This window comes from Paenibacillus thermotolerans, from assembly GCF_028745515.1.
In the GTDB taxonomy this organism is placed as follows: Bacteria; Bacillota; Bacilli; order Paenibacillales; family YIM-B00363; genus Paenibacillus_AE; species Paenibacillus_AE thermotolerans.
Map to the genome: position 1 here is coordinate 1 of NZ_JAQZSG010000022.1, position 57,000 is coordinate 57,000.

Consider the following 57,000-nt stretch of genomic DNA (forward strand, 5'->3'; position numbering starts at 1 on the left):
AAAGAATGGATGTGGAAAGTGTCCAAACTAAGGGGGTTGACCCGGTGTTGACCGCTAATCCGGTTTTTTCTCGCGATTTTTCGCCTTTTCAACTAATCAGCGGAGTCTTGTTCCGTTATTTCGTGGATTCTCGCCGTTTGCCGCGAATTAGCGGACATTGCGTTCTGTTACGTTCCGCTCCGCTCGAAATCGCATACCTAACAATCCCCCCCTTATTGGGCGCACAGCAAACCATTGCCGGGCTGAACAAATGTCGGCCATCGCACATACTTCCTTCACGATCGTAATCGTCCTCTGCTCCCGTATCGCGAGCCGATTGAGGATGCCGCTTGCCATGTTTTTCTTAGTTCCGTCCCCGTCTTTCCCCAAACCGGTCAAAAAGATTCATAGCCTCACGAATATTTTTCGGCGGATTCCCCCATAATGGGTAAAAACGGACCGAAAAAGGGGAGGCTTTTGTTCAATGAATCTCGCAGACATGCTGAGCTACGCGGACATTCATCAGCTGAACCGGATTGCCGATCATTACGAGTGCAACTGCAACACCAATTCCAAGAACGAATTGATCCAAGCGATACTCGGCCGGATCAACCGCAAAGACGTGTTTGAGACGTATGTGGAAAAGCTGGAGCTCGAGGATATCCGATTTTTAAATTCGCTGCTATACGATCAAAGAGAATCGTTTTCGCTGGAGGAATTGGTTGCGCGGGCGAGACTCAGCCGTTTCCAGACGGAAGCGGCGGAAGCCGGCGGAGCCAACCCGCAAGCCCGATCGCCGAACGACCTCCGTATGTCGTCGCTGGGGCAGACCGAAACGAAAGAACCGAATTTGAAAGAGTTTAAGAAATCAACCGCCAAAGCCTCCAAAGCCTCCAAAGCCTCCAAAGCCACCAAAGCTTCTAAAGCTTCTAATGCCGCCAAAAAGTCGGCAAGCGACAAGGAGGAGACCAAGGAATGGAGCCCGCGGGATATGGTGTTGAGATTTAAACAGCAAGGCTGGCTGTTTAACGGCTACTCGCACCAGACGAAATATTTGTATCAAGTCCCCAGCGACTTGAAACGAAGGTTCGCGGATTCGCTGGCACGCTCTTTCGAACGCCGGTTGCAGGTGATCGAGGAGCCTCCCGTTTATCGGGACGAGCAGCGCTTGCTGCTTGAGGACATCTATCAATTTTTGAAATTCGTCCATCAGTCGCCTGTGGAGCTTTCCTCTAACGGAGCGATGTATAAGCGCACACAGCAGGCGATCATGGACGTCATGACCGTGAAGGAAGAGCCGGTCGGAAAAGGCGGCTGGAGATTCGGCTACGGCCGGAAAATCAACGACTATCCGAACCGCTTCTCGCTGATTTACGATTATTGCTTTTACAACAAATTGATCGATGAGGGTCCCGGTATGCTGACGGTCACAGAGGCCGGCGCCGAACGCGTATCGGCCGGCGCCCGGGAGGACCCGAGCGCGGTTTACCGGTTTTGGCTGAAGCTGTACAAAAACCCGATTCATAATATTCAATCGCTGGCGCACTGGGTAGACCGGCTTGCGCAGCGGTGGGTAACGGTCAAGACGATGACCGAAGTGCTTATCGGGCTCGTAAAGCCGTACTATTACGATACTCCGGAAGCAATACTCCGAAACCGGGTTTTGACGATGATGATGCATCTCGGATTATTGCGGATCGGAGAGCATCCGGAGAGCGGCACCGTTGTGGAAATGACGAAGCTCGGGAGCAGCATTGTGCGCGGCGTATACGTCCCGGAAGAGGACCGAATCGCGCTCCCCGAGCAGCCCGGTACGGGCTAGGCTACCGTATATTCGATGCGATACGGGCGTTCGAACTAAAACGGCGCCTCACGCAACGAATAAATTAGTTTTAAAGAATCTTGTATTCGACAAAGATGGAGGGTTACGTATGGAGAAACAGGTTCCGGCAAATGAAATGCTGCGTAATCTGATGGCGGAACTCATCCTTGACGAGGCCATACGAGAATACAGGCAGAAAGAACTTTACAAGGAAATTGACGTGGCCCTCGCGGAAGGGAATGAAGCGGCGTTCCTCGCGCTGACGAATGAGCTTCGCACTTTGCTTAGCATTGCGTAAGCTTAGTCCCGTATAAGCCTATGCGTATGCGTGGGCTTTTTTCTTTTCGCACATTTGGTACATGCCTGGGTAATGTGATACATTGGATGAGGCAAATATGCATATCCTAATAACCATTGTTTCCAAGGAGAGGGAACCGATGAAGTTTAGTGACATCGACCGGGAACGATGGGACGAGCTGAAGCCGTATCTGGATACGGTGCTGCTCCCCGTCAGCGGCTTAACCGGAGCCGAATCGCCTTGGGAGGCGACGGTTATGCTTGAGAAGCTGCGCGACGCTTTGGATCCGCTCGAGCAGCTTTATAAAGGAAGAGTCGTTACGTATCCCGCCGTGCATTACGCGGAGTCGGACGAACGGCTGGAGCGGCTCGTCGGCGAAATGTGCGGGAGACTTACTGCAGGCGGCTTCCGATATTGCGTCGTCGTATCCGGGAACGAGCGTTTAGCCGCGTTCCGTCCGAAGGAAGCGAGTCTGGTGGTCGTGCCTGAAGCCGGCGAAGCGGCCGAAGAGGGGGCGAATTACAGAGCGAGAATTCGCAAGGCTGTGGAGTCGCTTTGGTTCGGCGGCGGCGCCGTAGGCAGCACCTGAACCTCAGTTGTGACAAATTCGTAACAACTTTGTCTATTCCTTGTCTCAATCCCGTTTGGAAGGTTGCAATTTCTTGACGGGTCATGGGCCGTAAGCTATTATAATTTATGACTTTGCACGTGCTAGCAAGAGGCTGATGAGATTGTCGTTCTTGGCAAAGGGGGTAAACAGAAAATGAGCGAAAAAACACACGGAACTCATGGAGAAGAGCACAAAAGCTCCAAACGGCGCGAAATGTCCCGCCGTCAATTCCTTTCCTATACGCTTGGCGGCGCAGGCGGATTTATGGCTGCGGGCATTATGGTCCCAATGCTTCGCTTTGCGGTAGATCCTCTGCTTGAACCGAAAGCGGAGGCGAACTACGTTAAGGTTACGGAAGAGGGCAGCATTAAAGCAGAACCTACGGAATTCAAATTCAAAATCCACCAAATCGACGGATGGTACGAAAGCGATCCGGAAATGACGGCTTGGATTGCGAAGGGCGAGGACGGTAAGATTTATGCGCTGTCCCCGGTTTGTAAGCATTTGGGCTGCACGGTTAACTGGAATACGAACACCGAATATCCGGAACAGTTTTTCTGCCCTTGCCACGGCGCGCATTATACGAAGGACGGGCAAAACTTGGCGGTTGCGCCTGCGCCGCTTGACGAGTACGACGTCAAGCTCGAAAACGGCTTCGTATATCTCGGCCCGATTCGTCCTAACTCAAGAGTGTAAGAAGGAGGCGTTTCAGATCATATGTTAAAATCGGTATACAACTGGATTGACGAACGTCTCGACATCACACCGATTTGGCGGGACGTTGCGGACCATGAAGTACCGGAGCACGTAAACCCGGCGCATCACTTTTCCGCGTTCGTGTATTGCTTCGGCGGCTTGACGTTTTTTATTACGGTCATTCAAATTTTGTCCGGCATGTTTCTGACGATGTATTACGTTCCGGACATCATCAACGCTTACGCATCCGTCGACTACCTGCAGCATAAGGTCGCTTTCGGCGTGATCGTGAGAGGTATGCATCACTGGGGCGCAAGCTTGGTTATCGTCATGATGTTCCTACATACGCTTCGCGTATTTTTTACGGGCTCGTACAAGCACCCGCGCGAAATGAACTGGGTCATCGGCATGCTGATCTTTGCGGTTATGCTCGGTCTCGGCTTTACGGGTTACCTGCTTCCTTGGGATAATAAAGCTTACTTCGCGACGAAGGTCGGCATTCAGATTGCCGCATCCGTACCGTTCGTCGGCGATTATGTGAAGACGTTCCTGCAAGGCGGCGACATTGTCGGCGCCCAAACGATCACGCGTTTCTTCGCATTGCACGTATTCTTCCTACCGGCTGGCCTGCTGGCGCTTCTTGGAGGGCACTTCTTCCTGATCCGCAAACAGGGCATCTCGGGACCGTTGTGATGAGGGGGAACCGAAATGTCAGCATCGAATCATAATCCAAATGAAAAAGTTGTATACGTCGGCGACTCTCGCGTAAGAAAAGTGCAGCACAATAACATTCCGCGCGACTATACCGCATATCCGGGGAAATCGGAAGCGTTCATTCCGAACTTCCTATTGAAGGAATGGATGGTCGGGGTTGTCGTTCTGGTCGGAATTTTGGTGCTTGTCATTTCTCATCCGTCTCCGCTCGGCTATCCGGCGGATCCGACGAACACCGGCTTCATTCCGATGCCGGACTGGTACTTCTTGTTCTTGTACCAGCTGCTTAAATATCCGTATACTTCCGACCAATTCGTCGTGCTCGGCACGGTCGGCGTCCCGGGGCTTGCGTTCCTCGGTCTGATGCTCGCGCCGTTCCTGGACCGGAGCCCGGAGCGCCGCTTCTATAGACGGCCTGCGACTTCGGCGCTGATGCTGCTCTCGCTCGTTGCGATGATCTACCTGACGAAGGTTTCTTGGGATCACTACCAGCATGAGCTGCAAGTGAGCGGCATTACGCCGGAGCACATCGAACGCGAAGAGAAGATGAAGAAGGAAAGAGAAGCGGCCAAGAACGGAGAACCGCAAAAGCCAGTAGCGACTGCAATCGTTGCAGAGGATGACCCGGCGTATCAGATTTACCAGAACGCTTCCTGCGTGAGCTGCCATGCGGCGGACATGAAGGGGAACGCGACGGCCGGCTTCCCGCAGCTGATCGGCGTGGGCGACAGCTACTCCAAAGAAGAGATCATGGACATTATCAAGAACGGCAAAGGCGGCATGCCTGCGCAGTATGATTACAATATTAAACAAGGGCTGACCGATGAAGATATGGACGCCTTGGCCGGCTGGCTGGCAATGCAGAAAGCGGAGCCTGCACCGGCGGAATAACGAACACAAGAAGAAGCCTGACCGCGTTCATCCCGGTCAGGTTTTTTTAACGGTTCAGAAAGTATATCCTGCGGATATAACATCTGAAGCCTTGCGCGAGGAGAGTGCCTAGCTTGTTACGAATGATTTCGATGCTTTGGAGCCGGTCGTTTTTGCTGCAGCCGTGGATATTGTGGGCGTTATTTTGGGCCAATTTGCTGGGAACGTTATACGGCTATGAATGGTACCGCTATCAGCTGGTAATGACATGGAACGAAATCGGCAAGTGGCTCGTCCTGGTCGTTCCGGACAGTCCGACGGCCAGCTTGTTTTTTACGATTACGATCGCATTCTTGATTCGGGACCGGAAGACGGTGCAATCACCGCCGCTGCTGCGGGACGAGCCGATCGTCTCCGGGCGGGGAATCGTCGAAGCGTTATCCGTCATTACCCAGGTGAAATACGGAATATGGGCCGTTACGATTATCTTGTGGGAAGCGTCGCTTGGGGATAAGCTCGTATGGCAGGATTACATGCTGATGGCATCCCATTCGCTTATGGCCGTCGAAGCACTGCTCTATATGCGCTTCTACCGCAGGCTCACGCTCGTAACGGTAGCGATCGGCGCCGCATGGACGCTGTTAAACGACGCGATCGACTATACGTTCGGCGTCTTCCCGATGCTGAGCTCGGTGCTTCTCGAACGGATCGATCAGGTGCAGACGTTCACCGTTTCGCTAAGCGTACTCGGCATCGCTTGCGCCGCGCTCGGCGTGCTGCTTTCTAAAAAATATCGCGTCTAAAGCAGGACATCCCTCCATATCATGGTGATAAGGAGGGATGTCCCATGAGAACGGTGAATTGGAAGATGCCGTTCCTAGGCAGGCTAAGCCTCGTCGGCTTGCTTGCCGCAGCGCTGCTTTCGACGGCCGCCGGCTGCTCGAACGAAGCGGAAACGAAGCCCGATGCGAAACAAGTCGTAACCGATGCGCAATATGCGCTGCTCGATCAAATGAACAAGCATGCGGAAAATGCTTACCGAAGCGTTAAGGACGGGGACGCCCAAGCGGCGCAGACCCATATGGTGCAGCTGTCCGCCGCGGCGACGAAGCTGTCGTACGACGGACTGACGACGATCGAAGGGATCGGCGCGTTATCGGAAACCGTATCGGCGGCGCTGCAAACGTTAAATCACGTACAGCCCGATGAGCGCAAAGCACTGCTCGAGGTCATTAAAGTGCGCTTGGCCGTTGACGCATTATGCCAACCGAAGCGGCCGATGTGGCTTGATTTCGAGAAGCCGCTTGCCGAAAATGTGTCGGAGCTGGAAGCGGCTGTAATCAAGCGTGATAAGAACGGCGCAAGTGCGGCATTGAATGAGTGGAAGGCAAGGGTCGCGCTTATTCGCCCGGCGGTAACGATTACGAAGGGTCCTTCCCAAGCCGCCGTACTCGATTCGATGTCTTCGTTCTTTGAGAACGGAATCGGAACACGCAACTGGAAGGCGATCCAAGACGGCTTGCCGAACTTGAGCAAGGCGCTTGACGAGCTGTTCCGTTCCGCGGACGAACAGCGGGAAACGATCGCGCCGATCGCGCCGACAGCGGAGCCTCCGCATCCCATCCTGTGGACCTTTACGCTGGGAGCGGTCATTTTGGGAGTTCTTGCGTATGTCGCATGGAGGCGGTATCAAGCGGAAGCGGCCTATGTCAGAGTAAAGAGCGAAAAAGATATCGACGGCATTTTGTAATAAACCATTTTAATTCGCGTGCTCGGCTTCGGGTTCTTTGAACCCTTCCCCGAGAACGTCCTGCACTTCGCTGACGATTATAAACGCTTTCGGATCCACCCGCCGAATCAGTCTTTCGACTCGGCGGGTTTCCTGTTTGTAAACGACGCAGTACAGCATTTCCTTCGCTTGGCCGGTGAACGCTCCTTTAGCCGGTATAATCGTAACGCCCCGCTCCAATTCCTTCATAATAATATCGGCGATCGTCTGCGGATGCTCCGAAATGACCGTGAACGCTCTTGCGGCGTATTCCCCTTGTTGAATCAGATCGATGATTTTCGCGGAAATGAACACGGCAACGAGCGTGTACAGAACGCGTTCCATAGATATGTAAATAAGAGATAGTCCGATGACAACCGCGTCAAAGCACAGAAAAAATTGTCCCATGCTCCAGCCGCGCTTCTTGCTGGCGATTCTGGCCAAAATATCGACGCCGCCCGTCGTGCCCCCGAAGCGGAACACGATGCCGAGCCCGGTGCCGAGCGTAACTCCCGCATACAAAGTCGCAAGGAATAGATCATGTTCGGCGGAGAAAGGACGAATCCATCCGGCATCGATGGAGCGCTCGATCAAATATAAGAAGAAGGAAAGCGATAACGTGCCGAAAATCGTTAAAAACATGCCTCGCTTGCCGAGCAGCTTCCAGCCTACGATAAAAAGCGGAATATTAAGCACAAGCGTCGTAATGGACAAAGGAAAACGGTAAGCGTAGTTCAGTAAGATGCCGACCCCCGTCACGCCGCCTTCCATCAGCTCGTTGGGAATCAAAAAATATTGAAGGCCGAACGCGTAAACGGCCGTTCCGATCATAATCGGAAGCAGCTGGTGCCAAATGAGGGATATCCAATGCTTCATAAAGCTCTCCTTCTCTGTATATCTGCGGTATTCCTATTGTATCACGGACAAGTCGGGTCCCACAAAGAGCCGGGCGGCGAATCGTCGCTCCGTTCTTGTACTCCCGAAAGCTTTACGCTAACATAGGAGTAACATGAGGACTTCGAAGGCGAGGAATATGCGCATGTCCGACAAGACGCTAAAGATGATGCAGGAAGAAGTGGACCGTTACATCTCTCAATTTAAGGAGGGTTACTTCTCGCCGCTTGCCTTGCTTGCAAGAATTACGGAAGAAGTGGGTGAGCTTGCGAGAGAGGTGAATCACACGTACGGCGAGAAGCCGAAAAAGAAGGACGAGCCCGAAAACTCCATCGAGTATGAATTGGGCGACATTCTGTTTATTGTAATTTGCTTTGCGAATTCGCTCGGCATTGATTTGCAGCAGGCGCACGATGCGGTGATGCACAAATTCAATACGCGCGATAAAGATAGATGGACTAAATTGAACACCGAAGCTGAAAAGCCCGAATAAAATGTACCATCATCCTTGGAAAGCGGCGAAGGAGGATGGAGGCAATGGGCGGAGAGCGCGAACTGCAGAAAGCGTACGAACACATTCTCATGCAGCATTTCGAGGGCGCGGTGGAATGGTTTTTAAAAGCGATCGAACAAGATCCGGACAATCCGGATTATCATTACAAGCTGTCGATTACTTACGCCCGCAGCAATAAAATCAGCGAGGCGCTGAAGCACGCCCGGACGGCCAAACGGCTCTCTCCCGGTCAGTCCGAATATGACGTTCATCTGCGCATGCTTGAGGCGAAGGAGCTGGTGCTCCAAGCCGAGCGCCATTTGAACAGAGGGAAGGACGGCTGTTTGCTGGCGGCCGCGCTGCTGCGTCAGGCGCTGACGCTCAATCCGGTGGACGAGAACGCTTATATGCTGATGGCGGGCGCATTCGCCGGCGTCGAGGATTACCGCGAGGCGATTCAGACGCTGCAGGAGCTGCTGAGGCTCGATCCGGAGCATAAGGCGGCGAAAGAGCTGCTTGACCAATACAAAATTAAATTAGCCGCTTACTTGGAGGAATATGGATGAACGAACGAAACATTCGAGTCGCCGTCGCCGGCGCCGGAGGGCGCATGGGGCGGGAAGTCGTAAAAATGGTGCTGGCCGATCCGAAGCTTACGTTAGCGGCTGCCGTTTCGCCGTCGGCGGAAGGCAAGGACGCAGGCGAGCTCGCGGGAGCCGCGAGCTGCGGAGTCGCCGTTCAAGCGGATTTGGATGAAGCGCTGCTGCGCGCTTCCGCCGATGTGCTCGTCGATTTTACGGCACCGCAGCTTGCGGTCCGCCACACGAAGCTGGCCATCAAGCACGGAGTGCGTCCGATAATGGGAACGACCGGCTTTACTCCGGACGATATCCGGGAATTGGACGAGCTGTGCAGGCAAGCGGGCATCGGCGGCTTGATCGCTCCGAATTTCTCGATCGGCGCGATCCTTATGATGAAATTTGCGAAGGAAGCCGCAAAATATATGCCTCACGTCGAAATTATAGAGTATCATGGAGACCAAAAGCTCGACGCTCCTTCAGGCACGTCGATCAAGACGGCCGAACTCATTTCCGAAGCCCGCCAAGAGCTGAAGCAAGGCAATCCGAACGAGCACGAAACGATCGAAGGCGCCCGGGGAGGATATTACAACGGGTTTCGGATTCACAGCGTTCGCTTGCCCGGCGTCTTTGCGCAGCAGGAAGTTATTTTCGGGGCATTCGGGCAAACGCTCAAAATCAGGCACGACTCGTACGACCGCGCCGGCTACATGCCCGGCGTAAATACGGCAATACATAAAGTGATGAATTATACGGGGCTGGTATACGGATTCGAACATCTGATGGAATAGCTGGAGGCGAAAACCATGAATATCGCACTAATCGCACACGACCGCAAGAAGGATGAGATGGTCGATTTCTCCATTGCCTATGAACACGTATTAAAACACCATATCTTGTTTGCGACGGGGACGACCGGCAAACGCATTATGGAAAACACGCAGCTGAAGGTTCACCGATTTTTGTCGGGGCCGCTCGGCGGAGATCAGCAAATCGGGGCGATGGTCGCCCAGAACGAGATGGATCTCATTTTGTTTTTCCGCGATCCGCTGATGGCTCAGCCGCACGAACCGGACATTAACGCATTATTGAGACTTAGCGACGTGCACGGAATACCGCTCGCAACGAATTTGGGAACGGCGGAAATATTGATTAAAGCGCTGGAGCGCGGAGATTTTCAGTGGAGAACGGTCGTCAAGACGATCACGCCGGAGGACCGGGCATGATCGGCGGCGGGCAATCATCGAACGGACTGGACATCCTTGCGTTCGGCGCCCATCCGGACGATGTGGAAATCGGGATGGCCGGAACGATCGCCAAGCACACGGCGGCGGGGTACCGGGTCGGCATCTGCGATCTGACGCAAGCCGAGATGTCGTCCAACGGAGATGTCATAACTCGTAAAAAAGAAGCCGAGAACGCAGCCGCCGTTCTCGGCCTTTCGTACCGGTCCTGTTTGGAGCTGCCTGACCGGGGGCTTCGGATGACGGACGAATACCTGGAGAAAATCGTACGCGAAATTCGCGCCTGCAGGCCGAGACTCGTCTTTATTCCGTACTGGCAGGACCGCCATCCGGACCATGTCGCGTGCAGCGCCATCATGCAGGAAGCGATTTTTAACGCCAAGCTGAGAAAGTACGCATCGGACGCTTCGGCGTGGACGGTGGAACGGACTTATTTTTACTTCATTAATGATGTCGTCGATTCGGAGCTTGCGGTTGACGTGTCGGACGTTTATGAATTAAAGAGACGCGCACTGATGAGCTACCGCAGCCAATTCGAAATCGGAGAAGGCGCGGTGGCGACACCGCTGAATCAGGGGTATGTGGAGCGGGTGGAGCAGCGGGACGGCCTGCTGGGCGGGAAGCTCGGCGTCCGGTTCGCAGAAGGCTTCGTAACGAAAATACCGTATGCCGTGAAGCTGTTTTAAGAAATGGAAATCCTCAAAAAGACATACATTGTATCAGAGCGTCTACGCCTATTGGAGGTGTTTTATGAGAGAAAGATTGAACATCGGCATTACATGTTATCCGTCGCTCGGAGGTTCCGGCGTCGTGGCTACGGAGCTGGGAAAGCTTCTGGCCGAGCAAGGACATAATGTCCATTTCATTACGCATAGCATGCCGTTTCGGTTGGGCGGCTTTCATAAAAACATTTTTTATCACGAGGTTGAAATTACCGATTATCACGTCTTTAAATACCCGCCGTACGATTTGTCGCTTGCCGCAAAGATGGCGCAGGTGGCGAAACATCAGAAGCTGGACGTACTCCACGTGCATTATGCGATTCCGCATGCGGTTTGCGCTTATATCGCCAAAGGAATGGTGGACAGCGACTTGAAGGTGATCACCACGCTTCACGGCACCGATATTACGATACTGGCCCAAAACGAAAGCATGAGCGACCTCATTCGGCTCGGGATCAACAGCAGCGATGCCGTCACGGCCGTTTCGCTCGATCTGATCCGGGAAACCCGGGAACGTCTCAATATTACGCGCCATATCGATCTTACCTATAACTTCATCGATAAAAGAATTTACTACCCGCGGGATTGCTCCAAATACCGGTGCGATTTTGCCTCGCGCGGCGAGAAAATTATTATGCACGTCTCCAACTTTAGGCCGGTGAAGCGGGTTTTGGACGTGGTGGAAGTGTTTCGGACCGTCAACGAACAGGTTCCTTCGAAGCTTGTGTTCGTCGGGGAAGGACCGGAAATGGCGCGGACGATTTCAAGAGTGGAAGAGCTCGGCCTTCGGGATCGGGTATTGTTCCTCGGCCGTCAGGATGAAGTGGCCGAGCTGCTGTCGGTAGCGGATATTATGCTGCTGCCTTCCGAGAAGGAAAGCTTCGGACTGGTCGCGCTCGAAGCGATGGCTTGCGGCGTTCCGACGATCGGTTCGGATGCCGGGGGCATTCCCGAGGTGGTGACGCACGGGGAGACGGGATATTTATCAGGAGTCGGCGATACGGCGGACATGGCCGAGAATGCGATCCGCCTGCTGAAGGACGAGGCGCTGTACGCACGGATGTCCGCGGCATGCGTTCGCCGGGCGCAAACGGAGTTTTGCAACGACTTGATTCGAGGCCAATACGAGGATATTTATTATCGAGTGCTCAATGAATGCAAGGAACGGGTGTTGACGAACGAATGAACGGACGCTTTATGCAGCTTTCGGATTCGGAGATCGGCAAAGCGGGGACGAACGTATTGCGAAGGTTGACGGAAGCGGGCTACCCGGCCTATTTCGTCGGCGGCTGCGTGCGCGACACCCTGCTTGGCCGCGCGCTGAAGGACATCGACATCGCAACGGCGGCGAGGCCGGATGAGGTCATGCGCCTGTATCCGGATGCGATCCCGACCGGGCTGCAGCATGGGACGGTAACCGTGGTCGCGGGCGGCTTTTCGTTCGAGGTGACGACGTTCCGCACCGAGTCCGAATATGGTGACGGCAGAAGACCCGACTCGGTATCGTTCATCGATTCGATCGAGGGCGATTTGGAGCGGCGCGATTTTACGATGAACGCGATGGCGCTCGATGCGGACGGACGGCTGGTCGACCCGTATGGTGGGCAAGACGATCTGGCGAAAGGCATCCTGCGGTGTGTCGGGGAGCCAAGCCTCCGCTTTGCCGAGGATTCGCTGCGGATGCTGCGCTGCGTGCGGTTTGCGGCGGAGTACGAGCTTATTGTGGATGAAGCGACGTGGCGGGCGGTCGCGGCCGGAGCTCCGTCGCTTTCGCGGATCGCGATGGAGCGGGTCCGCTCCGAGCTGGAGCGGATGGTTTCCGGAGCTGCGCCGTTTCGCGCCTTGCGGCTGCTTGCCGAAAGCGGCCTGCTCAGCTGGACGAAGACGAAGCTCCGCCTGCCGCCGAAATTAGGCGTATCGGGAACGGATCCGGATCCGCTGGCCGAGTTGGACCGGCTTCCCGAGCCGCCGCTGCGGTGGGCGCTTTGGTTCGACCGGATGAAGGTCGGGGCGGCCGATACAAGAGGCGTCATCGACGCGCTTCGGGGCTCCAAGTCGTTCGGCGAGCGGATCGAGCGCGCCGTCGGCTTGTTTCGCACGCTGGCTTCGACGCCGCAGGAGCATGCCGAGTCCGCATGGAAGTCGGCCGTCCTTACTTACGGGAAAGAAACCGCGACGGATTGGCTTCCTGCCGCGGAGCAGCTCCGGAAGTACGAGGAGTACCGATGGGCGGCAGCATATGCCGAGCATGGAGAGAAGTGGCTGGGCGAAATGGCTGCAACCGGCCTGCATGAGCTTTCCATTAACGGCGAAATGCTGATGGCGGCGCTCCATCGAAGGGGCGGACCTTGGCTAAGCCATCTTCTGAAGCGATTGTTGTTTGAAGCGGCGATGAATCGGGTGCCGAACGAAACGCAAGCGCTGCTAAAGAGAGCGGCCGAAATGACCGCCGAGGAAGGGGAACGAAGAGAGCGTTGAAGGATCGAATGCTAGAGCTGTTTGCCGCCGCCGAAGGCGGCTTTGTTTCGGGGGAGGCGCTGTCCAAGCAGCTGGGAATTAGCCGGACCGCCGTTTGGAAGCGAATACGCCGTCTCGAGGAAGAGGGCTACCGGTTCGAGTCGATCCCGCGTGTCGGATACCGGCTGACGGCGGAGCCGAACAAGCTGAAGTATGCAAAGCTGCTGGACATGCTCCGAACGAAGGTGTTCGGCGCTTCCGTAACCGTAATGGATGTGGCGGAATCGACGCAGAACGTCGCACACGAGGCTTACCTGAACGGGGCGAGAGAAGGCGCCGTGTTCATAGCGGAGCAGCAGACCGCCGGGCGCGGCCGGTTGGGCAGGTCTTGGCATTCTCCCGCCGGGAAAGGGATATGGATGAGCTTTATTATGCAGCCCGAAGTGCCGCTGGCGCAGGCGCCCCACATGACGCTGCTCATTTCGGTGGCGCTGTGCCGGGCCATTCGCCGGACTGCCGAGGTTGATGCGGCGATCAAATGGCCGAACGATATATTGATTGAAGGCCGGAAAGCGTGCGGCATACTGGTCGAGTCGATTGCGGAAGCGGACATCGTGAAGGCGATGATTGCCGGGGTCGGCATCAGCGTCAACATGGACCCGGGCGATTACCCCGAAGAGCTTCTTGCAAAAACGACCTCACTAAAGATCGAACGGGGAGGAGCCGAGCTGGAGCGAGAGCGGCTGATCGCCGCGTTTTTCGAGCAGCTGGAGGCGCTCTACGGCATTTATAAAACCGAAGGCTTCGCGCCGATCCGCTCGTTATGGGAAGCGCTGACGTGCACGCTGCATACGTCCGTCTCCGTCCAAACGCCGAAGGGAACCGTCCGGGGGATCGCGGAAGCCATTACGGAGGACGGGGCGCTGCTGGTAAAGGACGAGAACGGCGTAATCCATACGCTGTACTCCGGTGATCTTGCTTCCGCAGCCCGTTCATAAGAGAGACACGCTTCCCTTTTTACAAATTTACATTCCGTGGTATACTACGTGGTGAAAAGAGATTTATGCCGGACGGTATTCGGTCAATCCGAAACCGTACCATTCGCTCTCTTATCATTTATTTTTACCGTGATGCATTCTGCTCTGAGCCGAAACGGACCGAGACAGAAAGACCAGTACAACGGTTTTTGTCGTACGGATATCTTTTTGTGCGGGACCCTTTTGGTTTCAAAGCCAAAAAGGTTTTTTATTTTGTCCGGATATTTGCCGGCCATACGAAACCTTTCGGCGAGAAAATCGAAGGAGGAACACCCACAATGACACAACAAACCAGAAAGCCGATGACGACGGCCAAGCTAAGGGCCATGAAGCAAAAAGGCGAACCGATCGCCATGATTACGGCCTACGATTACCCTTCCGCGGCTCTGGCGGAGGCGGCGGGCGCCGACATGATTCTCGTCGGGGATTCGCTCGGGAATGTCGTGCAAGGTCGCGAAACGACGCTGTCCGTGACCATGGATCATATGGTGTATCATACGGAGCTCGTTTCCCGAGCCGTTCACATTCCGTTTGTCGTTGCCGACCTGCCGTTTCTTTCGTATCACGGCAGCGTCGACGAGACGCTGCGCAACGTGAAGCGCATTATGCAGGAGGGCGGAGCGAAGGCGGTCAAGATGGAGGGCGGGAAAGAAATTTTACCGGCGGTTCGCGCGGCGGTAAGCGCCGGCGTGCCGGTAGTGGCCCATTTGGGACTAACTCCGCAATCCGTGCACGCGATCGGAGGCTACAAGGTTCAAGGCAAAGCGAACGAAGAAGCTTTAAGACTATTAGAGGACGCCAAGGCGCTTGAGGAGGCGGGCGCGTTCTGTCTGGTGCTCGAGCTCGTAACCGACGAGCTGTCCGCAATGGTAACCGAGCAGCTGTCGATCCCGACGATCGGCATCGGATCAGGCGCCCGCTGCGACGGTCAAGTGCTGGTGTTCCATGATATATTGCAATATACCGATGATCCGATACCCAAAAAGTTCGTCAAATCGTATGCGAATATCGGCGAACAAATCAAGCAGGCGATTCACTCCTATGTAACGGACGTCAAATCGAGAAGCTTTCCGGCGCCGGAAAATACGTTTCATATGGATGAAGAGACGGCCGGGCAATTGTACGGCGCTTCGAAGCAAGCCGGCAGGGGGAACGAGAAATGAGAGCGGTTCGAACGATCAGGGAGTATCGGGAGCTGTTAAGCGCCTGGAGAGCGGAGGGGCTCACCGTCGGCTACGTTCCTACCATGGGCTATTTGCATGAAGGCCACTTGTCTCTCGTCGGCAAAGCGAAAGAAGAGAACGACCGGACCGTCATGAGCATATTCGTCAATCCGCTGCAGTTCGGGCCGAACGAGGACTTCGAAAAATATCCGCGCGATGAGGAGCGCGATCTTTCCCTCGCCGAAGGAGCGGGCGTCGATGCGGTGTTTCTCCCTTCCGTCGAAGAAATGTATCCGGTGAAGCCGGTTACGACGGTGCAGGTCGGCGGCGTGACCGAAAGATTGTGCGGTGCGTCGCGTCCCGGCCATTTTGCCGGAGTGGCGACCGTCGTATCGAAGCTGTTTCATATCGTATCGCCTGAGCGCGCCTATTTCGGCATGAAGGATGCGCAGCAGGTCGCCGTGATCGAGGCGATGGTCCGTGATTTGAATTTTCCGGTTACGATCGTTCCGTGCCCGACGCTGCGGGAGGCGGACGGACTTGCGATGAGCTCGCGCAACGTATATTTGACGCCCGAGCAGCGCGCTCAGGCGCCGATTCTTTATCAAGCGTTGTCCGGTATCGACCGGTGGCTCGAGGAGCAGCCCGGAATGACGGGGGAGGAGCTTGAGCGGAAGCTGAAGGAAACGATCGTCAGCGCTCCCGAGGCCGTCATCGACTATGTTCAAGTGCTCTCCTATCCCGATTTGTCGCCGACGGAAGGGCCGCTCGCGGATTGCGGCTCCTTTATTGCCGCGGTTGCTGTTAAATTCGGAAAAACAAGACTGATCGACAATCGGTTGTTTCACGCATAATACTTATAACCCATGGGGGTGACAACAATGTTCCGAACGATGATGAAATCGAAAATACACCGCGCGACAGTAACCGAAGCGAATCTTAACTACGTCGGCAGCATTACGATCGACGAGGATTTGATGGATGCGGCCGACATATGGGCGAACGAGAAAGTTCAAATCGTAAACAACAACAACGGCGCGAGACTGGAGACGTATGTCATTCCCGGTCCGCGCGGATCGGGCACCATCTGTCTTAACGGCGCCGCGGCAAGGCTCGTTCAGCCCGGCGACGTGGTCATCATTATTTCTTATGCGGCGATGACGGAAGAAGAAGCGCGCCATTATAAACCGAAAGTGGCGATTTTAGGCCAGGATAACATCATTGTCCAAACCGCAAACATCGAAATCCACGGCACGACCGTGTAATACGGGAAATCCCTTTCTTACGCCATTGACATAAGGATTTGGCAGAATGAAATGCCTCCCCGGCGCAAAAAATGTTGTTAACTCGCGTCGTCATAAAGATAAAAAGGTGGGAGGCAACCATGTTCAAACAGTTGTTTCAATCGATGAACGAAGCGCTTGATTTAATCGTCGAGGCGTATCCGGCCTCTGAAGGAAGCGAGCGGAATGCGCTTTTCGAGCAACTGGAAATGTTGCGCACCATGAGCGACGGCATCATCGAGGAATGGTTGTTGTTTGAAGAAAAGATGGCACAAGCGAATCTTTCCCCGGGATTTGCCGGGCAGACCCCGGCCGTCCCTTCCGCTTTTGCCGATCTTGATCTTGCTGCCGTTGCAAGCGAAGCAAACGCAAGCGGGATGCAGCATCATCATCTGAAACAATCCGAATCGTTCCGGCGCGGCGAAGGATATTTCAAGCTGCTTATGTTTCATGAAGCGATCCGGGAATTTCAGAAGGTGATCGATCTGCATCCCGAATTTTTACTGCCTCGCCTGTACATGGCGCTGGGGCTGCTGCAAACCGAACGGATCGCCGAGGCGTACGGACACTTGCAGGTTCTTGTTTCGCTTGCGGACGACGAAAAGCTGATGGCCGTCGCGTATAATGCCATGGGCTGCGTGCAGGCGCTTTCCGGCAACGTGGAAAAGGCGTGCGAGTTATTTAAGAAGTCGCATAAGATGGATCCGCAGCTGCAGGATCCCGTATATAACTTAAAAGCATGCTTAACGGACGGCGGCGTCCTTCAACTGGGAGTGGCGATCGGATAATATTCTTGGTATCCTTATGTTCATAAGGTCAGATTGTCAAAGGAAACGAAGCGAAATGAAATATGCGGTTTTGGATTTCGAAACGACTGGGGATCAACCTGGAAAGAGCGATATTATCCAGGTTGGTCTCGTTATTGTAAATGAACAAACCATAGAACATACGTACAGCTCCTTCGTGAAGCCGTCCGCTCCGATCCCTCCGTTCATCCGGTCGCTTACAGGCATTACGGACGAGATGGTTCAGGACGCTCCCCTGATGGAGGATGTCGTCAACGAGATCATTCCCCTGCTGTCCGATTGCACGCTCGTCGGGCACAATGTCGGCTTCGATCTCGCTTTTTTGCAGCACGCTCTTACGGATGCGGGCTATTCCCCGTTCACCGGAAGAACGCTGGATACGCTGGATTGGCTGAGGGTGCTTTTTCCGACGCTTACGAGCTATCAGCTGTCTTACGTCTCCGCCTCGCTCGGGGTGAAGCACGAACGGCCGCATCAAGCCGACAGCGATGCCGAGGCGACCGCGCTTCTTTGGATCAAATGCTTGGAAAAGCTGGACCTGCTTCCCTCCATCACATTAGAACGCCTGTCCTTTTTATTTTCGCACCCCGATTTTGCTTCTTACGACCTCACTTGGTTTCTTAATGAAATCATCGAAAAGCGGAGTACGGAAGACGCCGATTCGCAGCGCGGGGGCCGGGTGTACCGCCAATTCGCGCTTGGCGTGGACGACTGGCTCTCAGGGGAACAAGAGGAAGAGAGGGAAGCCGTCTCGATTCCTTTTCAACAATTTTATGCAGACATAAAGCAGCGTATACGCTCATCCATTGCAGAGTACGAGGAGAGGCCGTCGCAGGAAAAAATGATGGAGGCGGTTGCGGAGGCGCTGGAGGCAGAGCGGCATCTTGTCATTGAAGCAGGAACGGGAACCGGCAAATCGCTCGGCTATTTGCTGCCTTCGATCCATTATGCGCTTTCTTCAAAGGAAAAAGTTGTCATCAGCACTCATACGATCAATTTGCAGGAGCAGCTGCGCACGAAAGAGCTTCCGATGATGCACGAATTGTCGCCCGTACCGTTCAGCTCCGCCGTCCTGAAGGGCCGAAGCCATTATTTATGCTTGCGGAAATTCGAGCACAAGGTGAACGCGCAAGATTTCCAGAACGATCGGGACGACCGGATTACGGCGGCGCAGATGGTCGTTTGGCTCGGCGAAACGGCTGTCGGCGACGAAGAAGAGCTGAATCTTGCGGGAAACAAGGGCTCCGAATTTTGGTCGCACGTGGCCAGCGATGCGGATTCGTGTTTGAACCGGGCTTGTCCGTGGTTCAAAACGTGCTTTTATCACCGGGCGCGTTCCGAGGCGAACGAAGCGGATATTATTATTACGAACCATTCCCTGCTGCTTACAGACGCCAAGGCCGAGCATCGGATTTTGCCCGCTTACGGCCGGCTGATCGTCGACGAGGCCCACCATTTCGAGGAAGTGGCGAGCCAGCATCTCGGCTTCGAGCTGTCGTATTTTTCCATGGTCAGCGGCTTGGTCACGCTTCTGAAGGACAGCCGTTCCGGCCAGCTGCCGCTGCTGCAGACGCTGCTCGGCCAAAGCGGCGAAGCTTCGCTTCGGGAGTGGGGCGAGAAGCTGCAGCAGCTTCCGCACCAAATCGTCAAAGTTAAAGACACTTGGGATGAATTGTACGAGGGGCTTTTCGACCGGTTTATTGCGAGAACCGCTCAATCGGCCGACGGAGGACCGGTTACCGTCCGCCTTCGTACGGACGCCCTTCCGCCGGATTGGAAGACGTTCGCGGGAATGGAAGACAATATTTATATCACCTTGACCGAAATACTAAAAACGCTGGACAAAGCGCTGGCGGAAACGAAGGAATCCGACGATTTCGGCTTGGAAAGCTTAGTTACCGACATATCCGGAACGGTGAAAAACTTGTACCGAAGCCGCGACGCTCTGAGGCTGTTCATGAAGGCCGACGATAAGAACATGGTATATTGGATGGAGGCAAGCGGGCAGTTTAAATCCAAGTCGTTAAGGCTGTACGCCGCGCCGATCGACGTCAGCCATTTGATCCGGGAATATTTCTGGGATCGAAAGGACAGCATCGTGATGACTTCGGCGACGCTGACCGTTGAGAAATCGTTCCAATATGTGAAGGACCAGCTTGGGCTTGCCGCGGAAGGCGAAGAACAAGGCCGCGTGGCGACCGTTCAGCTCCCGTCTCCGTTTAAATACAGGGATCAGGCGCTCGTTTTGATCCCGCGCGATTTTCCGGGGCTCAAAGGCGCGAATATGGATCCGCTGTTTTTGGAGCGGCTGGTGCAATCGCTCAGTGAAGCTGCCGTCGTTACGAACGGAAGAATGCTCGTTCTGTTCACCTCGAACAAGATGCTCAAGCAGACGCATGCGCCGCTGAAGGAAGCGCTCCAGCCGCACGGTATCCATGTATTGGGTCAAGGAGTCGACAGCGGCAACCGAAGCAAGCTGACGCGCCTATTTATGCAAAGCCCTGCAGCGGTTCTGCTGGGCACGAGCTCGTTCTGGGAAGGGGTTGACATTCCCGGCGAGGCGCTGACGGCGCTCGCGATCGTCCGGCTCCCGTTCCAGCCGCCGAATCATCCGATGGTGGAGGCGAAGAGCGAATTCATCAAAGCCCGGAATCAAAACCCGTTCTCAAAGCTTTCCGTTCCCCAAGCGGTCATTCGGTTTAAGCAAGGCTTCGGCCGCCTGGTGAGAACGGCCCGCGACCGGGGTATAGTCATCATTTACGATACCCGCGTCATTGAAACCTCCTACGGGAAGCACTTCTTGTACTCGCTCCCCGGGCCGAAAATCGAGCATTTGCCGACGGACCGGCTGCCGGATCGTATGCGGGAATGGCTGGAGATGCCGGAATCGGCTGGGAAGGAGAATGAGGCAACATGAAGCATCCGAAAATTTCCGAAGCGGTCGTGCGGCGGCTTCCGATGTATTTGAGCCATCTCAACGATTTGCTGAAGAGCGAGGTTCAAACCGTTTCGTCTCAGGACCTCGGGCGCAAGCTCGATTTGAATCCTGCGCAAATCCGCAAGGATCTTGCGTATTTCGGCGAGTTCGGCAAAAAAGGCATCGGCTATGACGTCGCCTACCTGGTGGAAAAAATCAGGCATATTTTAAAGCTGGACCAAGAAATCCGCGTCGCGCTCGTCGGCGCGGGAAACCTTGGACAAGCGCTGTGCAACTATAACGCTTATTTAAAGGATAATATGCGGATCGCCGCGGTGTTCGACGCAAGTCCGTCCCGCGTGGGGGAAAAGCTCAATCAATTGACGATCAAGCCGATGACCGAACTGACCGAGACGGTGCAGCAATTGGGCATTCGAATCGGAATTATTACGGTGCCCGCAACGGAGGCTCAAAATGTAGCCAATCAATTTGTCGAGGCCGGGGTGGAGGGCATCCTTAATTTTGCGCCGGCCATCATCAAGGTTCCTTCAAATATTCGCGTGCATTACGCTGACTTTACGGTGGAACTGCAAAGCTTAGCCTATTATCTGAACAAAGACGAAGAGGTGGAGGAATAATGGGTACCGCGAACAATCGAATCATTATCCGGAACGGTTTGTTTTTGACTATGGATAACGGCGTATCGGTCACCGAAGGCTCCTTGGCGATGAAGGACGGGAAAATCGAGTACATAAGCCAACAACCGGTCGATCCGCAGCCCGGCGACGAAACGGTCGACGGCCGCGGCAAGCTGTTCATGCCGGGATTGGTCAATACGCACGGGCATACGGGCATGTCGCTGCTGCGCGGCCTGAAGGACGATGTGAATTTGCAGGTTTGGCTTCAACAATATATGTGGCCGATGGAGGCTAAATTTACCGCGGCCGATGTCAGAACCGGAACGTTGCTCGCTATTATGGAGATGCTTAAGAGCGGAACAACGACGTTTCTGGATATGTACGATCATATGGACGAGGTCGCTTTAGCCGTGGAGGAAACCGGCATTCGCGCCGTATTGACCCGCGGGGTAATCGGGCTGTGCTCGGAAGCGGAGCAAAAAGCGAAACTGGAGGAAGCTACCCGCTTTACGCGCGATTGGAACGGCAAAGCGAACGGACGCATTACGACCGCTATGGCGCCTCACGCGCCGTACACTTGTCCGCCCGCTTTCATCGAAAAGTTCGTTGAAGCGGCGCATGAGCTGAACGTTCCGCTGCATACGCATATGTCGGAGACGGCTCGCGAGGTTGAAGAGAACGTCCGGGATTACGGCGTTCGCCCCGTCGAGCATTTGCGGCGGCTCGGTCTGTTTTCCCGCCCGTCGCTCGTGGCCCATGCCGTGCATCTGACCGATGAGGAAATCGACATCCTCGCCGCGCACGGAGTCGGCGTTTCCCATAATCCGGGAAGCAACCTGAAGCTGGCAAGCGGAGTTGCGCGGGTGCCCGAGCTGCTTCGCGCCGGCGTTCGGGTATCGCTTGGAACCGATTCGGCGGCGAGCAACAACAATTTGGATATGATGGAAGAGATCCGGCTGGCCGCGTTGATCCACAAAGGCGTCAGCGGCGATCCGACGGCCGTCTCGGCCGAGCAGGCGCTTCGCATGGGCACCGTCGAAGGAGCGCGATCCTTGTGGCTGCCGGACGTCGGAACGCTGGCTCCCGGGATGAAAGCGGACGTCATCGCGCTCGATATTACGGCGGCCCATTACCAGCCTGCGGCGAACTATGCGTCGCATGTCGTATATAGCGGCTCCGGGCATGACGTAACGGACGTTTGGGTGGACGGGCGCCGCGTTGTCGATGGTCGAAGCTGCGTTACGATCGACGAAGAGCGCGTCGTCTATGAAGCGAATGCCGCTCTGCAGCGGTTGAAAGGATAGGAAGCGATGGCGGAGAGAGTCATTAGCGGAAGAAATAAGCGGCCGCTGTGGCTGCATCGAACGCTGGCCATATTGCTGCTCATAATCGTTCTGTCGATCGTGTTCGGGAATCGTCTCTTTAACACGATCCAAAGACCGTTGTGGGACAAGATTGCGTCGGCTGAAGCCGCTGCGGTCGAAAAGCTGAACATTAAGGACGTAACGGAGGCCGACCGCTTTATCGGCGATAAGGCGTATACAGTTCTTTTCGCGACGAATCCGGCCGGCGAGAAGGTGGTCGTATGGGTTTGGGACGACGGGCTTCACGTAGAGAAGGCGTCCGCCGGACTAACGAAAGAGGAAGTCAAGCAGCTGGCGCTAGCCGATGCTCCGGGAAAACACATACTTCGGATCATTCCGGGCAAGCTTAGGGACGAGTACGTTTGGGAAGTATTTTATACAAAGCTGGAAGACGGCTCTACGCGGCATTATTATGATTATTACCGCTTTTCGGACGGCCAAAAGCTCGATACGTACCGGCTCGCCAAGTTTTCTTAAAAGGAGTTGCTTTGCTGAGGTGAAATGGTCGTGGAAAACGAAAATATCGTTTTGGTGTACGGTCGTCATCGGTGTGCTGTTACTTGTATCGCTTGTTTTCGGAAATAAAGGGTAATCGTAGTTTAAGGCCGTTCCAAGCCTTCCACACATTGCATACCCCCAGGGTCTATCTTATGTGATATACTTCGGTATATACGAATGCGAAATATTGATAGATTAGAAAGGGGGACGTTGCTTGTGAAACTTCGTCTCTTACCTATTATGATAACTGTTGTCGTATCTTCCGTTTTGATGTTCGGCGGCTGGTTCGTGTATCAAACGATGGCGCTTCAGGACCCGTTGACCCACGATGTCGGCGCGGTTGAAGGCGTCAAGCACGTGCAAATCGATATGGACCGAAGCAGCGCGGTCGTTAAAATAGAGCTGGAGAACGGCGTATCTTTGGACAAAACGTACGCAGCGGTGGAAGAAGCGGCTCATAACGTTCTCGGCGACAAGCCCGTTACGATCGAAGTTGCGAACGGCGGCTCCGAAGCGCTTGATTCGATCTGGGAGCAAGCGATGTTCGACGTCGCTACGGCGATGGAAACGAAGCAATATACCCTTATTCCGAAACGTCTGAATGAGCTCGTTCAAGCCAATGACGGCTTGCATGCTTCGACTAAGATGGACGATAAATATGTTTATGTGACGCTGACCCAAGGCGCGGATACGAAATATGTCGTACTTCCACGTATTCCTGTGACGTTGGGGGTGTTTCCGAATGAATAAAAAATACGGCAAAGAAATTATTATCGGAATCGTTCCCGTCGTTCTCGCTTTCCTGTTTTTCATCGGCGTCAATCCGCTTCCGCTGTTGTTCGTCGGAGTCATTGCGGCCTCGCTTTTCATCATGACCCGTATGCGGGCCGGAGCGGGAATGGGCGTCGGCGGCGAAACCCGCAAGGCGAAAACCAAGATGCCGTCATACATGACGTTCGACGATATCGGCGGTCAGGATCGGGCGAAGAAAGAGCTGATCGAGGCGCTCGACTTTCTGATTAAACCGGAGCAAATTCAGAAGTTCGGCATTCGCCCGCTTAAAGGAATTTTGCTGACGGGGCCTCCGGGAACCGGCAAGACGTTGATGGCGAAGGCGGCGGCTCACCATACGAATGCGGTGTTCGTCAGCGCCTCCGGCTCGGAGTTCGTCGAGATGTACGTCGGGGTCGGCGCTTCACGCATTCGCGATCTGTTCAAGGAAGCGCGCACGAAGGCGCAGAAGGAAAATAAGGATAATGCAATCATATTCATCGATGAAATCGACGTCGTCGGCGGCAAACGCGACGGCGGGCAGCAGCGGGAGTACGATCAGACGCTCAACCAGCTGCTGACGGAAATGGACGGCGTTCATACGTCCGAGACGCCGCGGATCCTGCTCGTTGCGGCGACGAACCGCAAGGATATGCTCGATTCCGCCTTGCTTCGTCCGGGCCGCTTCGACCGTCATATACAAGTCGATTTGCCGGATTTGAAGGGGCGCAAGCACATTCTCGAGCTTCATGCGCGTAACAAGCCGCTTGCGGAGGACGTGTCGCTGGATGCGATCGCCTCGCAAACGTTCGGATTTTCCGGCGCGCAGCTCGAAAGCGTCATGAACGAAGCGGCAATCTACGCGATGCGAGACGATGCGGATCTGATCGGTCAGAAGCATCTGCTTTCCGCGATCGATAAAGTGATGATGGGCGAAAAAACGGACCGGGAGGCTGCGAACGAAGAACGCGAAAGAGTAGCGCTTCATGAGCTGGGGCATGCTATTGTTGCCGAACGGGTGCGTCCCGGCACCGTTTCGCAGGTCGCTCTGTCGCCTCGCGGTGGGGCGCTCGGCTACGTCCGCCACAATCCTCAGGGCGATCAATATTTGTACACCAAGCAGTATTTGGAAGAGCAAATTATGATCGCGCTCGGCGGCGCGGCGGCGGAGGAAATGTTCTACGGCGGCCGCAGCACCGGCTCCAAGAACGATTTCGAGCAGGCGCTCGGGCTCGTTCGCACGATGATCGACGCAGGCTTGACGGGACTCGGCATCGTCGATTCCAAGATGCTGACGAAGGAAGAATACGGCCAAGCGAACGGCGAAATTTTGGAAGAGCTGATGGCACGAACGCGGAAGCTGCTGGAAGCGGACCGGCCGGTATTCGGCGCGGCGCTTGACGTGCTCAAAGCGGAAGAGGTGCTTTCGGGCGACCGATTCCGTGATTTACTTCACAGCGCGATGGAGTTTTCCGCGTAAAATAAAATATATGAAGCACATCGCTCCGGCTGGGCGGGAACCGTGCGTTCCCGCTGCTGGAGTTTTAGTTTATATAAAAATTGTGGGTGGAGAGAATGGCGGACTTCAAAAAAATCGGCGTCATCGGCGGAGGCACGATGGGGCAAGCGATTGCGGAAATGCTGGCTACGAAAGGGCTCGACGTTTATTTGCACGAAACGACCTTGAAGAAGTTTGAGCAAGGGATGCGAGGCATCGAAATGAGCCTCGACAAGCAGATCGAAAAGTGGGGCATCACTGGGACGGAGAAAAAACTGATCCTATCCCGGATTCATATGCTCGGAGAGCTGCAAGAAGCTGCCCAGTGCGATTTAATCATAGAAACGATTACGGAAGATTTGGAAGCGAAGAGAGTGCTGTTCGACCGGCTCGGCGAAATTTGCGATTCGGACGTTATTTTGGCAAGCAACACCTCTACACTTTCGTTAACCGAGCTTGCCCGCGACACGCGCCACCCGGAGCGTGTCATCGGTTTGCACTTTATTCATCCGGTCACGAAAATCGATATGGTAGAAATCATTCGCGGCTTGCAAACGTCGGATACGACTTTTACGCAAACCAAACAGTTCGTGGAAGACGTCATTACGAAAAGAGGAATTTTAGTCTACGAATCGCCCGGCTTCGTAACGACAAGGCTGATCTGTACCCTGATCAACGAAGCGATGCACGTGCTTGCGGAAGGTGTGGCGTCTGCGGAAGATATAGACACCGCCATGCGGGTAGGCTATGATTTTCGGTATGGACCGTTGGAAATGGCGGACCGGTTCGGTCTGGACGCGATTCTGTTCGCGCTGGAGCGCATGTTCAGAGAATTCGGCGACTTGAAATACCGCCCCGCGACGCTGCTGAAGAAGATGGTCCGGGCGAATCAGCTCGGCGTCAAGACAGGCTCGGGCTTCTTCCGCTATGACGAGGATGGTGATAGAATATGATGGTACTGGTTATTAATGCCGGCAGTTCATCGTTAAAGTATCAGCTATACGATATGTCGGACGAATCTGTGCTGGCCGCCGGCAAGGTGGAACGAATCGGCATGGATACGGCTATATTGACGCACGAGCCTCCCGGCAAACCGGAGGTTCGCGAGGTGAGCGAGATTCTCGATCATACGGCCGCGATCCGCAAAGTATTGGCTATGCTCGTTCATAAGGAGCACGGCGTCATCGGCTCGACAACGGAAATCGAAGCCGTCGGCCATCGGGTCGTGCACGGCGGAGAGTCGTTCAAGGAATCGGTTGTCGTCACCGCCGAGGTGAAGCAGGAAATTAAGCGGCTGTTCGATTTGGCGCCGCTGCACAATCCGGCACACATGCTCGGCATACAGGCGGTGGAAGCGAACATGCCGAACGTGCCGCAGGTCGTCGTCTTCGATACGGCGTTCCATCAAACGATGCCGCAGCATGCATACCTTTATCCGATCCCGCAAACGCTGTATAAGAAGCATAAGATTCGGAAATACGGCTTTCACGGCACGTCCCACATGTACGTCAGCCAGCGGGCTGCGGCCTTCTTGGGCAGGAGCGCGAAAGACCTGAAAATCGTATCGTGCCATATCGGCAACGGAGCCAGCGTGGCGGCGGTGAAGGGCGGCGTTTCGGTCGATACGTCGATGGGAATGACACCGCTTGAAGGACTGATGATGGGAACCCGAAGCGGCGATTTGGACCCGGCGGTCGTACCCTTTACGATGGCGAAGGAAGACCTCACGATCGGCGAGGTCAACTCGATGCTGAACAAGCACAGCGGCTTGCTGGCCATCTCCGGCTTATCGAGCGATATGCGCGAGATTCAAGAGGCGATGGAGCAAGGAAACCGGAACGCGGAGCTCGCCTTCGATATGTACGAATACAGGCTGCGTAAATATATCGGGGCTTATGCGGCTGCGATGAACGGGCTCGACGCAATCGTTTGGACGGCGGGGGTAGGCGAAAACTCTTGGATGTTGAGAGAGAAGGTATGCCTGAACTTGGGGTATCTGGGAGTCGAAATCGACATCGAAGCGAACAAGCACCGCTCCAAAGAAAACCGGCGCATCTCCACGCCGCGCTCGAAGGTAGAGGTGCTTGTTATTCCGACCAACGAAGAAATGGTCATTGCCAGAGATACTTATCGTTTAATCGGAGGACTCCGGCCGGAAGCGGAAAACAAACAAGTCGAAGAGGTCACTAATTGAGTAAAGAGGGATAAGATGAGTCAATCGGTATTGTCAACGATTCGCGAGGTTTCATCTCATGCGGGCGAGCAGGTGCGCATCGGCTGCTGGCTGCACCGTAAGCGCTCCAGCGGAAAAATTCAGTTTCTGCAGCTTAGAGACGGCACGGGCTTCATTCAAGGAGTCATCGTCAAGAACGAGGTCGACGAAGCGGCTTGGGAAGCCGCGGACAAGCTGACGCAGGAATCTTCCCTTTGGGTGACGGGCGTCGTTCGCGAAGATCCCCGATCGCCAAGCGGCTATGAATTGACGGTTTCGAACGTGGACATCATTCAGCTGTCGCACGATTATCCGATTACGCCGAAGGAGCACGGGGTCGATTTTCTGATGGACCATCGGCACCTGTGGCTGCGGTCGCCGCGCCAGAGAGCCATTATGGTCATCCGCGCGCAAATTGTTCGTGCGATTCAGCAATTTTTCGATACCCGCGGCTTTACGCAAGTGGACGCTCCGATTTTGACGCCGACGTCCGCGGAAGGTACGACGAATTTATTCCATACGAAATATTTCGACGAGGACGCGTATTTGACCCAAAGCGGCCAGCTGTACATGGAAGCGGCGGCGATGGCGCTCGGGAAAGTGTATTCCTTCGGTCCGACGTTCCGCGCCGAGAAATCGAAGACGCGCCGCCACTTGATCGAGTTTTGGATGATCGAGCCGGAGATGGCGTTCGTCGATCACGAGGAAAACCTGCGCGTGCAGGAGCAATTCGTTTCCCATATCGTGCAAAGCGTCCTCGCAAACTGCAAAGCCGAGCTCGCGACGCTGGAGCGCGACGTATCGAAGCTGGAGCAGGTTGCGGGCGAATTCCCGCGCATTACGTATGACGACGCCGTAAAATTTTTGAACGCGAACGGCTTTCCCGAATTTACGTGGGGTGAGGATTTCGGGGCGCCGCACGAAACGGCGATCGCCGAAAGCTTCAACAAGCCGGTGTTCATCACCCATTATCCGGCGTCCTTCAAGGCGTTCTATATGAAGCCGGATCCGAACCGTCCGGAGGTCGTACTCTGCGCCGACTTGATCGCTCCGGAAGGATACGGAGAAATTATCGGCGGCTCTCAGCGGATCGACGATCCGGAGCTGATGGAGCAGCGCTTCAAGGAGCATGAATTGTCCGAGGAAGCGTACCGCTGGTATTTGGATTTAAGGAAATACGGCTCCGTGCCGCATTCGGGCTTCGGGCTCGGTCTCGAGCGGACGGTCGCTTGGATTTGCGGGCTTGATCACGTTCGCGAGACGATTCCGTTCCCGCGTCTGCTGTACCGGTTGTATCCGTAATTGTCGGGCGAGAGGAGCATGTGCGTAAATGTCGGATGCTTTTAGAGAAGGACTGCTTGCCGGCATGAGGCTGGGCGCGGTGAACGTGCCCGGCTTGTTTATGCGCGGATACGCGCAGCTCGGGTTGACCGAAATCGAGGCGATGCTGCTGCTGCATCTCATGTATGCGGACAGCGGGGAGCGCAATTTGTTCCCGACCCCGGAGGAGCTGGCCGGCCGCATGTCGGCGGGGCCGAGCGCGGTGCTGGCGGCGATCGAGCGTCTTGTCCGCGACGGGCTGCTCTTGATCGATGAAGCGGTGGACGAATCGACGGGCATCGTGAGCGAACGGTACAATTTGTCTCCGCTGTACGAGCGGCTCGCCTTTTTGTGGACGGAGCCGGCGGACGAGCGGGATTACGCCTCCTCGCCTTCATTCGGCACGCAGGCCGCTCAGACGTTCCGCGCTCCGGCAAGGGAGACGGCCGCCTCCCGCCGGAAGGATTTGTTTACCGTGTTCGAAAGCGAATTTGCGCGGCCGCTGTCGCCGATGGAATATGAGACGATTTCGAACTGGCTGGACAAGGATCAATATTCGGACTCATTGATATTAACTGCGCTGAAGGAAGCCGTCTTTGCAGGGAAAGTGCACTTCCGCTATATCGACCGCATTCTCGTCGAATGGCAAAAAAACCGCGTCACTACTCCGGAGCAGGCGAAGGAGTATACGCAGCGGTTTCGCGGAGAGCGGTAAATACATCTGTACCGGAAGCTGTCTCAATTTTTTGAGGCGGCTTTTTTGCTTATGACGGGTGGGGGCGGGAGATGAGCAGAGTTAGCAACAAATTATGGTGCTATGACAGGGGCGCTTTCGGTCAAAGGGCAGGGTTAACGGAATGTTCGAATTCATGGTAAAATACCCCATAGCTTGATACATACTTTAGGAGGCGTCTATGCGAGAAACGATACTGCAGCGAGCGAAGGAAACGGCGGTCCGAGCCGTGAAGGAAGCGGGCGAAATCCACCGGAGCCTGTTCGGACGCGCGATCGGCGTCGAAGAGAAGGGACAGCACGGCGATCTTGTCACGGAGGCGGACCACCGGGCGGAAGCGGCGATCCTTCGAATCCTTGCGGCCGAATTCCCCGACCACCAAATCCGCAGCGAAGAAACCGGTTGGGCGGGTGTGGAAAGCGAGTGGCTGTGGCTGGTCGATCCGCTGGACGGAACGAACAATTTTGCCATAGGGCTGCCCGTATACGGCGTTTCCGTGACGCTCATTCACCGGCAGGAGCCGCTGCTCGGCGTTATTTACGAGCCGGTTACGGACACGTTGTACGTGGCGGAGAGAGGGAAAGGCGCCCAGTGCAACGGCTTGCCGCTGAGACTCGCGGATCGGATACGGCATACGACAGGTAAGCCGACCGTCGGCTGGATTCAAGGCCACCAAGTCCAGATGGAGGAGCGCCCGATGCGGCTCAAACACCATTTGGACACCCGGTCGAAGAGAGTGCTTCGGCTGTGGGCGCCGACGCTGCTATGGTGCGCGCTTGCCCGGGGCGATATCGACGGCATTGTTCTTTATAATTCGGAGGGGGACGATTTGTACTCCGGCATATTGATCGCACAGGAAGCGGGTGCTGCCGTTGTCGATTTCGAGGGGAACCTTTTCGCGGGAATGAATAATGAGCCTTATATTATCGCATGCCGTCCCGATCAAACAGCGGCATTCCTCGAACTTGTGCGGCAAGGGCTGGAGGGGAACGCATAAAGGCCATGATTCAAGGCATCAATCATCTGTGCTTCTCCGTATCAGATTTGGAGCGGTCGATCGCTTTTTACCGCGAGGAGCTGCAAGCGAAGCTGCTCGTCCGCGGCAGAAGCTTGGCTTACTTCGATCTGAACGGGCTGTGGCTCGCGCTCAACGAAGAGAACAATATCCCGCGTAACGAAATTCATCGGTCGTATACGCATATCGCTTTCAGCGTGGACTCCGGCGATTTGGAGGAGCTGCGGGAAAGGCTCGAGCGGCTGGGGGCGATTATGCTGCAGGGAAGAGAAAGGGACGAACGGGATCGAAACTCGATTTATTTTACCGATCCCGACGGCCATAAGTTTGAGTTTCACACCGGCAATCTGCAGGATCGGCTGCAATATTACAGAGACGAAAAGCATCACATGATGTTTTACGATGAATAGAGGAGGCTTGGGAAGATGTCGCTGCGAACGATTTATGATAGCGAAACCGTCAATGTTATCGTCAACGAGCAATCGAAGCACATCATGCTGGAGCTGAACAGCGGCGGCTGCGGCCGAGATACGTGACTGCGCATATGGGCAAGGAGGAAACCGAGCGGCTCATCGAGGCGCTGCAGGCAGCGCTCGCCCATACGGAAAGTTTATTGCGGTAACGAATACGAATACGATAAACGAATCCCGAAAGGAAGGCATCACGAATATGATCGCAACACAAGCAACCGTACATGAATTGGAAGAAGCCGCGCATTTATTCGATCAATACCGGCAGTTTTACGGGCAATCGCCGGACTTGGACGGGGCGCGCGCATTTTTGCTGGAACGGTTATCCGCCCTGCAATCCGTTATTTTCCTCGCGCGGGACGACCGGCAGCGCGCCGTCGGTTTCATGCAGCTGTACCCTGCATTCTCGTCGATTTCCATGAAGCGGGATTGGATTTTGAACGATCTTTACGTTGTTGAAGAAGCGCGGGGGCAAGGAGCGGCCGGAGCGCTCTTGACGGAAGCCGTCCGGTACGCGGGGGCGACTGGGGCGAAGGGCATCGGATTAGTTACGGCCGCCGACAATGTTCGTGCGCAGCGTATTTACGAAGCTTTCGGCTTTGAGAAGGACGAGCACTTTTTTTCCTATTATCGAAAAGGTTGACGCATAACCGGATATACTTGTGAGAGACATGCGCAGCATTCCAGCTTAGAGGAGGTCGGTGAGAACGTGTCGCGGGCATGTTTGCTGATTCACGGGTTTACGGGAGGACCGTACGAGGTGGAGCCTCTGGCGGCGCATTTGGCGTTGCGCGGGGCAGATTGCTTTACGCCGACGCTGGCGGGCCACGGCGGGCCGCTGAGCGAGCTGCGAGGCATTCCCAGACAGGAGTGGCTCGCAAGCGCCTCGGCGGAAGCGGAGCGGATTGCCGAGCGCTATGGAGCCTTCGATTGCGTCGGGTTTTCCATGGGCGGGCTTATCGCCGCATATTTAGCCAATCGTTATCCGGTCCGCAAGCTTGTGCTGCTGAATGCGGCGGTCATCTATATTAGCCCGAAGCGGTTTTTGGAGAACGCGATCGAAGTCATCCGCAACGGCCATGTGGAGGACATGCGCATAAAGAGCGAAACGCCGGTCAAGGCGGTATTTGAATTTATGCGGCTCGTCAGAGAGCTGAAGCCCGAAATCGGCCTTGTCCGGGCGCCGACGATGATCGTGCAGGGCGATCGGGACGAAATCGTGCATCCGAAAAGCGCCGCCTATTTGGATCACCATATGAACACCGAGAAGGAGCTTCATATTTTTCCGAACTCGCGCCATATGATTTGTCTCGGGCCGGAAGCGAAGGAGCTGTTTGAGAAGGTAGAGCGCTTTTTGATGTAAAGAGAGGAGGCGGGCATATGGCAAAAGAGAACGTCGATTTGTTCGGAAACGCCCGGACGGCGCTATTGACCGTGGCGTTAACTGCAGTCTGCTTCGGCTTTATCATCGTCCGGCAGCAGCTGACCGGCGAGCTGCGGTTTTTGTTTCTGCTTTGGAATTTGTTTTTGGCATGGCTTCCTTACCTGTTTTCGACTGCGGCGGTTTGGGCGGAGGGGCTCTTCGCCCGCGGCGGCGCCAAGCTGCTCACGCTATTGCTGCTGGGAGTCCCATGGCTGCTCCTTTATCCGAACGCACCGTATGTGACGACCGATTTTATTCACCTCGTAGCCAATAAGCCGCTATATATAAGTAACGGGGATATTTCGTTTTTGTTCTGGTACGATCTCGTGCTCGTTTTCTTTTTTTCGTGGTGCGGGCTGTTTTTAGGGTATTTGTCGACCTTGCAGCTTCATGAGGCCGTAAACCGTTTGGCGGGGAAAATCGCGGGATGGCTGTTTGTGCTCGTTGTGTCGCTGCTTGGCGGGTACGGCATTTTTTTAGGGCGGGTCGTTCGGCTGAACAGCTGGGACGTCGTTTACAATCCGTTTCGTCTGCTGCTCGGCATTGTGGAAAATTTGCATCGGAACGGGTTTTTGTTTTCGTGTCTGTTCGCGTTCTTTTTGTTCGTCGTTTATGTATTTTTATATAGCCTGCGAGACATAAAAAAGGAGAAAGGAAATACGATGGTACATACATAGCACAAAATAAGAGCAAAGGAGGACGACCCTATCAAAGGCACCCGGTTGCTCGTTGTCCTGGATCTTTTGTTCTATGGCGTATTTCCGTATTTGATTTGGGCGGCCGCCAAGCATTCGGTTTCCGACTATCATGCGCTGCTGCTCTCCACCAGCCCGAGCTTTGCGTACTCGCTCTTTCGCTTTGCGATCGAACGCCAATGGAACGTGACGGGGCTATTTCTGATCGCCACGCTGCTGACCAGCACGGCCATCGATTTGGCGTCCGGAAACGCGGAGGCGATGATTCGAAACAACATCCGCACGCTCTTGGGGTTCGGGGTGTTTTTCCTGATTACGATGCTGATGAAGCGACCGATGGCGGCGTACTTTTTTGCGGATGCGGCGAATGTATGGCTTGGAGAAAAAAAGAAGCGGAGCGCCCAAGATTTCCGCAAGCCCGAGCTGATGCCGTACTTTCAAGGGCTGACGTTGTTGTTCGCTGTCCGCTATTTGTTTATCGCGCTCGCCAAATGGAGCATGTTCGAGTATTACGGTGTCGCCGGCTACGGCATACTGATTTGGTGGCGCGTGGCGTTAAGCTTCGCGTTCGGCGCCGTCATCGTGCTTGCCTTTCTTTACGTTGCCCGGCACGTTTCCCGAATTGCGGGCTCTTAATTATTTGGTAAGCAGCAAGTAACGGTATCGGTGTTCGAACAAAAATTCGAACGCCTCCAGATGCCGTTTCGCCTCGAACACGTTCGCCCCCCAGGCGTAAATCCCGTGGTTTCGCAGCAAAATCCCCGGAATCCCCGGCCGGATCGCTCCCCTGACCAGCTCCGCAATTTTCGGAATTTCCGCATAGTTAGGGAGAATCGGCACTTCAATTGCGGCATTTTCTTCCCAAATGTTGAACGCTTTGATCAGCTCGACGCCCTGCAGCGGGACGAACCCGAGCTCTCCGTCATATTCGGAAATGATGTTGTTGTACACGGTGTGCACGTGAAAAATCGCGCCGCAGCCCGTTGCATTGTAAATTTCGCAGTGGATGAGCGTCTCGGCGGACGGTTTAAGCTGCGTGGCATCCGTCGGCTTGCCGTGCCGGTCGACAAGCAGAAAGTCTTCCGGCGTATGCTTGGACTTATCTTTTCCGCTGGCGGTCACGGCGAAGGTGAACGCTTCCGGCGCGAACGGTCCGACGCGCACGGACAAATTCCCGCTTGTCCCGGGAAACCAGCCTCTGCCGGCGAAATCGGCTTTTATTTCTCTCAGCTGCTCGAATGCGGCTTGTTTTTGTTCGACGGTTATGTGTTGCTGCGGGTTCATTGAACTTCCTCCTGCTCTTTTCGTTCATGGAACATCGTCTTCAGTTCGGCGACGACGTCGTGGAACGTTTCGAATTCGTGGAACGGGACTTGCAGCTCCCGGCAGCGGGCCGCCAAATGGGAGCGGGCGAAAATCGTGTCCACCAGCTTCGCGCCTTCGAAATCGGTAATGCTGTCGCCGATGATGATGCGGCGGTATTGCTCGCGCGGGTAGGAACGAATGACTCGCGTTTTGCACATGCCGCAGTCGGTGGTGCAGTGCTCGTCGCACGGGTGCGGCCACAATATTTCGATGGTTTCGCCGCTGAAATCCGCGGAGTTGCAAAAAATATGATCCGGCTCGATATCGAACGGCTCCAGAAGCTTCAGCAGGAAAAAGTCGATGCCGCCGCTCGTCACGTAGAACGGGATATCCTCTTGTCGGCAAAAGGCAAGCAGCTCTGCGAAGCCGGGCCGGATGCCGGCCGTTTGCAGGACGTACCGCGTGATTTCTTCCTTCATGGTTGAAGGCATGAGAGCAAACATTTCGCCGACGCCCTGGCGGATGCTTTTGCGCCCGCCGACGATGTCTTCGACGATCGGTTCCCAGCCCGGAGGGTTAAAATGCCGCATAATAGCCACAATGTTGTCGCTTAACGTGATCGTGCCGTCAAAGTCGCAAAAGATGATCGGTTGTTTTTGTTGATTCTGGCTCTGGCTCTGGCTCTGGCTGTGGTTGTGGTTCACTCTCTCACTCCCCATAGATCGATTGCGGCTTTGAGCTCCTGATGTCCGTCTAGAGCGGCGTAATCCGCCAGCTTGATGCCTGCGTTCGCCGCTTCGATCGCCTGCCGGAACGCGCGTCCGCCTGCCGCAGTGCCCATCGGGTGGCCGTGGATGCCGCCGCCCGCGTTGACGACGGAATCGACGCCGAAGTCGCGAAGAATGAGCGGGACGAGTCCCGGATGAATGCCGGCGGAGGGGACGGGAATGCTCTTTCGTTGCTTCGGACTTTCATCCAAGAGCGCTTGTTTGATTGCCAGCGTCTCTTCCTTCGGCATCGTGACGGAGCCGTAGGGAGACGGGAACAGCACCAAGTCCGCTCCGGCCAGACGCATCAGCTTTCCGAGCAACAGCTGCGGCGCGATGCCGTAGTGCGGCGAAGGATACATGGCGCCCGACATGGCCGGATGCGCCGCGATCGGAACGTTGATGTCCGGGTCGGCCGCAAGAGAGCTGAGCGCGTCGTAACCGTATGCCAGCACGTTGAACAGCAAAGCATTGGCGCCGGCGTCGATCGCTTTCTTCGCTTGTGTTTTGAGCTCGAATGTAGGGCCCGTCAGGTTGACCGCGTACAGCAGCTTGTTGCCGGTTTGCGCTTCGGACTGTTTTGCAGCGGCGATGCACGCTTCCACGCGCCGTTCGATCGGGGTAAGCGGGTTTTCGAACAAAATCTCGTCGTCTTTAATAAGGTCGACGCCGCCGAGCGCTTGCTGGTAAAACTGCTCGCGCAGCTCCGGAAGATCGTAGCCGATGACCGATTTGAATATGCTCATCAGCAGCGGACGATCGTATACGCCGAGCAGGCGGCGAACGCCTTCCAAGCCGAACTTCGGTCCCGGGAACGCATCCGAGAAGCCGTCGGAGAACTCGAGATCGATCAGCTTGATTTTGCCGTCCATCGACAGCTTGCCGAAGACGGTAACGAGCAGAGCAGGAATGTCTTTGCTGAAGTTGACGTCGGGATAGGCAATACGGATGTCGGCATAGCGCTCGGCGGCCGTCGAGCCGGCCGGGGCGCCCGCCTCGGGTTCATGGACGTCGATGGAGACGACCTTTCCGAGGTGCTTCTCCATCGCCGCTTTCTTCGCTTCCGGAAGCTCCGTCCAGCTGCCGACGGTCAACCCGACGGCGATGCCCGTCGCTTTCTTTTGAAAATCGGCTTTATCGTCAAAACAACGGTATGCAGCCACGCAATACGATTTCAAATCCGTCATTTGTTAGTACACCGCCCATCAATAGAATTCAAAACATAATTATACAAGAAAGTCCGATGCAATGGAAAACGCGAGCTCCTCATTAGAAGGAACTCGCGCGTTTGATTTAACGGTCGGCCGCTTCGACCGATTGCAGCACGTTGGCGGCAACCTCGTCGCCCATTTCCTGCGCCCGCTCCGATGCCCGGAAGATCGCCTTAGTCATCCCTTCCTTGAACCGGTACTGCTCCAGTACGCCGAGCGCTGCGAACGTCGTTCCGTTCGGCGACGTCACTTTGGCGCGGAGCAACGCCGGATCCTCATCCGTCGTGTGCACCATGTGGGCGGCGCCGAGCACGGTTTGCAGCACAAGCGCACGGGAATCCTCTTCGGTGAGCCCGGCTTCCACGCCGGCCGACGTCATGATCTCCATGAGGTAGTAGACGTAAGCCGGACCGCTTCCGGACAAGCCGGTTACGAGATTGAGCTTTTCTTCATGCAGCGGGACGACCAATCCGACCGCTTCGAACATTTGGATGGCGATTTGCCTCCACGGTTCGCTTACGCTGTCCGACCAGGCGAGCCCGGTGGCGCCGAGGCCGATGGAGCACGAGGTGTTCGGCATCGTACGGATGACCGGCTGCTTGCGGCCGAGCAGCTGCTCGATCGTGTCGATCGACAGCCCCGCCACAACGGAGACGATCAGCTGCTCGGGGCGGATGCAGTCGCGAAATTCGGAGATCGCGCTGCCGACATCCTTCGGCTTCATGGCGAATACGACGATGTCCGCGCCTTCGATCAAGGCGGAACGCTCCTCCGGCTCGTTCGTCTCCGGGATGCGCACGCCGTATTGCTGCTGAAGTTCGGCAAGTCTGCCGCGGTTATGGCGGTTCAGCACGACGACGGAGAGCGAATGCACGAGGTCCGCATCCGTCAGTCCGCGTACGAGCGCTTCCGCCATCGAGCCTGCACCGATGAACGCGATTTTTTGCGATCTCAACGTTAGTTCGTTCAGTTCGTTCATTGGGTAAGCCCTCCTTGTTATTGATGTTGTTGCGTTATTCGCGAATTTGTCCGCTGCCCGTCACGATATATTTCGTTGAAGTGAGCGCCGGCAAGCCCATCGGACCGCGCGCGTGCAGCTTCTGGGTCGAGATGCCGATCTCGGCGCCGAAGCCGAACTCGAAGCCGTCGGTGAAGCGGGTGGACGCGTTGTGATAAACGGCTGCGGCGTCCACCTCGGCGAGGAAGCGGGCGGCGTTCGCGGTGTTTTCGGTGACAATGCATTCCGAGTGCATCGTTCCGAATGCGGCGATATGCTCCAGCGCCTCATCGAGGCTGCCGACAATTTTCATGTTCAAGATGTAATCGTTGTACTCCGTGGAGTAGTCTTCGCTTGTGGCGGGACTGATGCCGGTCGCCAGCTTGCGGGATTCCTCGCAGCCGCGAAGCTCCACGTCGCGCTCTTTGAAGGCGTCGACGATGCTGCGGAAGTGCTTCTCGGCAAATTCGCGATGGACGAGCAGCGTCTCCATTGCGTTGCAGACGGAGGGACGCTGCACCTTGGCGTTCAAGGCGATCGACAGCGCCATCTGCGGGTCCGCACTCTCGTCTATAAACGTATGGCATATGCCGGCGCCCGTCTCAATGACAGGGACCTTCGCATTGTCGACGACGTTGCGGATAAGCGACGCTCCGCCGCGCGGGATGATGCAGTCCAGTATGCCGCTTAGTGTCAGCATATCGTCGACCGAGGAACGGTTCGGATCTGTGATCAATTGCACCGCTTCGGGAGGGATTGCGGTATGCGCAAGCGCCGCATGGATTGCTTCGACAATCGCCGTATTCGTGTGGAGCGCCGCCGATCCGCCGCGCAGCAGCACGGCGTTGCCGGTTTTCAGGCAAAGCCCGGCGGCGTCGACCGTTACGTTCGGGCGGGCTTCGTAGATGATCCCGATTAAGCCGATCGGCACCCGTACTTGCTTGATGCGGAGCCCGTTGGGGCGAACGATCTCATGCAGCGTATCGCCGACCGGGTCGGGCAGCGCCGTTACCTCATGCAAGCCGTCTGCCATTGCTTCAACCCGTTTCCGCGTTAAAGTTAGGCGGTCTAAAAGAGCGGCGGAAAGTCCGTTCGCCTTGCCGTTATTTAAATCCTGTTGGTTTGCCGCTGCGATCATCTCATATCGGGCGATCAGCTCGCTTGCAATGCGTTGCAGCGCTTCGTTCTTCGCGTCGCTGTTTATGCCGCCGAGAATACTCGTCGTACGCTTTGCGATTAACGCTTTTTGTCTTGCTTCGCTCATGTCGGTCGGTTCCTCCTTATCTTGTGACTGTCGGTTTTGATTATTGGATTTAGTGCAAATCGATCCATTCGTCCCTGTGAATGACTTCGATTCGGGGGACAGCGATGGTTCGCAGCACTTCTTCGGTGGAGCTGCCGGCGGCCGCACGAAGCTGCCAGGATGCGTAATTGACGACGCCGCGGCCGACGATCCGGCCGTCGGGGCCGACCACCTCGATGACGTCGCCGGGGTGGAATTCGCCCTCCACGTCCGATACGCCGGCGGGGAGGAGGCTTTTGCCTCTTTCGACCAGCGCCTTCTCCGCGCCTTCGTCGATGCGGATGCGGCCTTGGGGCACGGAATGGAAGCCGACCCACTGCTTCTTAACGGATAACGTATGCAGCTCCGTATCGAAATAGGTGCCGTTGCCTTGTCCTTCCGCCGCTTTGACGATGTCGCCGATCTCGGCCGCTTTGCCGACGAACACTTGGACGCCGCCGCGGATGGCGATGCGCGCCGCCTCCAGCTTCGAGCGCATGCCGCCGGTGCCGACGGAGGACCCGCTCCCGCCTGCCATCAGAAACAGCTCTTCGCCGATTTTCGTAACGCGGTCGATCCGTTTGGCGTCCGGGTTTTTGCGCGGGTCTTCGGTGTATAGGCCGTTCATATCCGTGCAAATGAGGAGCTGGCGGGCCTTTACGAGATTGGCGACGAGCGCGGAGAGCGTGTCGTTGTCTCCGAATTTGATTTCGTCGACGGATACGGTGTCGTTCTCGTTGATGATCGGGATGACGCCGCGGGTCATCAGCTCGTCGAGCGTGGCCTGTGCGTTGCTGATCCGTTTGCGGTTTGCGAAATCGGACCGCGTCAGCAGCACTTGGGCGACGACGGCGCCGCGCGCTCCGAACGCTTCGTTGTATGCTTGCATGAGCAGCGCTTGGCCGACGGCGGCGGACGCTTGCTTCTCGTGCGTCGCCTTCGGCCGCTTTGCGAAGCCGAGCCGGGCGAAGCCGGCGGCTACCGCGCCCGAGGAAACTAGCACCACCTCGGCGCCGGTTCGGGCCAGCGCGCTCAATTCCTCCGCGAAATATTCGATTCGGTCTCGATGCAGGCTGCCGTCCGATAAAGTAAGAGAGCTGCTGCCGATTTTCACGACGATGCGCCTGCGGATGATGCTGTTCATACGATTAGCTCCTTCTTCTGTATACATGGCGGTCAGACCGGTCTGTGGTGTATGCCGTCGGCCGGACGGATCGGGTCAGGACGATCGGTTGGTCCGGTTAGGTTCGTTCGCTCGGTTTGGTTCAGGTGGTCGATCGATCGGTCCGGGTTGGGTCGGTTGCTCGGCTCAGTCCGGTTCGATCAGTCCGGTCAGGTTCGTTCGCTAGGTTCAGTCCAATTCGGGTCAGGTGGTCGATCGATCGGTTTAAGTCAGGTCGATCGGATCGTGTCAGCTATCAGGCGTGCCGCAACCGAGCAACCGTCAGTTAACGGAACAAAATGTCCGCTAATAACCTGATTTGGCCCGAAAACTACGATTTAACGGAAACAGATGTCCGCTAATCGGCTCAAAACCGTCGAAATGAGTCATTTGGGCGAATTAGCGGACAACTTGTTCCGTTAATTAGCCGTTTTTTGCAAAATCGGCATGATTAGCGGACATTCGGTTCCGTTAGTTCTTCCCGTTGATGAAAGCCGCGGCTCGCGTACGAGTTAGCACCAAAAGTTGGTACAAACGCAGCCGATAGCCCGGCGAAGCCGCGAGTTAGCACAAAAAGTTGGTGCGATCCCGCTTATACACCGCAAATAAAAAAGCTTTCGTCCTCATAACAAGGACGAAAGCTGCTGCTTCCGCGGTACCACCTTCGTTGACGGACCCATAATACGGCCGTCCCGCTCATTCCCTCGTAAAGGGAGGGCTCCTGTCCGGCTCGTCGCCGGCCGCTCGGGGGTGGGTTCGGCCCGGAATGGCGGCGAATTCTTCCAGCTTTCGAATCCGCTCTCTGCACGCCAGTGTCCAATGCTTACTAGTCCCGTCATCACGTTTGTTCGATTCCGATATTTCAATACACTATATCACCCGAGGGGCCATTTGTAAACATGCAACATCCCGCCTTTTTGTGTCGTCTGCTATAAGTGAGGTGAAGGATGTGTACAAAATGTCCTACGGAACGATTCTGCTAATGGCGCTGATCTGCTTCATGCTCGGAGGTACGGAGCGAATGCCATGGGTGGCGGTGAACGAATCGGCCGGAGCGGATTTCGCGCCTACGGAACGATTGCAAACCGAAAACAACTCGAGCGCAATCCGCCACAGGTGAGCCGGCTGCCGCGGAGTCCAAAACTTTAACCGTGCAATCGACAGCAAACGCAATAGCCACTAAAGCAAATGAAGCGACAGACGCAACAAGAACCGTAACTTTCACAACAGCAGTGGCAGCGCCTCTGTTAAAAATACAAGTCGAAAGGCAGCAGCGCGCTTTACTGCGTTATTACTCGAATGAGGATGCGTCCGCATATAAGTGCCAGCAATTGTTGTTAACCGGCCGGATGCACTCCGGTTGTACGATTTCGCTGCTTACATGCGCGGCGGCGCCTTAATTCCAAGCAGTGCGAGGCCGCGCTGCAGGACGAATCCCGTCCGTTCGCAAAGCAGCAGCTTGGCTGACCGCTCGGCGGCCGTTCCCGCCAGTACACGCTCCGCATGGTAAAACCGGTTGAACGCCTTGGCGACATCAAGCAAATGTTTGGCGAGCAGCGAAGGCTCCCGAAGCTCAGCGGCACGAGCCAGCACGGAAGGATACATCACGAGTTCCTTAAGCAGCGCCCAGGCGGCATCGCCGCAAATCGCGCTGTAATCCGGGGCCGCACCGGAATCAGAACTCGCACCCACAACAGAGCCCGAAACCGCACCGGAATCAGAACTCGCACCCTCAACAGAGCCCGAAACCGTACCGGAGTCAGCACATGCACCTTCAACAACACCCGAACCATCACCCGAACCAACACCCGGCTCCGCCCCGGCAATATCCGCCGCTTTCCCAATCAACGACTGTATGCGGGCGTTCGTATATTGAACGTAAGGCCCGGTATCGCCTTCGAACCGCAGCGCTTCATCGAGCGAAAAATCGATCGAGCCGAGCCGGTCGTTCTTCAAATCCCCGAACAGCACCGCGCCGACGCCGATCGCTTCGGCAACCGCTTCCCGCTCCGCAAGTGCCGAGCTTCTTTCCCGGATCACATCCGCAGCCCGCTGCACCGCTTCATCCAGTACATCGTCCAGAAATACGACGCTGCCTTTGCGGGTAGACATCTTTTTCCCTTCAAACCGCATTAGCCCGAACGGCACATGCTCGCAGCGTTCCGCCCACGCGAACCCCATGCGGCGCAGCACGGCGAACACTTGCCGAAAGTGCAGCGACTGCTCGGCGCCGACCACGTACAGCAGCCGCTCCGCGCCGAGCGACTCCGCACGGTAAATGGCTGTCGCCAAGTCCCGGGTCGCATATATCGAAGTTCCGTCCGATTTCACAATGAGGCAAGGAGGCAGCCCTTCCTCCTCAAGCCGCACCACTAGCGCGCCGTCGCTCTCTTCCAGCAAGCCGAGCGACCGCAGACGTTCGATTACGCCGACCATTTTGTCGTTGTAGAAGCTTTCCCCCAGCTCATATTCGAACGAAACGCCGAGCCGATCATAGATGCGGCGAAACTCCTTTTTGCTTTCCGTCACGAAAAACTCCCACAGCGCGCGAGCTTCGGCATCGCCGGCTTCCAGCTTCGCAAACCAATAGCGGCCTTCCTCCTCCAGCTCCGGGTTGTGCTCGGCTTCTTTATGAAACCGCACGTACAGCTTCAGCGATTCGTCAATCGGCGCCTTCCGCAGCGCTTCCTCGTCCCCCCAGCGGCAATACGCCGCGATTTGCTTGCCGAATTGCGTCCCCCAATCGCCCAGATGGTTGATCCGCAGCACTTCGTACCCGACTTCGCTCAATATATTATTAAGCGCATTGCCGATAACGGTAGAGCGAAGGTGACCGATCCCGAACGGCTTGGCAATGTTGGGGGAGGACATGTCGATCGCGACCCGCTCGCCGCCGCCGATCAAGGGCGTATAGAAGGCAGGCGCCGAAAGCACCCCGAGCCATTCCCCTGCAACCCCCTCCCGAACGAACGATACGTTCAAATAAGGTCCTGCCGCCGAGCACCGTATGCGCCGATCTTGAATCGAAGCGGCGAGCCCGGCCGCGATGTCGGCAGGAGACCGCTTCTGCTGCCGCGCCAATTGAAAGCAAGGAAGGGCGGCGTCGCCCCATGAAGCATCCGGAGGTATTTCCAGCAGCCGTTCGGTTTCCTGGGAGGTAAGGCCGATATGCGGAGCCAAAACGTCCGCCGCTAACGCAAGAAACATCGTCCAGTCACACCTTTCATTAGAATAAAAAAAGCCCCCGTCTCCATAAGAGACGAGAGCATTGTTCCCGCGGTACCACTCTTTGTGCTGCGAAGCGAAGATGCGCCGCAGCCGCTTTCACCCCGATAACGGCAGGGAAGCCGCATTTGCCTACGCCTTCAACCCGCGCTTCGGCAAACGTTCTCCCGGGTGCGCTTCGCCTGACGCTTCTGTGCCGGCTCCCACCGTCCCGGCCTCGCTTGTACTTTCGCATGTTCAGGGTACTGTCCCGATCAAAGAATTTAATTGTCAGAATATTTCAAACAATTATACAAAACTTTACTTCCCTTGTAAATAATAATGTGCAATGATGGACGGCACACGCGTAATCGAATCCGCCCGAAAAAGCCTGTCGTCCTCTTTCACATCGATTTCGACCAAGTCATACGCCCAATTGGACAGCGGGGGAATGTAGACGGCGCCGATCCCGTTCTCGATGGCGGGCACGATATCCGTCCGAAGCGAATTGCCGACCATCCACGTAACGGCTTTATCGGCGTTCGTCCGCCGAAGCACATTCGCGAGCGCTTCGCTGTTTTTATGAGTAGCCACAAAGATCCGATCTTCGAAAAAAGGGGACAAATTCACTTTTTCCACCTTCTTGCGCTGCACCCGCTCGTCGCCGCCCGTGTACAAAGACAGCGTGTGCCCCGCCTCTTGCAGCTTCGTCAGCGTCTCGACGACATCGGGGTAAAGCTCGAACTCGCTTTCGTACACCGAGTACCCGATTTCAAGCGCCAGCAGCCTTTCCTTCAAATCCGAAGGCCGGGCAAACTCCTTGCAATAATAATCGTACGTCTCGGCGAACGATTCCGGAAACCGCTCCACTTTAAAGCCGTGCAAGTCGATGCCCGCCAAATCGATTTCGGTCTGCTTCTTCTTAATCGTCTCCCGCGTAAGCCCGAATTCCGAAAACCATTGTTCCATATGGTCGGCGAACTTGTCGATGACGATGTCGAAATATTTATTGCAATGAATGAGCGTATCGTCCAAATCAAACAGCACGTTCCATGTATCCGTCAAAAGGGTCCACTCCTGCCGATGGTTTCTCTTTATTCATGTCTCTTTATCTTATCAAACGATTATTTGAACAGTCCGAGCGCACCGATCCGTGCGGCCGCTTCGCGCAGCCGTTCTTCGCCGCTAAGCAGCCCGACGCGCACGAAGCCTTCGCCGTGCTCCCCGAATCCGAAGCCCGGCGCCACCATTACATTCGCTCTCTCCAGCAGCGTGTCCGCAAACTCGGCGGACGTCGTCCCCTTCGGAACCGGAAGCCAGCAGAAGAAAGAGCCCGACGGCTTGCGCGCTTCCCATCCGATCGCTTCAAGCCCTTCGAACAACGCGTTGCGCCGGCGCTCGTACACGGCAACCAAATCGCGGACGCAATCCTGCGGCCCCGTCAGCGCCGCGGCGGAGGCGTACTGCACCGCGCCGAACAAGCTGACATAGTAATGGTCCTGCATCAAATTGATCAGCCGGATCACCTCGGCGTTGCCGAGCGCGAAGGCGACGCGCCAACCGGCCATATTATAAGTTTTTGACATGGTGTATATTTCAATACCGACATCCGTCGCCCCCGGCGTCTGAAGGAACGAAGCGGGACGCTGCCCGTCGAACCCGATGGCGCCGTACGCGAGGTCGCTCACGGCCAAAATATTGTGCTTCGCCGCAAATTCCACAGTATCCTTGTAGAAGGACAAGGGAGCGGTCGCGGCAGTCGGGTTGTTCGGATAGTTGAAGAACATCAGCTTCGCCTTGTTCACGTCGTCCGCAGACAGCGCGCTGTAATCCGGCAAAAATCCGTTCTGCTCCGTAAGCGGCATGAACGCCATTCCGGCGCCGGCGAGCGCCACGCCCGACCAATAATCCGGGTATCCCGGGTCCGGAACGAGACAGACGTCGCCGGGGTTCAGCATAATTTGGCTGATTTCCACGAGACCCGTCTTGCCGCCGAATAAAACCGCCACTTGCGTCTCCGGGTCAAGCGTTACGCCGTAATCGAGTTTGTACCTTTCGGCGACCGCTTCTTTCAAGAAGCGGAAGCCCGAGAACGGGGGGTATTTGTGAAATTCGGGCCGTTCGGCGCTTTCCTGAAGCGCCTTGACGATATGCGGGGGCGTCGGCAAATCCGGATTGCCTTGTCCTAAATTGATGACGTCGTGTCCCGCGGCGATCCGTGCCCCCACTTTTTGGACAAGTCCCGCAAAAAACTGTTTTGGCAGATGCTGCATCCGGTCAGCCGGTTGAACGTCGATTTTTCTCATGCTGGTCTCTTGGTTGGAAGGTTGGTTCATGAAAGCTGTCACTCCGTGCCATGTGTCATTTTATGAATAAATTCACTTTAGCAAAAATGAACCTTCATGTATAGAAGCGCACGGCTTCAGAGCCGTGTCTTGACTTAACGGTGCCGAGGGGTATGATGAAAGAATGAAACAGCCGGGGAAGGATTGTGATGATAACGATGCGCGTAAGTTTAGTGCAGATGGATATAAAGATCGGGGAGCCGGAGGCGAATCGCAGCCGCGCGCTGGAGCTTATGGAGCAAGCGGTAAGCGGCGAACCGAAGCCGGATTGCATCATCCTTCCGGAGATGTGGAATACGGGCTATGCCCTGGAGGTAATTGAGAAGATCGCGGACCGCGGAGGGGAAGCGACGAAGGCGGCGTTCTCCGAATTCGCGCGCAAGCACCGGGTCAACATTGTTGCCGGTTCGGTGGCGGATGTAAGGGAGGACGGCAAGGTCGCCAATACGATCTATGTGTTCGACCGCGAGGGCCGCGTCGTCTCCGATTATTCGAAGCTTCATTTGTTCCGGCTGATGGAGGAAGAGAAATATTTGGCCGCAGGGGAGAGGGCGGGCTCCTTCGAGCTGGAGGGCACTCCGGCCGGGATGATGATTTGCTACGACATCCGCTTTCCCGAGTTGTCGCGCTCCTTGGCGCTCGGCGGAGCGAAGGTGCTGTTCGTGCCGGCCGAGTGGCCGCACCCGCGGCTCCACCACTGGCGCACGCTGCTTATGGCCCGCGCGATCGAGAACCAAATGTACGTCGTCGCCTGCAACCGGGTCGGGACGAGCCGCGGGACCGAATTTTTCGGGCATTCGATGGTGATCGATCCGTGGGGCGAAATCATCGTTGAAGGCGGCGAGGAGGAGACGATCCTAACCGCCGAGCTCCAGCTCTCGGAAACGGACCGCGTACGGCGGACGATTCCCGTCTTTGAGGACCGGCGCCCGGAGATGTACCGCTAAGCGTCGCCCGCAAGCAGCTTCGCCATGAGCTGAACGCTTTCGAGCTTGCGGCGAAGATAGTAAACCTCGGATTTCAATCGGTCTGCGGCGTTCTCCGCTTGGCGAATTTCCGCGTGCAGCGGTCCGGTGTGCGGCCACAGCTCCGCGAGCCGGGCCGCTTCGTTTTTGCCGGTTACGGTTCCCGAGGCGTACAGCTCGCATTCCAGCGCCGTCAGCTTCTCCTTCAGCTCCGCTACGCGCGAGAGCGCATCGTAATATAACCGTTCCGCTTTGTGGAGAATGACAGGGGTAACCTGCAGCTCCTCCAGCAGCGTCTCGCGAATCAGCACCTTGGTGGCCATCGTCGTCACGTGCTTCTCCTCCGCTTCTTCCTACTAAATATGGACAAGACTTTGGTAGAAGTGTATGCGGAGGGATGGCGCCTTAGACCCGAGCTTTGGAAGTGACCTCGAGCAGCGTATCGATGAACGCTTCCGCCGCTTTGGACAAGTACCGTCCGCGGCGCTGCGCGACGACGAGCGTTCTCGTGGGCGTCGGCTCGATCAGCGTTTTGTAGACGGGGACGTTCCGTCCTTTCTTCGCTTCGGCGATCATGTTCGGAATGAACGCGATCCCCATGCCTGCGGCGACGAGCGCCTGGACGGTTTCAATGTTGCTGCTTTCGAACACGATCGACGGGACGAAGCCGGCCTGCTCGCAAATGTCGAACGTAATTTGGCGGAAGCCTTGACCCTTCTTCAGCACGATAAATTGCTCCGAAGCAAGCTCGCTTACGCGAACCGGTTGTTCCGAGCGCGCGAGCGCATGCTGGTGCGGCACGGCGAGCGCGATTCGCTCGGTAATAAACGGGCGGTGCTCGAGCGTCGGCTCTTGAATCGGCAGCGAAAGCAGCGAAAAATCGACGACGCCCTCGGAGGTGAACCGCTCCAGGTTTGCGCTCGTATCTTCCACGAGGGAAACCTCAAGCCCCGGGTGCCGCTTTGCGAATTCCGGCAGTACGAGCGGCAATATGTGCGACCCGGTAATCGGGAGCGTGCCGACGACGATTTTTCCTTGTTGAAGCTGGGCGATGTCGTGCATCTCGTTCTTAAGCTGCTCTGCGAGGTCCAGGATGCGCTGCGCCCGCTGGACGAACGTTGCGCCTTCGTAAGTCAGCTCGACCGAATTCGTCGTCCGGTGAAACAGCTGGACGCCGAGCTCGCGTTCGAGCTTGGCCAGCTGCTGGCTTAGCGAAGGCTGGGCGATGTGCAGCTTTTCCGCGGCGCGGGAAAAGTTTTTTTCGGCGGCGATTTGCACCGCATATTGCAATTGGCGAAATTCCATATTGAAAAGACGCTCCTTATTGTTTTTAACTATTAAACTTATAGTTATTATATCTTGGATCAATGAAGAAAGAAATGATAGTATTAGTGGCAGAAGAAAACTTAGCGGAGAAAGGTGATGAAGAATGGCGAAACGCACAATGTTCGAAAAAATTTGGGATCAGCACGTCATTCATCAAGAAGAAGGTAAGCCTAGCATCATTTATATCGATTTGCATTTGGTTCACGAGGTTACGAGCCCTCAGGCGTTCGACGGGCTTCGGATGGCGGGCCGCAAGGTGCGCAGACCGGACTTGACGTTCGCGACGATGGACCACAACGTGCCGACGAAGGACCGGTTCAACATTAAGGACCCGATCTCCAAGCAGCAGGTCGACACGCTTACGAAGAACGCCAATGAATTCGGCATTACGCTGTACGATTTAAACACGATCGATCAAGGCGTCGTTCACGTCATGGGTCCGGAGCTCGGGCTTACGCACCCGGGCAAGACGATCGTTTGCGGCGACTCTCACACGTCGACCCACGGCGCATTCGGCGCTCTCGCGTTCGGGATCGGAACGTCCGAAGTGGAACACGTTCTGGCGACGCAATGTCTCCAGCAAGCGAAGCCGAAGACGATGGAGGTCCGCGTGAACGGCAAGCTGCCGGTCGGCACGACGGCGAAAGATTTAATTCTCGGCATTATCGCGAAATACGGCACCGATTTCGCAACGGGCTACGTTATCGAATATACGGGCGAAGCGATCCGTTCGCTGTCGATGGAAGGCCGCATGACGGTGTGCAACATGTCGATCGAAGCGGGTGCGCGCGCAGGCATGATCGCTCCGGATGAGACGACGTTCGAATATTTGCGCGGCAGAGAGCACGTGCCGCAAGGCGAAGCGTTCGAGCAAGCGGTGGAGCGCTGGAAGGCGCTGACGACGGACGAAGGCGCGGCTTACGATACGGTCGTCGAATTCGACGCATCCTCGCTCATTCCGCAGGTCACTTGGGGCACGAGCCCGGGCATGGGCACGGACGTCCTCGCGAAGGTTCCGAATCCGGCGGATCTGCCGACGGAGAACGAGCGCAAAGCGGCGGAGAAAGCGATCGAATATATGGGACTGACGCCGGGAACGCCGATGACCGAAATCGCGATCGATTACGTCTTTATCGGTTCCTGCACGAACGGCCGGATCGAAGATTTGCGCGCGGCGGCTGCCGTAGCGAAAGGATACAAAGTGAACCCGAACGTGACGGCGATCGTCGTTCCGGGCTCCGGGCGGGTTAAACTTCAAGCGGAGAAGGAAGGCTTGGACAAAATTTTCACCGAAGCGGGCTTTGAATGGCGCGACGCGGGCTGCAGCATGTGCCTTGCGATGAACCCGGACGTGCTGAACCCGGGCGAAAGATGCGCATCGACCTCGAACCGCAACTTCGAAGGACGTCAAGGACGCGGCGGACGCACGCATCTGGTGTCGCCGGAGATGGCTGCCGCTGCGGCGATTGCAGGCAAATTCGTCGACGTCCGCAACTGGGAATTCAAATCGGAAGCCAAGGTCGGCTAAGGGAGGGGCAAACACATGCAAGCATTTACGAAGCATACGGGCATCGTTGCGCCTGTCGACCGCGTGAACGTCGATACGGACGCGATTATTCCGAAGCAATTTTTGAAGCGCATCGAGCGTACGGGATTCGGGCAATTTTTGTTCTTCGAGTGGAGATTCGACGAGCAAGGAAACGAAATTCCGAGCTTTTCGCTGAACCAGCCTCGCTACAAAGGGGCGTCGGTTCTCATCTCCCGCGCCAACTTCGGCTGCGGCTCCTCCCGTGAGCACGCGCCGTGGGCGATTCAGGATTACGGCTTCCAAGCGGTAATCGCCCCGTCGTTCGCCGACATTTTTTACAACAACTGCTTTAAGAACGGGATTCTCCCGATCAAGCTTTCGGAGGAGCAGGTCGAAGAGCTGTTCCAGCGCACGGAGAAGCATGAGGGCTATCAGCTGACCGTCGATCTGGAGAGCAAGACGATCAGCGACGATTACGGGCTGTCGATCGCATTCGAGCTTGACGAGCACCGCAGACAGTTTCTGCTGCAAGGGCTTGACGATATCGGCTTGACGCTGCAGCACGAGGACAAAATCTCCGCTTACGAGGCGTCTCGGATCGGATAAATTCATATCGGGAACGCCCGGAAGCATTGAAGCTTTCCGGGCGTTTTTTGCGTATAACGGAGCGTTTTCGACAGCTGCCGGTTTCGCTGCGAGCTATTTTTCGATACAATAAAACTAAAAAACTTATTCAAAAGGGAGGAATGACTGTGGCCGACGACCAATTAACAGCCAGCGATGCCGGAAGCGCATTGTCGTTCACACAACAGCACCGCAAAGGAACAGCCCTCGAAATTTTCAGACGAGCCATTTCCATTTTTATCGGAGCTTCGTTAGTATCCGTGGGTCTTGAATTGTTCCTGGTCCCCAACAACATTATCGACGGCGGCATCGTCGGTATCTCCATCATCTCATCGTATTTATCCGGATGGCCGATCGGCATATTCCTGTTCCTGCTCAATTTGCCGTTCTTATTTCTCGGTTATAAGCAAATCGGCAAAACGTTCGCAATCAGTACGCTTCTAGGCGTAACGGTCATGTCCGTCGGTACGGGGCTGCTTCACCCGATCCCTGGCTTTACGGACGATTTGCTGTTAGCCACCGTGTTCGGCGGCATCATTCTCGGCATGGGCGTCGGGATTGTCATCCGATACGGAGGTTCTTTGGACGGTACGGAAATCGTAGCCATATTGTTCAATAAGAAGACGCCTTTCTCCGTCGGAGAAATCGTCATGTTTTTCAACTTGTTCATTCTGTCAAGCGCAGGGTTCGTGTTCGGTTGGGACCGCGCTATGTATTCGTTAATCGCTTATTACATAGCGTATAAGGTGATTGACATTACGCTGCTCGGTTTTGACGAGTCCAAATCGGTATGGATTATTAGCGATAACCACAAATTGCTCGGGGATGCGATTATTCAGCGCCTTGGCCGCGGCGTGACGTATTTAAGCGGCGAAGGGGCGTACACCGGCGATGACAAGAAGGTTATTTTTTGCGTCATCACCCGTTTGGAAGAAGCGAAGCTGAAAACAATCGTCGAGGAGCTGGATCCGGTGGCGTTCCTCGCCGTTGGAAATATTCACGATGTAAAAGGCGGACGGTTTAAGAAGAAAGATATTCACTAATATCCGCATAAACCATTTTCGGGAAGAGCTTTTCCTTTGCCGCGGCTGCGGCTTGGGAAAGCTCTTTTTTTGTCCGGAAAATCGACCGAATCTAGCAACTTTTGCTAATCTATCGCGTCTAACATATTGCGCAAGCTGTCGATTTGTACGTTTTTGTGTTCTTTCATTGATAATTTTGGTAGAATTATAGTGTTGCTAGATTGGGAGGGTACTATGAAACACGGATGGAAGATAGCGGCGGCGTTGTTCGGCTCCGCCCTCATTGCGGGAGCGGTAGCGGCTGCGCCGGGAACGGCGGCGGCGGCATCCAAGCCGGAGCCGTTGATCGTTTACGTTGACGGGAATAAGACGCAGCTGCAGGCCTCCAGCATCCAGGGCGAAGCTTTTGTATCCGCCGATGCGGCGGCCGCTCTAGGGGCGAAAGTAAGTGCCGATTCGAACGGCGAATACATAATTGAAGCGGGAAATAAGAAGCTTCGTCTGGCCAAGAACGACGCCGTCTTAATCGGCGACCGTGTTCATATACCGCTTGCGTCGATCGCCGAGCCGCTCGGAGCGAAGTGGATCGACGACCGGCTTACCGGCTCCTTGCTGGTGTTTCAGCAGTCGAGCGCGGCTTCCGTAACGCCGATCAAGACCGTTTCCGCTTCCGAGGTGAAGCCGGTGAACACGGCTTCCGGCGGGGGCTCGTCCGCCCCTTCGACAGGGGCAGGGACTTCGGGCGGCAATCCCTCCAAACCCGATCCGGGAACGTCCGTCACCGTATCGGATGCGCTGCCGACTTTAATGAACGTAATACTTGAAGGCGATGCGGTCAACTTGGAAGCGACAGGCGCTTTGAAGCCGGTCGTCTTTGAATTGAAAAATCCGAGCCGGATCGTCGTCGATCTCCCGGGAACGACCATCGATCGGCAGAGCGACGGCAAAGCGACGGGATCCGTGGCGGTCGATCCGAACCATGCGTACCTTTCCGGGGTGCGGTACTCCTTATTCAGCGTCGAGCCGGAAACCGTCAGAATCGTGTTTGATATGAAGCAGAACGCTTCTTATCGGCTTGAGCTTTCTCCGGACGGCAACACCGCGTCCATCCGCTTCGGCGAGAAACGGATCCGGGTCATGATCGACGCGGGACACGGCGGCAGCGATCCGGGTGCGATATCGGCATCCGGCAAATACGAGAAAGACGTTACGCTGCCGATTGCGCTGAAGGTCGCCGCTCTGTTGGAGAAGGAGCCGCTGATCGAACCGGTGCTCACCCGTTCGGGTGACGTGTACACGTCTCCGGCGCAGCGCGCCGAACTGGCAAACCGCAGCGGCATCAGCCTGTACGTATCGATCCACGCAAACACGGCCGCACCGACGGCGAAAGGCACTGAGACCTACTACTGGAAAGAAGACAGCGCCGCCTTCGCCGCAACGATTCACAAAAATATAGTCGAGGCGGTAGGTTCCACAGACCGGAAAGTAAAGCGAAACAATTATCTCGTCATTAAAGACACGACAATGCCTTCCGTATTGCTGGAGCTGGGCTTCCTGACGAATCTCGAAGACGAAGCGAAGCTGTACGACGACAAGGTTCAAGACAAAATTGCGGCGGCTATTGTCAAGTCGATCAAGGAATACAACGGTATTCAGTAACAATTCTTTCGAGAGATGGAGAGGAGAAGCTTTATGAAAACACCGCACAAACATTTGAAAGTACTGACTTCCGCAGCTCTCGGAATTTCATTGCTCAGCGGGGGAATCGCGCCGAATGCGATGGCGGCGGAGACGCCGGCCGTTACGGCAGGCGCGGCGGCAGACGAATTGAAGGTAACGTTTCCGGACGTCCCCGCGAACCACTGGGCTCGCAGCCATGTCGCCAAGCTGGCCGCAAGCAAAATCGTGAAAGGCTACGACGACGGCACGTTCGGCCCGAATAAAAACGTGACCCAACAGGAAGCCGTCGTCATGGCGGTCCGCATGATGGGACTCGAGGATGAGGCGCTGGCCGACGACCGGACGGTCGTGCTCGGTTTTGATGTAGACCCGTTCTTCAGACCTTATGTCGTGAAAGCATTGGAAGAAAGAATGCTGAACCTCGGCGAAGAGACGCAAGCCGCCGCTTCCGGCGATTCCAGCCTCGGCTGGGGAAGACGACCGGCATCCCGCGAATGGCTTGCCCGCTTAGTGATCCGCGCCATTGGCAAGGACGGTGAAGCGGCATCCGCCGGAACGCCGGCATTCGCCGACGCATCCAAAATTTCGGCCGGGTCCGCAGGCTTCGTCAGGCTGGCGGTCGATTTAGGAATCGTTACCGGCTTTAAAGAGGATAATACGTTCCGACCTGGCGAGCCGGTTACCCGCGCGCAAATCGCCACCTTCCTCTCCCGCGCGGACCAATATATTCCGGAGCAGCCGGGAGTGGCGTCGGGTTACGTTACGGCGGCAAGCGGCGGAACCATTCAACTGCGTACGTACGACAATCAGGTGAAGACGTTCGCCGTTTCTCCGTCCGCGTTGTTCTTCAATGCTTCGGGAGCGCCCGTCACGGCCGCCGATCTGAAGACGTATCAAAAAGTGAAACTGATCGAGCAAAACAATACGGCATATTACGTTGAGATTGTGAGCGATCCGGTGCAGCTGGAGACGTTCGAAGGCAAGGTGTCGGACGTATCGATCGCCAATATGTCGATTACGATTTCCGGGGCGAACGGCTCAAGCCAATACAAGCTTGCATCGAACGTTGCGGTTGTGAACGAAGGCGGCGCCGGCGTAAACTTGGGCGATATTACGAAGGAAAGCACCTTGCGGCTTCAGCGACTGCCGGGGACGACCGACATTTCCAACATTACGGTGCTGAAGCTTGCTTTCAATAAGACGGACGAAGGCGTCATCCAGTCGATAGACACCGCAAACCGGACGGTTTCCATTAAGCCTACCAGCGGCTCCGCGGTAGAAACGTATCCGATATCCGCCGGCGCAGCGCTTCAATTGAAGGGTCAGCCGCTTGCCGATCTCGCCGGTTTGAATGTCGGAGATACGGTTGCGTACGAAGTGCTGGACAGCACGGCTGTATCGCTTAATGTCGTGAAGCAGAAGTTTGTGACGTTGAATGTCGAAGTTAGAGGCGTTGATCCTGAATTCATTACCTATGTGGATGCCAATAATACCCTCGGCGTGAAAGCTTTGTCCAAGACGGTAACCGTCAATATTAACGGTCTCGACCGTGCGGTGTTGTCCGACTTGCAAAAAGGCGATCGCGTGCAGCTGACGATTAACGGCGACACCGACAGCGTCGAGAAAATTTCGGTGTTTGGGCGCGAAGTATCGGATTTGAAGCAGGCAACGATCATCATTTTCGATGCCGCAAAGAAATATATACTGGTTGAACAAGAAACAGAGGGCGTACAAAAATACAACATTTCGGATCGGACCGAATTTTTGCTTGACGGCAGCCCGATGGCCAGCAACCAATATGCCACGTATTTGCAGGCAGGACGGAAGGTCAATTTGACCGTTTCCGATCAAAATCTGGTTCGCTTGAACGTCGTGACGAAGGCGGAAGGCAAAGTGACCGCGATCAATACGACGACGCGAACGATTTCGATGGAGACGAAGACGGGTGAAAAGCTGACGCTCACTTACTTCGGCATTCCGTCCATCGACATTCCGAAGAAAACGGGCGAGACGATTAACGATATCGGTGTCGGCACCCAAGTGTTCGTAACGATGGACAACTCGTTAACGTATGTGCTCCATATTCAAGTGAAGAAATCGTACGTATATACGCTCACCTCGATCGATGCGACGACGCGGAAGCTGAACGTCGTAGACGGCGAGAATGTGGCGTCCGCCATACCGCTGACGACGACCACGCCGATTTTGAACGCCGAAGGAAAAACGACGACGCTCGCAGCGCTGAAAGTCGGCGAACCGGTTGTCGTAACGTATATGGGCGAGTCGATTCAGTCGGTGTCCTTGCCCAGCGCTTTCCGAGGCACGATTACCGCTTTTGACGTATTTTCCGGCAAGCTTACGGTGAAGGACTATAACAACACTTCCCGCGATTATAATGTGGCGGACGGCGTGAACGTCGAGCTGAACGACAAAATCAGCACCAGCCTGTCGGCCATGAAGGTCGGCGACCGGGTGCAGGTCGTAGTGGACGGCACGGGAATTCCTTATGTATGGGTTGCGAGCGGCTCCGTGCGCGTTTTCAACTCCTATGACGCGGCGAAAAACCAAATCACGTTCAAAGTGGCGAACTTGTCCGAACAAAAAACGTACAACGTCGATCCTTATGTGTACCTTCATTCGACGGACGGCAGCGTCGTGGCGCTCAGCCGATTGAAAGAGAACGACAAGGTGACGATCTACGTCATCGACGGGAAAATCGTAGAGTTATTGAAATAGCCTGAGCGGCTCACCCGTGATTGCGGCTTTGTTTATCCGCCTTCACGGGTGTATTTTATTTTTGTAACATTTCGGACAAGTTATCCGTTGAATTGCGGCCCGCTTTTCGATAAACTTTTTTAGTATGGTCAATGGCCGGAAGGAGGGCGAAATACAAGTGAACAAACAACAGGTTAGAGAAATACTAGATACGGTTGCTTCCATGTTTCCGGATGCTCATTGCGAGCTTCATCATTCGAATGCGTTCGAATTGACGATCGCCGTTCTGCTCTCGGCGCAATGTACGGATGAGACGGTAAACAAGGTAACGGCCGGCCTGTTTCAAAAATATAAAACTCCGGAAGACTATTTGGCCGTACCGCTGGAGGAGCTCGAGAGCGACATTAAGCGTATCGGCTTATTCCGAAATAAGGCGAAGCATATACGCGAATTGTGCCGCATGCTGCTGGAGCATTACGGCGGCGAAATTCCCGAGGCGCACGAGGAGCTGGTCAAGCTCCCCGGCGTCGGACGAAAAACGGCCAACGTCGTCGTTTCCAATGCGTTCGGAGTGCCTGCGATTGCCGTCGATACGCATGTGGAGCGTGTCAGCAAGCGCCTCGGCTTGGCGGGCAGGGACGATTCCGTGCTCGAGGTCGAGAAGAAGCTGATGAACAAGGTGCCGAAGGAACAATGGACGCAGACGCATCATCGTCTCATCTTCTTGGGAAGATATCATTGCAAAGCGCAAAACCCGAAGTGCGGCGATTGTCCTTTGCTGATGATGTGCCGAGAAGGCAAGAAACGTATGAAACCGGCCGCAAACAGGAAGAATAAGGAACAAACTAGAAAAAGGGCGGGCGTCAGCAGCTCGGCAGACTAAGAGGTGGAGAAAGAACATGAAGTGCATTTCCGTTTACACCAACGATTTTGAACGATTCTCCGATATTTACGATAAGGTGCTCAGCACGAAGCTGTCCCAGGACGAAGAAACCGAAGTCGAGGGCGTCATGGTCAGCGAGTCCGGCGATGTGCCGGAGCATTACGTGGACCGGATGCGGTCCAAGCGCGATGTCGTCGTCATGAAGGAGAAGGGCAGAGATATTACGATATTGCAGCACGGCGAATTGTTTGAAATTTTGCTGCCGGATCCGGCTGCGAAGGAAGCGGTACAATCTTAATATGCTTCAGATGGTGCTCCGTCTTTTTGGCGGAGTTTTTTTGTGTTTACACCAACTTGCACACGGAATCCCCCCTTCTAACACAAAGCTCGAATATTTGATTATGGAAAAAGGTTGTTCATTAACGGTAGCGAGTTGGTTATATAAAGGGGAAAATGAGGCGGTCGGCCGGGGTATATGGAAAAAGTATGTTCATAATCGGTCGTTTGAGCAATCTGTCATGAACACACTTTTACCATAACGGTTGGTTGGGGCAGGGAGTACGTAGGAATGAAGGAAGTCGCAGAACAAAACATAGACAGCAGGTTGCCATAATGGTGTAGGGGAAAGAGACAAGGAAGCAGCACACACGCGATTGGCTTCACAGCCGCATGATCGACTGGGAGCGACGGAATAAGGATGTGAGACTTCACTATGTTGAGTTCGCGGTGCGGATATCGGTAATAGTGGGATGGGTGAAACTTCGCTATTCGGTCGTGCTGCCGCAATATCGGCTCGCAGCGCCGGAATAAGAATGTGGGACTTCACTATTTTGAATTCGCGGGGCGGAAAACGGGGAATAGTGAGGTGAAACTTCGCTATTTCGGCCGTGACGCCGCAATATCGGCTCGGAGCGCCGAAATAAGAATGTGGGACTTCACTATTTTGAGTCCGCGGGGCGAAAATCGGGGAATAATGCGGTGAAACTTCGCTATTTC

At 55.5% G+C, this 57,000-nt stretch carries 57 protein-coding genes and 1 other annotated feature; of the genes, 45 read left to right on the top strand and 12 right to left on the bottom strand.

From position 1 onward, the window contains the following. Window positions 1-463 precede the first annotated feature (463 nt). The 8 genes from PT964_RS17220 (at window position 464) to PT964_RS17255 (ending at window position 6,739) form a co-directional block, all read left to right on the top strand. Window positions 464-1,801 carry a hypothetical protein gene (locus PT964_RS17220; protein WP_274364612.1) on the top strand — a complete coding sequence of 446 codons (1,338 nt, stop codon included), beginning with the start codon at window positions 464-466 and terminating at the stop codon, window positions 1,799-1,801. A 109-nt stretch (window positions 1,802-1,910) separates the two neighbouring features. After that, a complete protein-coding gene (locus PT964_RS17225; RefSeq protein ID WP_274364613.1) occupies window positions 1,911-2,099 on the top strand; it encodes an IDEAL domain-containing protein in 189 nt (62 codons plus the stop codon). 139 nt (window positions 2,100-2,238) lie between these two features. After that, the gene (locus PT964_RS17230) at window positions 2,239-2,688 is read left to right on the top strand and encodes a DUF2487 family protein (RefSeq protein WP_274364614.1); all 450 of its coding nucleotides are present in this window, start codon (window positions 2,239-2,241) and stop codon (window positions 2,686-2,688) included. 174 nt (window positions 2,689-2,862) lie between these two features. Then, complete coding sequence (locus tag PT964_RS17235) at window positions 2,863-3,405, top strand: QcrA and Rieske domain-containing protein (RefSeq protein ID WP_274364615.1); 543 nt, start codon at window positions 2,863-2,865, stop codon at window positions 3,403-3,405. Window positions 3,406-3,426: 21 nt separating this feature from the next. Beyond that, on the top strand, window positions 3,427-4,098 hold the full coding sequence (qcrB, locus tag PT964_RS17240; RefSeq protein ID WP_274364616.1) for a menaquinol-cytochrome c reductase cytochrome b subunit: 672 nt from the start codon (window positions 3,427-3,429) through the stop codon (window positions 4,096-4,098). 15 nt (window positions 4,099-4,113) lie between these two features. Beyond that, complete coding sequence (locus tag PT964_RS17245; protein WP_274364617.1) at window positions 4,114-5,010, top strand: menaquinol-cytochrome c reductase cytochrome b/c subunit; 897 nt, start codon at window positions 4,114-4,116, stop codon at window positions 5,008-5,010. Between the two features lie 122 nt (window positions 5,011-5,132). Continuing rightward, on the top strand, window positions 5,133-5,792 hold the full coding sequence (locus tag PT964_RS17250) for a DUF1405 domain-containing protein (protein WP_274364692.1): 660 nt from the start codon (window positions 5,133-5,135) through the stop codon (window positions 5,790-5,792). 44 nt (window positions 5,793-5,836) lie between these two features. Next, window positions 5,837-6,739 (top strand): sporulation protein YpjB, encoded by a 903-nt coding sequence (locus PT964_RS17255; protein ID WP_274364618.1) that lies wholly within the window; start codon window positions 5,837-5,839, stop codon window positions 6,737-6,739. Between the two features lie 9 nt (window positions 6,740-6,748). On the opposite strand, the gene PT964_RS17260 is transcribed toward PT964_RS17255, so the two are convergent. Further along, entirely contained in the window at window positions 6,749-7,633 is an 885-nt protein-coding gene (locus tag PT964_RS17260) for a YitT family protein (protein WP_274364619.1), read from the bottom strand. 163 nt (window positions 7,634-7,796) lie between these two features. On the opposite strand from PT964_RS17260, the gene PT964_RS17265 reads away from it, so the two are divergent. The 28 genes from PT964_RS17265 to PT964_RS17400 all read left to right on the top strand — a co-directional run bounded on the left by PT964_RS17265 (window position 7,797) and on the right by PT964_RS17400 (window position 33,624). After that, entirely contained in the window at window positions 7,797-8,144 is a 348-nt protein-coding gene (locus PT964_RS17265; RefSeq protein WP_274364620.1) for a nucleotide pyrophosphohydrolase, read from the top strand. Window positions 8,145-8,188: 44 nt separating this feature from the next. Next, on the top strand, window positions 8,189-8,710 hold the full coding sequence (locus PT964_RS17270; RefSeq protein ID WP_274364621.1) for a tetratricopeptide repeat protein: 522 nt from the start codon (window positions 8,189-8,191) through the stop codon (window positions 8,708-8,710). After that, on the top strand, window positions 8,707-9,513 hold the full coding sequence (gene dapB, locus PT964_RS17275; RefSeq protein WP_274364622.1) for a 4-hydroxy-tetrahydrodipicolinate reductase: 807 nt from the start codon (window positions 8,707-8,709) through the stop codon (window positions 9,511-9,513). Before PT964_RS17270 ends, dapB begins: the two co-directional genes overlap by 4 nt. A 15-nt stretch (window positions 9,514-9,528) precedes the next feature. Next, window positions 9,529-9,948 carry a methylglyoxal synthase gene (locus tag PT964_RS17280; protein WP_274364623.1) on the top strand — a complete coding sequence of 140 codons (420 nt, stop codon included), beginning with the start codon at window positions 9,529-9,531 and terminating at the stop codon, window positions 9,946-9,948. After that, the gene (gene bshB1, locus PT964_RS17285) at window positions 9,945-10,652 is read left to right on the top strand and encodes a bacillithiol biosynthesis deacetylase BshB1 (RefSeq protein ID WP_274364693.1); all 708 of its coding nucleotides are present in this window, start codon (window positions 9,945-9,947) and stop codon (window positions 10,650-10,652) included. The genes PT964_RS17280 and bshB1 overlap by 4 nt, the downstream gene beginning before the upstream one ends. A 64-nt stretch (window positions 10,653-10,716) precedes the next feature. Beyond that, complete coding sequence (gene bshA, locus PT964_RS17290) at window positions 10,717-11,874, top strand: N-acetyl-alpha-D-glucosaminyl L-malate synthase BshA (RefSeq protein WP_274364624.1); 1,158 nt, start codon at window positions 10,717-10,719, stop codon at window positions 11,872-11,874. Then, entirely contained in the window at window positions 11,871-13,166 is a 1,296-nt protein-coding gene (locus PT964_RS17295) for a CCA tRNA nucleotidyltransferase (protein ID WP_274364625.1), read from the top strand. Before bshA ends, PT964_RS17295 begins: the two co-directional genes overlap by 4 nt. After that, on the top strand, window positions 13,163-14,143 hold the full coding sequence (locus PT964_RS17300) for a biotin--[acetyl-CoA-carboxylase] ligase (RefSeq protein ID WP_274364626.1): 981 nt from the start codon (window positions 13,163-13,165) through the stop codon (window positions 14,141-14,143). Before PT964_RS17295 ends, PT964_RS17300 begins: the two co-directional genes overlap by 4 nt. A 317-nt stretch (window positions 14,144-14,460) precedes the next feature. Then, window positions 14,461-15,345: a 3-methyl-2-oxobutanoate hydroxymethyltransferase gene (panB, locus tag PT964_RS17305; protein ID WP_274364627.1), complete on the top strand. Its 885-nt coding sequence runs from the start codon at window positions 14,461-14,463 to the stop codon at window positions 15,343-15,345. Further along, window positions 15,342-16,199 (top strand): pantoate--beta-alanine ligase, encoded by an 858-nt coding sequence (gene panC / locus PT964_RS17310; RefSeq protein WP_274364628.1) that lies wholly within the window; start codon window positions 15,342-15,344, stop codon window positions 16,197-16,199. The genes panB and panC overlap by 4 nt, the downstream gene beginning before the upstream one ends. A 27-nt stretch (window positions 16,200-16,226) precedes the next feature. Further along, complete coding sequence (gene panD, locus PT964_RS17315; RefSeq protein ID WP_274364629.1) at window positions 16,227-16,610, top strand: aspartate 1-decarboxylase; 384 nt, start codon at window positions 16,227-16,229, stop codon at window positions 16,608-16,610. Between the two features lie 119 nt (window positions 16,611-16,729). After that, window positions 16,730-17,416, top strand: coding sequence for a tetratricopeptide repeat protein (locus PT964_RS17320; protein ID WP_274364630.1), 687 nt, complete (start codon window positions 16,730-16,732; stop codon window positions 17,414-17,416). A 55-nt stretch (window positions 17,417-17,471) separates the two neighbouring features. Then, complete coding sequence (gene dinG / locus PT964_RS17325) at window positions 17,472-20,351, top strand: ATP-dependent DNA helicase DinG (protein WP_274364631.1); 2,880 nt, start codon at window positions 17,472-17,474, stop codon at window positions 20,349-20,351. Continuing rightward, window positions 20,348-20,989 carry a redox-sensing transcriptional repressor Rex gene (locus PT964_RS17330; RefSeq protein ID WP_274364632.1) on the top strand — a complete coding sequence of 214 codons (642 nt, stop codon included), beginning with the start codon at window positions 20,348-20,350 and terminating at the stop codon, window positions 20,987-20,989. Before dinG ends, PT964_RS17330 begins: the two co-directional genes overlap by 4 nt. Next, a complete protein-coding gene (locus PT964_RS17335; protein WP_425262760.1) occupies window positions 20,989-22,293 on the top strand; it encodes an amidohydrolase in 1,305 nt (434 codons plus the stop codon). The genes PT964_RS17330 and PT964_RS17335 overlap by 1 nt, the downstream gene beginning before the upstream one ends. 6 nt (window positions 22,294-22,299) lie before the next feature. After that, window positions 22,300-22,830, top strand: coding sequence for a cell wall elongation regulator TseB-like domain-containing protein (locus PT964_RS17340; protein ID WP_274364633.1), 531 nt, complete (start codon window positions 22,300-22,302; stop codon window positions 22,828-22,830). A gap of 237 nt (window positions 22,831-23,067) precedes the next feature. Beyond that, the gene (locus PT964_RS17345; protein ID WP_274364634.1) at window positions 23,068-23,601 is read left to right on the top strand and encodes a hypothetical protein; all 534 of its coding nucleotides are present in this window, start codon (window positions 23,068-23,070) and stop codon (window positions 23,599-23,601) included. After that, complete coding sequence (locus PT964_RS17350; RefSeq protein WP_274364635.1) at window positions 23,594-25,102, top strand: AAA family ATPase; 1,509 nt, start codon at window positions 23,594-23,596, stop codon at window positions 25,100-25,102. The genes PT964_RS17345 and PT964_RS17350 overlap by 8 nt, the downstream gene beginning before the upstream one ends. Window positions 25,103-25,197: 95 nt before the next feature. Continuing rightward, a complete protein-coding gene (locus tag PT964_RS17355; protein WP_274364636.1) occupies window positions 25,198-26,073 on the top strand; it encodes a 3-hydroxyacyl-CoA dehydrogenase family protein in 876 nt (291 codons plus the stop codon). Beyond that, window positions 26,070-27,314 carry an acetate/propionate family kinase gene (locus PT964_RS17360; protein ID WP_274364637.1) on the top strand — a complete coding sequence of 415 codons (1,245 nt, stop codon included), beginning with the start codon at window positions 26,070-26,072 and terminating at the stop codon, window positions 27,312-27,314. The genes PT964_RS17355 and PT964_RS17360 overlap by 4 nt, the downstream gene beginning before the upstream one ends. 15 nt (window positions 27,315-27,329) lie before the next feature. Further along, window positions 27,330-28,634, top strand: coding sequence for an asparagine--tRNA ligase (gene asnS, locus PT964_RS17365; protein ID WP_274364638.1), 1,305 nt, complete (start codon window positions 27,330-27,332; stop codon window positions 28,632-28,634). 28 nt (window positions 28,635-28,662) lie between these two features. Continuing rightward, the gene (locus PT964_RS17370) at window positions 28,663-29,367 is read left to right on the top strand and encodes a DnaD domain-containing protein (protein ID WP_274364639.1); all 705 of its coding nucleotides are present in this window, start codon (window positions 28,663-28,665) and stop codon (window positions 29,365-29,367) included. A gap of 199 nt (window positions 29,368-29,566) precedes the next feature. Next, window positions 29,567-30,382 (top strand): inositol monophosphatase family protein, encoded by an 816-nt coding sequence (locus PT964_RS17375; RefSeq protein WP_274364640.1) that lies wholly within the window; start codon window positions 29,567-29,569, stop codon window positions 30,380-30,382. Window positions 30,383-30,387: 5 nt separating this feature from the next. Continuing rightward, complete coding sequence (gene fosB / locus PT964_RS17380; RefSeq protein WP_274364641.1) at window positions 30,388-30,810, top strand: metallothiol transferase FosB; 423 nt, start codon at window positions 30,388-30,390, stop codon at window positions 30,808-30,810. A 259-nt stretch (window positions 30,811-31,069) separates the two neighbouring features. Further along, window positions 31,070-31,513: a GNAT family N-acetyltransferase gene (locus PT964_RS17385; protein WP_274364642.1), complete on the top strand. Its 444-nt coding sequence runs from the start codon at window positions 31,070-31,072 to the stop codon at window positions 31,511-31,513. Between the two features lie 66 nt (window positions 31,514-31,579). After that, entirely contained in the window at window positions 31,580-32,233 is a 654-nt protein-coding gene (locus tag PT964_RS17390) for an alpha/beta hydrolase (RefSeq protein WP_274364643.1), read from the top strand. A 17-nt stretch (window positions 32,234-32,250) separates the two neighbouring features. Continuing rightward, entirely contained in the window at window positions 32,251-32,970 is a 720-nt protein-coding gene (locus PT964_RS17395; RefSeq protein ID WP_274364644.1) for a DUF1361 domain-containing protein, read from the top strand. Window positions 32,971-33,015: 45 nt separating this feature from the next. Beyond that, complete coding sequence (locus tag PT964_RS17400; RefSeq protein WP_274364645.1) at window positions 33,016-33,624, top strand: VC0807 family protein; 609 nt, start codon at window positions 33,016-33,018, stop codon at window positions 33,622-33,624. On the opposite strand, the gene mtnB is transcribed toward PT964_RS17400, so the two are convergent. The 6 genes from mtnB to proB form a co-directional block, all read right to left on the bottom strand. After that, on the bottom strand, window positions 33,625-34,272 hold the full coding sequence (gene mtnB, locus PT964_RS17405; protein WP_274364646.1) for a methylthioribulose 1-phosphate dehydratase: 648 nt from the start codon (window positions 34,270-34,272) through the stop codon (window positions 33,625-33,627). Continuing rightward, window positions 34,269-34,997, bottom strand: coding sequence for a 2-hydroxy-3-keto-5-methylthiopentenyl-1-phosphate phosphatase (locus PT964_RS17410; RefSeq protein WP_274364647.1), 729 nt, complete (start codon window positions 34,995-34,997; stop codon window positions 34,269-34,271). The genes mtnB and PT964_RS17410 overlap by 4 nt, the downstream gene beginning before the upstream one ends. After that, a complete protein-coding gene (locus PT964_RS17415) occupies window positions 34,994-36,247 on the bottom strand; it encodes a 2,3-diketo-5-methylthiopentyl-1-phosphate enolase (RefSeq protein WP_274364648.1) in 1,254 nt (417 codons plus the stop codon). Before PT964_RS17415 ends, PT964_RS17410 begins: the two co-directional genes overlap by 4 nt. Before the next feature lie 106 nt (window positions 36,248-36,353). Then, on the bottom strand, window positions 36,354-37,250 hold the full coding sequence (proC, locus tag PT964_RS17420) for a pyrroline-5-carboxylate reductase (protein ID WP_274364649.1): 897 nt from the start codon (window positions 37,248-37,250) through the stop codon (window positions 36,354-36,356). A gap of 34 nt (window positions 37,251-37,284) precedes the next feature. Further along, window positions 37,285-38,532, bottom strand: coding sequence for a glutamate-5-semialdehyde dehydrogenase (locus PT964_RS17425; protein WP_274364650.1), 1,248 nt, complete (start codon window positions 38,530-38,532; stop codon window positions 37,285-37,287). Between the two features lie 49 nt (window positions 38,533-38,581). After that, entirely contained in the window at window positions 38,582-39,682 is a 1,101-nt protein-coding gene (proB, locus tag PT964_RS17430; protein WP_274364695.1) for a glutamate 5-kinase, read from the bottom strand. A gap of 988 nt (window positions 39,683-40,670) precedes the next feature. Here proB and PT964_RS17435 point away from each other — a divergent pair. Beyond that, window positions 40,671-40,832 carry a hypothetical protein gene (locus PT964_RS17435; protein ID WP_274364651.1) on the top strand — a complete coding sequence of 54 codons (162 nt, stop codon included), beginning with the start codon at window positions 40,671-40,673 and terminating at the stop codon, window positions 40,830-40,832. 257 nt (window positions 40,833-41,089) lie between these two features. Here the strand turns inward: PT964_RS17435 and argS are convergent, their stop codons facing one another. From argS to PT964_RS17450, 3 genes are all read right to left on the bottom strand, one after another. After that, the gene (gene argS / locus PT964_RS17440) at window positions 41,090-42,919 is read right to left on the bottom strand and encodes an arginine--tRNA ligase (RefSeq protein WP_274364652.1); all 1,830 of its coding nucleotides are present in this window, start codon (window positions 42,917-42,919) and stop codon (window positions 41,090-41,092) included. Between the two features lie 45 nt (window positions 42,920-42,964). Next, window positions 42,965-43,204 (bottom strand) — a binding site (T-box leader). A 33-nt stretch (window positions 43,205-43,237) separates the two neighbouring features. Continuing rightward, complete coding sequence (locus PT964_RS17445) at window positions 43,238-43,981, bottom strand: HAD family hydrolase (RefSeq protein WP_274364653.1); 744 nt, start codon at window positions 43,979-43,981, stop codon at window positions 43,238-43,240. Between the two features lie 59 nt (window positions 43,982-44,040). After that, complete coding sequence (locus tag PT964_RS17450) at window positions 44,041-45,252, bottom strand: pyridoxal phosphate-dependent aminotransferase (protein WP_274364654.1); 1,212 nt, start codon at window positions 45,250-45,252, stop codon at window positions 44,041-44,043. Window positions 45,253-45,419: 167 nt separating this feature from the next. Here PT964_RS17450 and PT964_RS17455 point away from each other — a divergent pair, with 167 nt between their 5' ends. Continuing rightward, complete coding sequence (locus PT964_RS17455; RefSeq protein WP_274364655.1) at window positions 45,420-46,208, top strand: carbon-nitrogen family hydrolase; 789 nt, start codon at window positions 45,420-45,422, stop codon at window positions 46,206-46,208. On the opposite strand, the gene PT964_RS17460 is transcribed toward PT964_RS17455, so the two are convergent. Further along, window positions 46,205-46,558: a hypothetical protein gene (locus PT964_RS17460; RefSeq protein ID WP_274364656.1), complete on the bottom strand. Its 354-nt coding sequence runs from the start codon at window positions 46,556-46,558 to the stop codon at window positions 46,205-46,207. The two genes, PT964_RS17455 and PT964_RS17460, sit on opposite strands and share 4 nt — an antisense overlap. Before the next feature lie 73 nt (window positions 46,559-46,631). Next, window positions 46,632-47,531: a LysR family transcriptional regulator gene (locus tag PT964_RS17465; RefSeq protein WP_274364657.1), complete on the bottom strand. Its 900-nt coding sequence runs from the start codon at window positions 47,529-47,531 to the stop codon at window positions 46,632-46,634. Window positions 47,532-47,655: 124 nt separating this feature from the next. On the opposite strand from PT964_RS17465, the gene leuC reads away from it, so the two are divergent. The 7 genes from leuC (at window position 47,656) to PT964_RS17500 (ending at window position 56,302) form a co-directional block, all read left to right on the top strand. After that, entirely contained in the window at window positions 47,656-49,080 is a 1,425-nt protein-coding gene (gene leuC / locus PT964_RS17470) for a 3-isopropylmalate dehydratase large subunit (protein WP_274364658.1), read from the top strand. 15 nt (window positions 49,081-49,095) lie between these two features. Then, window positions 49,096-49,686 (top strand): 3-isopropylmalate dehydratase small subunit, encoded by a 591-nt coding sequence (gene leuD, locus PT964_RS17475; RefSeq protein ID WP_274364659.1) that lies wholly within the window; start codon window positions 49,096-49,098, stop codon window positions 49,684-49,686. A 140-nt stretch (window positions 49,687-49,826) separates the two neighbouring features. Continuing rightward, on the top strand, window positions 49,827-50,747 hold the full coding sequence (locus tag PT964_RS17480; RefSeq protein WP_274364660.1) for a YitT family protein: 921 nt from the start codon (window positions 49,827-49,829) through the stop codon (window positions 50,745-50,747). A 213-nt stretch (window positions 50,748-50,960) separates the two neighbouring features. Beyond that, window positions 50,961-52,385 carry an N-acetylmuramoyl-L-alanine amidase gene (locus PT964_RS17485; protein ID WP_274364661.1) on the top strand — a complete coding sequence of 475 codons (1,425 nt, stop codon included), beginning with the start codon at window positions 50,961-50,963 and terminating at the stop codon, window positions 52,383-52,385. A 33-nt stretch (window positions 52,386-52,418) separates the two neighbouring features. Further along, window positions 52,419-55,142, top strand: coding sequence for an S-layer homology domain-containing protein (locus PT964_RS17490; RefSeq protein ID WP_274364662.1), 2,724 nt, complete (start codon window positions 52,419-52,421; stop codon window positions 55,140-55,142). Between the two features lie 157 nt (window positions 55,143-55,299). Beyond that, a complete protein-coding gene (nth, locus tag PT964_RS17495) occupies window positions 55,300-56,004 on the top strand; it encodes an endonuclease III (RefSeq protein ID WP_274364663.1) in 705 nt (234 codons plus the stop codon). Window positions 56,005-56,020: 16 nt separating this feature from the next. Next, window positions 56,021-56,302 (top strand): NAD/NADP transhydrogenase alpha subunit, encoded by a 282-nt coding sequence (locus PT964_RS17500; RefSeq protein ID WP_274364664.1) that lies wholly within the window; start codon window positions 56,021-56,023, stop codon window positions 56,300-56,302. Window positions 56,303-57,000 lie beyond the last annotated feature (698 nt).

What these genes read in the sequence shown, in the direction of transcription:
- PT964_RS17220 (WP_274364612.1), top strand. Translation starts at nt 464, where the DNA reads ATGAATCTCGCAGACATGCTGAGCTACGCGGACATTCATCAGCTGAAC.
- PT964_RS17225 (WP_274364613.1), top strand. Translation starts at nt 1,911, where the DNA reads ATGGAGAAACAGGTTCCGGCAAATGAAATGCTGCGTAATCTGATGGCG.
- PT964_RS17230 (WP_274364614.1), top strand. Translation starts at nt 2,239, where the DNA reads ATGAAGTTTAGTGACATCGACCGGGAACGATGGGACGAGCTGAAGCCG.
- PT964_RS17235 (WP_274364615.1), top strand. Translation starts at nt 2,863, where the DNA reads ATGAGCGAAAAAACACACGGAACTCATGGAGAAGAGCACAAAAGCTCC.
- qcrB (WP_274364616.1), top strand. Translation starts at nt 3,427, where the DNA reads ATGTTAAAATCGGTATACAACTGGATTGACGAACGTCTCGACATCACA.
- PT964_RS17245 (WP_274364617.1), top strand. Translation starts at nt 4,114, where the DNA reads ATGTCAGCATCGAATCATAATCCAAATGAAAAAGTTGTATACGTCGGC.
- PT964_RS17250 (WP_274364692.1), top strand. Translation starts at nt 5,133, where the DNA reads ATGATTTCGATGCTTTGGAGCCGGTCGTTTTTGCTGCAGCCGTGGATA.
- PT964_RS17255 (WP_274364618.1), top strand. Translation starts at nt 5,837, where the DNA reads ATGAGAACGGTGAATTGGAAGATGCCGTTCCTAGGCAGGCTAAGCCTC.
- PT964_RS17260 (WP_274364619.1), bottom strand. Translation starts at nt 7,633, where the DNA reads ATGAAGCATTGGATATCCCTCATTTGGCACCAGCTGCTTCCGATTATG.
- PT964_RS17265 (WP_274364620.1), top strand. Translation starts at nt 7,797, where the DNA reads ATGTCCGACAAGACGCTAAAGATGATGCAGGAAGAAGTGGACCGTTAC.
- PT964_RS17270 (WP_274364621.1), top strand. Translation starts at nt 8,189, where the DNA reads ATGGGCGGAGAGCGCGAACTGCAGAAAGCGTACGAACACATTCTCATG.
- dapB (WP_274364622.1), top strand. Translation starts at nt 8,707, where the DNA reads ATGAACGAACGAAACATTCGAGTCGCCGTCGCCGGCGCCGGAGGGCGC.
- PT964_RS17280 (WP_274364623.1), top strand. Translation starts at nt 9,529, where the DNA reads ATGAATATCGCACTAATCGCACACGACCGCAAGAAGGATGAGATGGTC.
- bshB1 (WP_274364693.1), top strand. Translation starts at nt 9,945, where the DNA reads ATGATCGGCGGCGGGCAATCATCGAACGGACTGGACATCCTTGCGTTC.
- bshA (WP_274364624.1), top strand. Translation starts at nt 10,717, where the DNA reads ATGAGAGAAAGATTGAACATCGGCATTACATGTTATCCGTCGCTCGGA.
- PT964_RS17295 (WP_274364625.1), top strand. Translation starts at nt 11,871, where the DNA reads ATGAACGGACGCTTTATGCAGCTTTCGGATTCGGAGATCGGCAAAGCG.
- panB (WP_274364627.1), top strand. Translation starts at nt 14,461, where the DNA reads ATGACACAACAAACCAGAAAGCCGATGACGACGGCCAAGCTAAGGGCC.
- panC (WP_274364628.1), top strand. Translation starts at nt 15,342, where the DNA reads ATGAGAGCGGTTCGAACGATCAGGGAGTATCGGGAGCTGTTAAGCGCC.
- panD (WP_274364629.1), top strand. Translation starts at nt 16,227, where the DNA reads ATGTTCCGAACGATGATGAAATCGAAAATACACCGCGCGACAGTAACC.
- PT964_RS17320 (WP_274364630.1), top strand. Translation starts at nt 16,730, where the DNA reads ATGTTCAAACAGTTGTTTCAATCGATGAACGAAGCGCTTGATTTAATC.
- dinG (WP_274364631.1), top strand. Translation starts at nt 17,472, where the DNA reads ATGAAATATGCGGTTTTGGATTTCGAAACGACTGGGGATCAACCTGGA.
- PT964_RS17330 (WP_274364632.1), top strand. Translation starts at nt 20,348, where the DNA reads ATGAAGCATCCGAAAATTTCCGAAGCGGTCGTGCGGCGGCTTCCGATG.
- PT964_RS17335 (WP_425262760.1), top strand. Translation starts at nt 20,989, where the DNA reads ATGGGTACCGCGAACAATCGAATCATTATCCGGAACGGTTTGTTTTTG.
- PT964_RS17340 (WP_274364633.1), top strand. Translation starts at nt 22,300, where the DNA reads ATGGCGGAGAGAGTCATTAGCGGAAGAAATAAGCGGCCGCTGTGGCTG.
- PT964_RS17350 (WP_274364635.1), top strand. Translation starts at nt 23,594, where the DNA reads ATGAATAAAAAATACGGCAAAGAAATTATTATCGGAATCGTTCCCGTC.
- PT964_RS17355 (WP_274364636.1), top strand. Translation starts at nt 25,198, where the DNA reads ATGGCGGACTTCAAAAAAATCGGCGTCATCGGCGGAGGCACGATGGGG.
- PT964_RS17360 (WP_274364637.1), top strand. Translation starts at nt 26,070, where the DNA reads ATGATGGTACTGGTTATTAATGCCGGCAGTTCATCGTTAAAGTATCAG.
- asnS (WP_274364638.1), top strand. Translation starts at nt 27,330, where the DNA reads ATGAGTCAATCGGTATTGTCAACGATTCGCGAGGTTTCATCTCATGCG.
- PT964_RS17370 (WP_274364639.1), top strand. Translation starts at nt 28,663, where the DNA reads ATGTCGGATGCTTTTAGAGAAGGACTGCTTGCCGGCATGAGGCTGGGC.
- PT964_RS17375 (WP_274364640.1), top strand. Translation starts at nt 29,567, where the DNA reads ATGCGAGAAACGATACTGCAGCGAGCGAAGGAAACGGCGGTCCGAGCC.
- fosB (WP_274364641.1), top strand. Translation starts at nt 30,388, where the DNA reads ATGATTCAAGGCATCAATCATCTGTGCTTCTCCGTATCAGATTTGGAG.
- PT964_RS17385 (WP_274364642.1), top strand. Translation starts at nt 31,070, where the DNA reads ATGATCGCAACACAAGCAACCGTACATGAATTGGAAGAAGCCGCGCAT.
- PT964_RS17395 (WP_274364644.1), top strand. Translation starts at nt 32,251, where the DNA reads ATGGCAAAAGAGAACGTCGATTTGTTCGGAAACGCCCGGACGGCGCTA.
- mtnB (WP_274364646.1), bottom strand. Translation starts at nt 34,272, where the DNA reads ATGAACCCGCAGCAACACATAACCGTCGAACAAAAACAAGCCGCATTC.
- PT964_RS17415 (WP_274364648.1), bottom strand. Translation starts at nt 36,247, where the DNA reads ATGACGGATTTGAAATCGTATTGCGTGGCTGCATACCGTTGTTTTGAC.
- proC (WP_274364649.1), bottom strand. Translation starts at nt 37,250, where the DNA reads ATGAACGAACTGAACGAACTAACGTTGAGATCGCAAAAAATCGCGTTC.
- PT964_RS17425 (WP_274364650.1), bottom strand. Translation starts at nt 38,532, where the DNA reads ATGAGCGAAGCAAGACAAAAAGCGTTAATCGCAAAGCGTACGACGAGT.
- PT964_RS17435 (WP_274364651.1), top strand. Translation starts at nt 40,671, where the DNA reads ATGTCCTACGGAACGATTCTGCTAATGGCGCTGATCTGCTTCATGCTC.
- argS (WP_274364652.1), bottom strand. Translation starts at nt 42,919, where the DNA reads ATGTTTCTTGCGTTAGCGGCGGACGTTTTGGCTCCGCATATCGGCCTT.
- PT964_RS17450 (WP_274364654.1), bottom strand. Translation starts at nt 45,252, where the DNA reads ATGAACCAACCTTCCAACCAAGAGACCAGCATGAGAAAAATCGACGTT.
- PT964_RS17455 (WP_274364655.1), top strand. Translation starts at nt 45,420, where the DNA reads ATGCGCGTAAGTTTAGTGCAGATGGATATAAAGATCGGGGAGCCGGAG.
- PT964_RS17465 (WP_274364657.1), bottom strand. Translation starts at nt 47,531, where the DNA reads ATGGAATTTCGCCAATTGCAATATGCGGTGCAAATCGCCGCCGAAAAA.
- leuC (WP_274364658.1), top strand. Translation starts at nt 47,656, where the DNA reads ATGGCGAAACGCACAATGTTCGAAAAAATTTGGGATCAGCACGTCATT.
- leuD (WP_274364659.1), top strand. Translation starts at nt 49,096, where the DNA reads ATGCAAGCATTTACGAAGCATACGGGCATCGTTGCGCCTGTCGACCGC.
- PT964_RS17480 (WP_274364660.1), top strand. Translation starts at nt 49,827, where the DNA reads ATGACTGTGGCCGACGACCAATTAACAGCCAGCGATGCCGGAAGCGCA.
- PT964_RS17485 (WP_274364661.1), top strand. Translation starts at nt 50,961, where the DNA reads ATGAAACACGGATGGAAGATAGCGGCGGCGTTGTTCGGCTCCGCCCTC.
- PT964_RS17490 (WP_274364662.1), top strand. Translation starts at nt 52,419, where the DNA reads ATGAAAACACCGCACAAACATTTGAAAGTACTGACTTCCGCAGCTCTC.
- PT964_RS17500 (WP_274364664.1), top strand. Translation starts at nt 56,021, where the DNA reads ATGAAGTGCATTTCCGTTTACACCAACGATTTTGAACGATTCTCCGAT.